This is a genomic window from Halomonas sp. M20, from assembly GCF_020622265.1.
Taxonomy (GTDB): Bacteria; Pseudomonadota; Gammaproteobacteria; order Pseudomonadales; family Halomonadaceae; genus Modicisalibacter.
Genome location: NZ_JACNMQ010000002.1, coordinates 115,344 through 173,014, shown reverse-complemented (window position 1 = coordinate 173,014; position 57,671 = coordinate 115,344). Strand labels below are relative to the sequence as shown.

Sequence of the window (57,671 nt, the reverse complement as noted above, 5' to 3'; positions counted from 1 at the left end):
TAGATGGCAACGTGCCCGAGGCCTTCGCCGGTATCAATCCGCTGGCCGAAGCCGAGAGGGCTCTGGGTTCCGATGCGTCTCAGGAAGATTTGATTGGATACGGTCTGTCTCGGACCTATACGTTCACCGCTCAGGACGAGGTCATCAATCTGGCATTCAGTCATGGTGCTCAGAATCCCAAGATCAACGCCATCGAGATCAAGCAGCTAGGCCTCGATTCAGCAACGGATACAACGCCGCCTCACGTCGACGACGTAGCTCCTCAGGTCGATTCTATTCAGGTTGAAGAGGCGACTGACAGCGACAGTGGCTTGCAGGTGACGGTAACCCTCAGTGATGACGAGGGGATCGATATCGGTGCCATTCAGGGTGATGAACTGGTCTTCACTGGCATTGTGCCGGCCTCTTCCAGTCTTGTGGAGGGTAACGACGCCATTGTGCTTGGCAATGATGGCAAGAGCGCCGTCGTCACCTATGTCATCACCCCGCCCGAAGGAACGAACGCTTGGCCGGAGGGCAACTTCAGCGTCGGCGTCAAGGAGGGAAGTTATCAGGATAACGCCGGTAACGGGGTTACTTCCTATGAAACCAGCTTCGACATCACTCTGGGCGAGCCTGATGCCGGAAATGGCGCCGATACGGAAGACGATATCGAGTACGTCACGGCATTTGAGCTGGACTTCGAGACCGCGGGAAGCCCGCTGGAACAAGGCGGCTTCGATGGTCTGCTAGGGGGAATCGGCGACGAGACGGTAGTGACCAGCGTCGAGAATGGCCAGCTGGTGATCAATACCTCCGATGGCGATATATACAAGGGCAATAGTGCCAACGACTTTATCAAGAACGTTGACTTGAGCGATCCCGCTCAGACGCTGGTAGAGGTCGCCACTCGCTTCTCCAATGCCTTCCCCGCGGCCCTGGAAGCTCAAGGGCTGGCCAGCGATCATATTCCCAACTATGCACAGCAAGGGGTTCTTTTCGGCACTGGGAGTCAGGGTAAAAACGAGTTGATCAAACTCACCCTAGGGGGCAACAACGGCAATATCGTACAGCTCTGGTCCAATGGTAATGGCAAGCAAGATCCTGAGGCTGTCGATGAACAGTATGAACTTCAGGATCTGCTGACCGATAAAAGCCTGGGGCTGAAGGACGTTGCCAATGTGGGCATGACGCTGCAGATCGACAAGAGTGCCGGCACGGTCACACCTCTCGTGACGCTTTACGGTGCTGACGATGAAGTTCTCGGTGGCCTGCGCGCCAACGATACGGAGGGTTTTGTTACCGCTGAAGCACAAGCATTGCCGAGTGCTGTACTCGCCAACCTGCTCGATGCCGACACCCCGACAGCCGTGGGCGTGACGTCCAATGACTACCAGACGCTAGATTCCTATGAAGCGCGCTGGGAGTATCTGAACGTCACCGTTTCAGAAGGCAATAATGCTGCCGATAATGAAGCTGTGCCGAACAGTGCGGAACAGGTGTTTGCCGATGCCAATCTGGATACGTCGGAGCAATATGCTGAGGGTGAAGTTGGTTCTGCTGTGATCACGATCACTCCGAATGGAGAGGATGTTCAGGATTCGAACTACGTTAGCGGTTCCTTCAATATAACCAACACCGGTGACAAGAAGATCGCAGCCGTTTATTTCGATGTGAGCTCGGCTCTCTACGATGACAGCGTGTTTGATCCGGATGGCAAGGGTGGCGATACCGCAGCCAAGGATCTCACTATCGATAGCGCCGGTGGAACGGGTGTGATACAGCCTTCCGAGTACGAGCACTACTTCCAGCAAGGGGACGATCCTGACCCTGCGAATAGCGCGGTCAACGGCGGCTATAAAGGCGCAATGGTGAAGTTCTCTGCAACGGAAGATGGAGGCTTCAGTCAGGGTGAGACCGTCACTTTCAGTGGCGACATGGATCCCAATTCGATTGCAGGCATGTCCAAGAGTGGCGAAGCGGGCGTCGATACCGACTCGCTGCCTGCTTGGGATGTAGGAGGGGTGTCCGGCGCCGAGCTGATCGGCTCCAAGGTCTATATCGCCTTTACCGACGGCAGTGTCGCCAATGCGCAGCTGATGGGGGATGGCAGTCAGACCGGTGCGCAGGCGCTGGTAACCGAGGCATCCAAGAACCTTGAGGTGAAACTCAGCGTCGGGAATGTAGAGCGCGCAGAAGATGGCAGCTTCGTGGAAATGCCTAGCGTGGAAGTGTCAGGACCCGCGAATGAGTGGGTGCGAGTAGTCATGACGAAAGGCCACCAACCGGTTACCAATGACACTAACGATATCGCAAGCATCGTTGAGTCGCGACTGGAAGACAATGCATTCCCGGCCAACAATGCAGCGGAATTTCAGTTTGCCGATATTCAGCTGGATGAAAATGGCTACGCTGACGCTTCTGCTGAATTCGTCTACGACACCTTCCTGAACGGAACAGATAGCTTCGATGGCAGTGACGCATTGCCTCTTGGCTTCGTGGCATCAGTCATCGAGGATCCCAATACCACCGAGGCCTTTGCCCAAGGAGGAGTAAGCGAGCCGATCTACCTGTTCCAGTGAGGTAGTCAAGTAAGCTAGCTGGCTGGCTGGCATAAAGGGGAGGCGTGGCGACATACCGATGCCGCGCCTTCCCTTTTTATTATGCAGTTTGCTGCGAAAAATTAGGTAAAATGGATATCTAGCGTTACATTAGTTTACTAATACTCACGGAACTAGGAATTTCAGTTATGCATACGCGCTCCAAATTAGTAATATTGTGTGTTCAAAGGTTGTACTTTTGTAACATAAAGATTGACAGTGAGGCACCACCAAGCGCCGGTTCCTTTAGGTAGTGGTCTGAGAGAAATGCCAATGAGTATCTCTCGGGCGGTAGCGTGGGAAAAAGGAATTCACGCTACTTCACCTCTCGGTTCAAGCTTTTTACGGGCCTAAACCTAATCCTCGAACCAAAAACTTCGAATTCGAAAATTTGTTAGACAGGATCACAAAATGAAAAAGACAACACGTATTGGCTTGCTTGCAGCATTAACGCTCAGCATCTCCGCCTGCGCCTATTCGCCGGGTGGCCATATCGATTACGAAGCGGCAGAGAAAGCACCGCCGCTGGACAACCTGGTGGACCTCAAGGCGATCACGCCTACCATGATCGCCGAGTACCGCCAGCAAGTAGAGGCCAAGGGCGCGAAGAGCATGTCGCGGGACCTGAGTGAGGCCATCGCATCCTATGAATACGAAATAGGGCCAGGCGATGTGCTCAATATCGTCGTCTATGACCATCCCGAGCTGACCATTCCCGCCGGTGCCGAACGCAGCGCGACGGAATCGGGTACCGTGGTCCAGCCCAATGGCTACATCTACTATCCTTACATCGGGCGGGTCAAGATTGAAGGTAAGTCGGTCGATGAGGTACGGCGCATCATTACCAGCCGCCTCTCGAACTTCATCACCGAGCCCCAGGTCGAGGTCGGCATCGCGGCCTTCAAGTCCAAGAAGGCCTATGTCACCGGCGCCGTCGGCACCCCCGGCATGGTGCCCATCACCAATACGCCCATGACGGTACTCGACGTCATCAGTCAGGCAGGCGGGCCGACGGCGGATGCCGACTGGCACGATGTGACCCTGAATCGCGGCGGCGAAGAGCAGTCCCTGTCGCTGTTCGCCATGCTCAAGGAGGGTGATTTGACGCAGAACCGCTTGCTGCGCGAGGGAGACGTAGTGCATGTGCCCAGCGCGGAAAACCAGAACGTCGCCGTTCTGGGACGAGTGCGCAACGCCGGCAACCTCCCGGTTGGCAACGAGCGCATCTCGTTGACGGATGCCTTGGCACGCGCCGGTGGCCTGGATAACCAGCGCGCGGAACCTACCGGCATCTTCGTCATCCGCAGCAAGCCAGCCGGTGATGAAAAGATGGCGACCGTCTATCAGCTCGATATCACCAACGCCGTGGCTCTGAACATGGGTTCCTATTTCCCGCTGCAGCCGAAAGACGTGGTGTATGTGACGGCGGCGCCGTTGGCTCGTTGGAACAACGTCATCAGCCTGCTGCTACCCACGGCCACGCTGCCGGGTGACATCACCGGTACCAGCATAGGCGAGCTCTAATAGCCATGTTTCACTCCATCCTGGTGGTCTGCACCGCCAACATTTGTCGCAGTCCGGTGGGCGAGGCGTTATTCAAAGCCCGCCTACCGGAATTGCGAATCGAGTCGGCGGGGCTAGCGCCAGGAGCCCATGAAGGTAGTGGCGCGGCGCCTTTTGCCAAGGAGTTTGCAGCGGAATCCGGGCTGGATTTGGAGGCCCACCGTTCGCGGCGCATCACGCGTGACATGATCGACGCCGCTGACCTGATACTGGTCATGAGTGAAGGCCAGCGGCGTCATATAAGTGAACTCGCTCCCGCGGCTACCGGTAAGACCATGCTGTATGGTCGTTGGCTACCGGATGGTGGCAGTCAGGGTTGCAAGATTCCCGATCCATATCGCAAAAGCCGCGAGGCATTTGCCCATGTTCACAAATTGCTGACCCAAGCCGCCGATGCCTGGCAAACCAAGCTAGGGAGCTGAAGTATATGACCAGTCTCGTTTCAGGAAATACCATGTCTCAGGAACAACAGGTTCAGGCGACACGAAATACCGGCCAGAACGACGATACCGTCGATCTAGGTCGCCTTTTCGGATTGCTAGTGGACAATAAGTGGAAAATACTCATCGTCACCGGCTTGTTCGCCCTTGCCGGGTTGATTTACTCACTTCTCGTCACACCGGTCTTTCAAGGCGATGCGCTTGTCCAGGTAGAGCAAACCGGAGCCAGCGACAAGTCAGAGCTGGCTGCGTTACTGGGTGAAGAGGCGCCAACGGCCGCTGCACAGATGGAGATTCTCAGTTCGCGGCTCATTCTTGGCCAAGCTGCTGATCAAGAGGATCTAGACATCGTTGCAGCCCCCAGCATGTTTCCCATCCTGGGTGATGTTCTGATACGCAATGACATTGCGCGTCCCGGTTTTGCTGAAGGCCGACCCGAAATCTGGGGCAGTGAAGCCATCAGCGTCAAGTCCTTGAGTGTCGAACCCGAATTGGTCGGTAGGCCTTTGACGCTTGAGGCATTGTCCGAAAACCGTTATCGGCTACTTGGCTCCGAGGGCCGCGTCATCGGTACCGGTCAGGTTGGCAAAATGCTGGAAACCACCAATCCTTGGATCGAACTGCGGGTGGGTGACATGCAGGCACCTGCCGGCGCGAAGTTCAAGCTACTCAAGCTTAGCCCCCAGGCGACGATCGCTTCACTCAAGTCTCGTTTCAATGTAATGCAAAAAGGTACCGAAACCGGGGTGTTGGAATTGACCCTGACGGGAACCGAACCGCGGGAAATTGAAGACACGCTGAATGCTATCGCCGAAGTCTATCTCGCCCAGAATATAGCGCGTCAGGCTGCTGAAGCGGAAAATAGCCTGGCCTTTCTGGAAAAGCAGATGCCCAATGTGCGCCAGCAACTGCAGGATGCCGAAAGCCGACTCAACGAGTATCGTTCCGAGCGCGATAGTGTCAACCTGACCATGGAAACGCAAAACGTGCTTTCCGGTATGGTCGATATCGAAGGTCGCCTGAATGAACTGCGTTTGAAAGAGTCCGAACTTTCCAGGCGCTATACACCGAATCACCCGCTTTACGCGGCATTATTGGAAAAGAAGGCCCAGCTCGAGCGCGAGAAGGCCAACATGGAAGAGCGCACGGGTAACTTGCCCGAGACCCAGCAGCAGATCCTGCGCATGACCCGGGACGTTGAGGTTACTCAGCAGATCTATGTGCAACTGCTCAATCGCATGCAAGAACTCAATATTGCCAAGGCCGGCACCGTGGGCAATGTGCGAATCATCGATTCTGCCGTAGTCGGCTCATCACCGATCGCTCCTAAAACACCGCTTATCGTCATATTGGCAACGATCATCGGCGCAATGCTGGCAATCAGTGTCGTCTTGATTCGCGGTATCTTCAATCGCGGTGTAGAAAGCCCGGAGCAACTCGAAGATTTAGGATTGCCCGTTTATGCCACCGTGCCACTGTCGGAAGATCAGCAAAAACTGGTCAAACGTATCCGCCAGCGCGGCGAGACGCAAGGCAAGAACGTTATTGGCGGAATGCTTGCCAAGGTGAATCCGACCGATACCGCCGTAGAAGCATTGCGCGGCCTGCGTACCAGCTTGCATTTCGCCATGCTTGACGCTCAAAACAACTGCATTATGGTAACCGGGCCGAGCCCTGGCATCGGCAAGAGTTTCACCAGCATCAATCTAGCAGCCGTATGCGCCCAGGCAGGCCAGAGAGTACTGATGATCGATGCCGACATGCGAAAGGGCAGCGTGCATATGGCATTCAATGATCGCTCGGAAGCAGGGCTTTCGGAAGTGCTATCCGGAAAACTCGACCTTCAACACGCCATCAGGAACGGTGGTATGCCGGGCTTGTACTACATTTCACGTGGTATCGCGCCTCCCAACCCGTCCGAGTTGTTGATGCAGAAAAGCTTCACTGACCTCCTTGAACAGGTAAGTAGTGAATTCGATCTGGTTATCATTGATACTCCGCCCATCCTGGCGGTCACGGATGCCGCCATTATTGGCAAATTCGCCGGCACCTCACTGATGATGGTGCGCTTCGGTCTCAACCCGCCGCGCGAAGTGAAAGTAGCGTTGCGCCGGCTAGAGACTTCAGGAGTGCAGGTCAAGGGATGCATACTCAACGCCATGGAACGCAAGGCCGCCACTAACTATGGTTACGGTTATTACAATTATTCATATAAATGATGGCGACCATAATTTTTTATTAACAGTGGTGTAACGTATGCTCCAGAACCTTCGAGAACTTTATAACCTGCTTACTCTTGAGCAGCGTAAGAAACTGTTCAAGCTGCAAATACTGATCGTAGGTATGTCATTTGCTGAAATAGCCAGCGTCATTGCCATCGGGCCCTTCATGGGCCTGGTGGGTGACATGAGCCAGTTACAGGGCGAGGGGTTTGTGGCAGGCATCTATCAAGCCAGCTCTGCCGCATCGCCCCAAAGCTTTCTATTCTGGCTAGGTATCGGTGTATTTGTCATGCTGGTAGCAGCCGGACTTTTTTCCATGTACACCGTCTGGCGCTTGGCACTTTACGGCTCTCAGGTAGGGGCCGAGCTATCCAGTCGACTCTTCAAGCATTACATGCACCAGCCGTGGCTGTTTCATGCTGAAGGTAGCAGCGGACAACTGATCAACCAGATTTCTCAAGAATCCCAAAGGGTAACCAATTTCATCATCAGCCCATTGATGCAAATGAATGCCAAGCTGGTCATGGTTATTCTCATGGCCGTTGCCATCTTGATTTACAATCCCATGGTGGCAATCATCGGCGTCTCGCTTTTTGCTTTATCCTATCTGCTCATATATCGGCTGGTGAAAAAGAGACTGACTAATAATGGCGCAAGAATTTCACAGCAACAGACGCTACGTTTTCGCCTGATGTCTGATGGTTTTGGAGGTGTCAAGGATACACTGCTACTTGGGCGTCAGCAGGTTCTAGTCGATCGCTTTGAGGATGCCAGCAGGACCTTCGCACGTAGTCATGGTGTCAACCAAGCCTTGAACCAGATGCCTCGCTATGCAATAGAAATCATCGCCTTTGGTGCCATCATCGCGTTAGTGCTTTATCTACTTTACTCTAGACAAGGGAATCTAGGAGACATACTTCCCGCGCTTTCTGTCTATGCATTAGCAGGCTTCAAGCTCTTGCCCGCTTTCCAGCGAATTTATGTCGGTATCGCCAATATAAAAGGCAACATGGCTGCGTTTGAATCCATCCGTGATGGTTTGATAGCCGGCAGTACTCATTATCAGAAAGAAGGATTCGATGGGCGTGGCAGTGCGCAACCGGTCGCTTTACGGCAAAGTATCGAGTTTCGTGGGGTACGCTTTACATATCCGGGCAAGCAAGAACCAGCGCTCAAGAATATATCGCTTTCTATTCCCGCCAATCAGGTAATAGGTTTGGTGGGATCTTCAGGATCAGGAAAATCCACGGCTATTGATATTCTACTTGGTCTAATCAAACCGGAGTCAGGGTGTATTGCCATCGATGGTGTTCCCTTGACCGATGAAAACAGGCGAGCTTGGCAAAACAAGTTAGGGTTCGTGTCACAAAGTATTTTCTTGTCGGATTCAAGTATTCGCGAAAACATCGCCTTTGGCCTGCCTCTCGAAGCCATCGACGAACAGAGAGTGCGCAGGGCGGCAAGCCTGGCCCACCTCGACGAAATGATCGCTGAATTACCGGCCGGCTTGGATACCTTTGTGGGCGAGCGCGGGGTGCAGCTCTCTGGAGGGCAACGTCAGCGAATTGGTATTGCTCGTGCGCTATATGAAGATACCGAAGTCCTAGTCCTTGATGAAGCGACGAGTGCGCTGGACGGCATTACAGAAAAATTGATCATGAATGCCATACACGACTTCTCTGGAGAAAAAACAATCATAATGATTGCGCATCGTTTGGCAACAGTTAAACAATGCGACCAGATATTACTTCTGAGTCATGGAGAAGTAGTCGATCAGGGTAAATACGCGGATCTTGTTGGGCGCAATGACATGTTCAAGCGAATGGCACAGCATGCTTGATCGATTCATGGCAATGGCTCAACTAAATTTTGATCTAGGTTAACGTATCATTCAAGATAAATGGTGCACTGTGCTAATTTAGATTATTTTGATTACGGCGCTCTAAGTTTTGAATGTATATAAACGAAAAATATTCAAACTAATTGATCTATTCCGTATCGGTGGAAGACCCGGGCGGCATGAAGAGGTTTTGTCACGACTTCTTAAAAAGAATAAAGTAGTTAAGGACTACACGTACTTAACCGATCCATTGCAAGCATTTGAAAAGGCAAAAGGTGAGCCATTTTTAACAAGCGTACCGCTTGCTCGCTGTCGAAGCTTTGGACTGTTAGCTTTTCCTATAACCAAAGATTCTTCACATCCGTTTATTCAGACACTCAATGAATATAAAAAAACGGGATTGCGCCGTTATGAAGGTTCACCTCTTGAAAAATATTACTCGAGTTTTCGGCCAGCCAATGGCATTGATCTCTGGGGAATAAAACCATCAAAAATTGACCGTTTGGCCAAATACAGTATTTTAGATTTTATCGAGCCTTGGTTTGGCATTCCTTCAAAACACGAAAAACGTAGTAAAATAAACATTAATAAAATGGAAGCTCATGAGCATAATCGGTATTTGAAAAGCGCTTTGGATTGGCAACATTTTGGTCCCGTTTCTTATGAGAAAGGAAAGTTTGAATACGAACGTTTAATAAATATTTATGACTCCATAAAAAAACATGGTTATTTGAGGGATGAAGGCCATAGTGAAATAAATGGGGTGCTATTGGTTGCAGGTAAAAAATATTCGGTAATAATAAACAGTGGTCAGCACCGAATAGCAGCTTTACTAGCTAACGATTATGAAATAGTGCCTATTTACTTTAATACAAAAAAATGGCAACCAGTAATTCGGAGTAAGGCACATCACTGGCCTGCCGTAAAATATAACTTTTTATCTGAGCAGGAAGCGAAAATAATTTTTGACCGCATCCTAAGTGGCCTACAACCCTTTACAAATAAATTAGCGAAGAAGTGGACATGTAATGGCCAACCCTAAAGCCCCTATATCACTGATAATAACCACATACAACGATGCAGAGTATTTAAACAAAGCTCTTGAATCTGCATTAAATCAAAATAAACAAATTGCAGAAATTGTAGTAATCGATGATGGTTCTGAAAATGATGATGCCGAAAAGGTGGTAAAAAAATATAAAAACGGCGTACCTGATATTGTATTCTTCAAAAAAGAAAACGGTGGGCCTTCGAGCGCAAGGAACTTAGGAATACAAAAGGCGAATCAAGAATATATAACTTTCCTTGATGCTGACGACTATATGCTTCCCTGTAACATCGAAAATCTTTATTCATCAATTAAGGATTTGTCTGACGATTATTTCGGTGTTTATGGAAACTATATAAACAGTCGGACGAAAAAACAAGTAATACATTGTGATTTTGATGGAATACCATCTACTAGCCTGGTAGGAAGGAATGAGGGCATTCCAGGGTGTGTTTATTCTTATTTGATAAAAAGAAATAAACTTCTAGAAGTCGATGGGTTTGATGAAGAACTAACCCATAATGAAGATTTTGATTTATTGATCAAGCTGCTCAAAAAAGGTTATTGCGTAAAAGGAAGCGTCGGCGCTGGAATCTATAGAAACTATAGGCCGGGCTCGCTTACTAGAAGCGATAAAGCATATGCAAACTACCAAGCCGTTTCTATTTTTTTGGATAAGGCAGAAGCGAATAATTACTTTTCTGAAAAAGAGTTAAATAAAAGAAGAAAAGCAAATGAATTAAGCTTGGCAAAAAAAATGTATAAAAATAAACAGCCTAAATATGAAATAAATAAAATATTAAGAAGAGCATTTTTGTATGCAAGACCAGAAAATTATCGAGAATATATAGCTTATGCTTTTAGCAAGATACTTTAAACAATTTTGGAATTGCAGATGAAGATATTACATTTTATTTCTAGCCCCGCTTCGGGGGGGGCCGAAATATACGTGCGTGACCTTTGTATTCATATGGCTCGTCAAGGGCATAGCGTATTAATAATTTTTTTAACTGACGCAAAAAGCATTGGTCGCGACATTGAGTTTGAAAAAAAATTTCTAAATGAATTAAAAGAAAACGGTATTGACTATAAAATTTTGGGTTCTCGTTCAAAAAAAGATTTATTGTTGAATTTTTTAAAAGTAGGAAAGTTGCTTAATACCTTAAAGCCTGATGTTGTGCATGCGCATTTGCACTACGCCATGGTTTATTTAAGTGCTTTTAGGAGCAAGGTTGTATACACACATCATAGTATAATTCCAGGTGCGCCTGTTTTTATTTTCAAGCTATATAATCTTAGGGTGGGTAGATATATAGGTATATCTAAAAAATGTAAAGAAATATTAGAAGGGTATACCAATCATGAGGTTGCACGTATTGATAATGCGGTAGATAGTGAGAGATTAAATGGTAATATAAAGCCAAGGGTTGAAAGTGACAGCAATACAGTAACGATTGTGGCGACAGGGCGGTTAATGCATGCTAAAAATTACGAAATGCTTATAGAAGTTGCTGTAAAACTTAAAGAAAAAAATGAAAATTTTAAAATACTAGTTGCCGGAGAAGGGAAGAAAGAATACAGAAAAATTTTAGAGGAAAAAGTGGTAGAGCGTAAAGTCGAGGATCGTTTTAAGTTTTTAGGGCAGTGCAATGATATCCCTAGATTACTAAAATCTGCCGATATCTTTGTTACTACATCGCATTACGAAGGATTGCCAATTTCTTTAATTGAAGCGAGCCTTTTAGGCGTACCCGCAGTCGTTACCGACGTTGGTAGCTGCGGTGAGGTTGTTGAGAAATGTAAGTCAGGTTTTGTAGTAAATGCAGATGATGTGCAGAATTTTTCTGAAAAATGTAGTTTGTTAATAAATGATAAAGAGCTAAGATTGAGACTTTCAAAGTCGGCACTTGTTTTATCCAGTCACTATGAAATAGAGCGCAGCGTAAACGAGCACTTAACTCTCTATAAAAATTTATAGGAGAGTTTTAGAGTTGAGAGTTGTTATTAAAATTAAAGATTTAATAACAACTCGCTAACGCTAACCTTGTTGGGTGAATTATGGCTACTTATTTGCTTCTTGTTTTGCTGTGTGCTTTATGCTTATTCATAGTGTTATATGCAAAAATACGCTATAAATTTTTAGCTGAAATTGTGCTTATTGCTTTGATATTTAGACTAGCATTAGTATATGCGGACTATTACGGGTTTTTTGCGATACCTGGTGGTTCTGATGCTGGTACTTTTACAGACCAAGCGCGCTTATGGTCAGCGTTAAGTTGGAGCGATTTGCTAGCTAATTTCGAGCCAGGAAGCTCAAAAAATTACAGCGCTTTTGGTGGGGTTTTTTACAAGATATTTGGTTATCATGAGTTGATGTTGCCTTTCTTGAATGTTCTTTCAGGAACACTGATAGTATTTATTACTGGTGTTGTAATTTATAAAATGTGGGGTCGAGTTGCCGCGCAATGGGGAAGTTCGATTCTTGCACTTTATCCGTTTGCCGCTTTTAATTCAGCTATAGCTCTTCGCGAAGAAATTTCGATTTTGGCATTTGCAGTTGGCCTTTATTTTTTAACAAAATGGTTACGTGAAGAGTCACAAGTCAGTATATTTTTCTCTTTAGGTTTTTTTGGGGTCGCGACGAGTATTCACCCCGGGTGGGTTGGCGCGCTAGTTGGTCTTGGTTGTTACTCGCTTTATCAGTTTCTACGCGCAATACCGCTTTTTTTTAATGGAGCTAGGGTGAATTTTAGCTATTTAGGAAAATTATCCACTTCCTTAGTGATTATTATTTTAGCATTCTCTTTTTCAGCGGGAGGCGTTTCACTCGGAAAAGGGATAGAAGTAGGGAGCGATGATCAAGCAGGAGGGGTTGGTGAATTGATCGAGTCTCGTTTTTCGCGCCAAGCTACAGGTGGCTCTGCATATCCTTCTGCAATAGCAACTGGAGACCCTTTTTCTCAGCCGTGGCTAATACCAGCACGAATAGTTTATTTCGTTTTCTCTCCTTTTCCATGGGATATACGTAGCCCCCACCATTTAATAGGTTTTATATCGACCATCATGTATTTTTTCTTGGTCTGGAGGATTTTCAAAGGCTGGTCGAGAATAAAAAGAAAGCAGGAGTGTCTTGCTTTGTTATTAATGCTAGGCGCTTTAACCTTCGTTTTTGCAATTGGGGTTACTAACATAGGCACCGCAATTCGGCATAAAACAAAATTCTTGTTATTATTTGTAGTCTTGGCAGCCTCTTCTTTCGACACGTTAAAAATCAAGCTAAGGAAATAAATTGGATATTCTTTTCATTGCGGGCAATGCTCGCTCTTTGATAGCCAATCGCGGTGATTTGATACGTGAGATGCAATCCAAGGGGCTAGTTGTTGCCGCCGCAGTTCCCGAACGAGATTACTTGCCCGAAGTAGAGGAGCTAGGCATTACGATTTTTCGCTTCGAAATGGGCAGAACAGGTATTAACCCGTTGAGCGACATTAAAACCTTTTTCTCTCTTTTCAGGTTGATGCGTAAAAAAAATCCTAAAGCGGTCTTTTGTTATACGATAAAACCCGTCGTTTATGGGTCACTTGCGGCCAAACTGGCAGGCGTTCCCAAGATATTTTCCATGATCACGGGGCTTGGGCATGTCTTTACCACTCAAAACGTCAAAACCGGACTCGTTCGAAAGATAGTAGCTTGGCTTTACAAATTAAGCCTTTTTCAAAATGACGTTATATTTTTTCAGAATCCAGATGACGAACGAGAGTTCCGCCAACTAAAAATTATAAATGATACGGCTAAGGTTGTGCGTACCAATGGCTCAGGGGTTGATACGGAGAAGTTTGCGCTATCTGATCTACCTTCCGGAAATCCGGTTTTCATGTTCATTGGCCGGTTGCTTACCGAGAAAGGCATCATCGAATATGTCGAGGCGGCCAAAGCGTTGAGGGCACGATACCAAGATGTAACGTTCATCGCCGTAGGCCCTCATGATCCGTCGTTACCGCATTCGATTGATCAAGCATTACTAGACGACTGGAAAAATAACTCGTGTGTCGAGTTCATTGGCTCCGTTTCCGATGTCCGCCCTTGCTTGGCGAAATGCTCGGTGTTCGTGCTGCCTTCGTATCGAGAAGGGACGCCACGTTCCGTATTAGAAGCCATGAGCATGGGAAGAGCTATTGTCACCAGTGATGCGCCAGGTTGTCGTGAGACGGTAATCGACGGAAACAATGGATTCCTCGTTGCACCGCGGAGTGCTGATTCACTTGCGGATGCTATGGAAAAATTCATTATCGAGCCTACGCTAATAGGACGTATGGCGCAGGAATCTCGGCGTCTTGCAGAAGAGAAGTATGACGTGAAGAAAGTCAACAAAGTGATCTTGAATGCAATGGGTTATATATGAAGGATTTTTTAAAGCGATTAGTCGATTTATGCTTAAGCGGGCTTGCGATAATACTTGTATCACCTTTGCTTCTATTGATTATGCTATGGATAAAGCTCGATAGCCCCGGCCCTGTGTTCTTCAAGCAGCGCCGTATTGGACGTAATCAAGAAGTGTTCAGAATATATAAATTTCGCTCAATGCATGATCGAGCCCCTGACGCCATCGATCAGCATAATGAGAAGGTCGTCGCCAGTAATCAGGATCCACGTATTACCCGTGCAGGCCGATTCCTTAGAAACACTAGCCTTGATGAGTTACCGCAACTCTGGAACATAGCTCGTGGTGATATGAGTATCGTTGGGCCACGACCGATCATTCCCGAGCAACTGGAGGTCGTCGGCGAAGCTTATAAGGAACGCTTCGATGTGCCCCCTGGTTTGACAGGACTGGCACAGATTCGAGGTCGCCGCAGTCTTGGCTGGCTACAGCAGTTGGAGGCGGATACGGAATATGCCAGAAATTACAGCATCATGTACGATTTCAAAATAATGTTGAAAACGGTCGTTGTCGTATTCAAGCGTAGCGATATTTATGGCGGCGATGCGCAAAACTGGCGTGCCTATCGCGATAGTCTCAGACAAACGGATGACAGCGGCGAGGATAAGGAGCTGTAACGATGGCAGACGAACTGCAGTGGATGCTAATTACGGCGTCGCCCGGTATTGCGAAATATGCCGAGTCCTGTGGAGTGCACCGTATTTTCGTGGATATGGAAGTACTGGGCAAGGAAGAGCGCCAAAAGCATCTGTCGGCCCACAAGGCGGCGCATACCTTTGAAGATATTACAGCCGTTGCCGGAGTATTGACGAAAGCCGAACTCATGGTGAGGGTCAATCCCCTATATGCCGAAACGGCGCAGGAAGTGAATGAAAGTATAGCCTGCGGGGCATCTCGGCTCATGTTGCCAATGTTCCGTAGTCCCGAGGAGGTCGAAGAGTTTATCCGTCTTGTGGATGGGCGCGTACCAATAACGTTTCTGGCGGAAACACCTCAGGCGCTTACTCGTATAAGCAGCTATGCGGATATCCTGGGTAAGCGCGATGAAGTGCATTTCGGCTTAAACGATCTCTCCTTGGCCATGGGTCTCGATTTCTTGTTCGAACCTCTGGCGGGCAGATTGCTGGAGCCTGCTATCGATGAGCTCGAGAAGCGAGGTATTGCCTACGGCTTTGGAGGGGTGGCACGCCTCGATTCGGGAGAGCTTCCTGCGGAGTGGGTCTTGAGTGAGCATCTCAGATTACGCTCCCGCTGGGTGATACTCTCGCGCGCCTTTCATGGTGGTGCAAATGAACTCGAGGAACTGCACAGTCGTATCGACCTGCAGGATGAATTGCACAAGTTGCGCAGCAAGGAGCGTGATCTGCGCAACCTCGATTCCCAAGAGCTGCTCATCAATCAAGAAAAACTCAGGAAACGAGTATTCGAGCTTGCGCGCAAGGGGCGCTCCTCATGACGGGCTGGCCCCTACAGCGAGTTCTCTTTTTGCAAAAGGAGGAGGTTCTCGAGTGCCAGAAAGAAGAAGTCGTCACTTTCTTCAAGGCGAACCTACCTGGGTCCGTCGTTGAATTCGCTGGTAATTCGGCACAGGTTCTCGAAGGTGCGCATTACGACGCCATCATCACGCCGACATTGCCCTGGTTGCCCGAAGCCTTGTCAAAACTGAAGAGTTACAAATGGCTGCACTTTCTGTCGTCGGGGATCGAGAAAATCTGGTCCATGCCCTTCGACAAGACCGAACTCCTGATGAGCAAGAGCTCGGGTGTCAATAGTGCCGCCATGGGTGAATATGCCATTGGGGCTATGTTGCATTTCGCTAAGCAGTTTGGGCGCTTCCAGCATCAGTCGATGCATAGATGTTGGCAGCGAATATGGCTCGATGAGCTGACAGAGCGAACGGTCACGATTCTCGGGGTGGGTAATGTAGGTCGTGAGGTAGCTCGTCGCGCGCAAGCATTTGATATGAATGTAATAGGTGTTTCACGTACCGTTCGCACTGTAGAGCATTTCGATCATATCGTTACCTGGGAAGATATGACTCCCCATCTTGGTCGCACGGATTACCTCATCGTTTGTCTGCCACTATCTAGCCAGACTCAAGGTGTTGTCAACGAGGGCATTTTCGAGGCGCTGAAAATCGGCGCGGTGGTAATTGATATATCACGTGGGGGAGTGACAAGCCAGAATGCAATTATTGACGCGTTGAACAAGAAAAAACTGTTCGGCGCTGCCTTGGATGTCTTTGAGGTTCAACCACTTCCGTGCAAATCCGAACTCTGGCAGCGTGATGATGTGCTGATTACCCCCCATGTTTCAGGTACTACGCCTTTCTATCTTGCTCGTGCGTTAGAAATTTTTCTGAAAAACGTAAGGTCACTGGAACAGAATAAAAAATTATACTCTCCTGTCAACGTTGGGCTTGGATACTAAATTTGTGGTTCTCTAATCCACGCGATATTAGAAAATCAACTTTTTTACCAGCGTAAGAAGATCGTTTTAGGCCGTTGCTGTTCTACTATTTCATATCTGGATAGTGATTTTAAGCTGCCCATGAATTAATCTTGTATTTTTGCTAAAGAACAGCGCAGATAAACTTTTTTTATACTTCAGGTTGATACCAATTATGCCTAAATTCTCCGTTGTTATACCAACTTATAATCGCGCAGACTCGTTGCTGCGTACTCTTCAATCGGTACTTGCACAGTCGTTTATCGATTTCGAAGCCATTGTCGTTGACGATGGGTCGACTGATAATACGCAACAAGTTGTCAATACATTAAAAGATCCACGCATACGTTATCATAAAATGATAAATTCGGGTGGGCCAGCGACACCTCGGAACAAAGGCATTTCGGAAGCTAAAGGTGAATGGATCTGTCTGTTGGACTCAGACGATCTCTGGTATCCCCAAAAGCTTATGGTGCTACATGATTACCTCCAAAAAAATGTAAATATCGATGTTGCCTACCATAGTCTCAATATAAATATGGATTACCTGCGCGTTACACGTGCCATATATACACGCGGTTTAATGACTAATTCATATGAAGATTTGTTAAGGAATGGCAATGATTGTCCCACCTCGTCGGTAGCAGTCAGAAAAAGCTTTATAAATAGGAATAATATAGAATTTGATGAATCCAAGGAGTTCAGGATAGTCGAAGATTATGATTTTTGGCTAAAACTGGCTGATTGTGGTGCAAGGTTTGTGCGTATTGACCAGGTGTTGGGTGAATACGTTGTCGGTTTTGAAAACATATCCGGGGACGTAAAAAAACATCGGAAAAATTTATTGCACATATTGCATTACCATGTTTTTGAAGTGCAAAGGTTTGAGCCGGATAAAAAGAAACTATGGCGAGAAATAAAGGCAAAAAATCATGCGCAGTTTGCTGTACTCGACATGAAAAATAAACACTATGCTTTTGCGATAAAAAATTCTTCAATAGCAGCGTTTTGTTCGCCAAAGTATTTTATGAGACGCTTTATGAAAGCGAGTCATAAAATACTTTCTTCGAATTCTCAAAAAATTTAAAAATAATTTATTGGCTTTTTAAAATAAACGCGTCGTTCCATAGCATTTGCGCAGTATCGGGTTTAATTACTACTTGTAAGTTAGAATTTTTTAGCAGGCTTCTTGTAAGGAATCTAAATGAAAAAACGAGTTTTGATAACGGGTGGTGCGGGCTTCTTGGGCTCGCATCTCTGTGAACGCTTATTGCACGAAGGCGCAGACGTGCTTTGTGTCGATAATTTTTTTACGGGGCGTAAAGAAAACATAGCGCATCTACTTGAAAGCCCGTACTTTGAAATAATGCGGCATGATGTGACTTTCCCTTTATATGTCGAAGTCGATGAGATATATAACCTTGCCTGTCCGGCAAGCCCTGTACATTATCAGCATGACCCCGTGCAAACTACCAAGACAAGTGTCCACGGCGCGATTAATATGCTCGGCTTGGCCAAGCGCACAGGCGCAAAAATTTTTCAGGCATCTACAAGTGAAGTTTATGGCGATCCTGAAGAGCATCCACAGCGCGAGTCCTACTGGGGAAAAGTCAATCCAATCGGCACACGAAGTTGCTATGATGAGGGAAAGCGATGCGCTGAAACATTGTTTTTCGATTACCACCGTCAGCATGGAATGAATGTCAAAGTAGCACGTATTTTTAACACCTATGGGCCGCGCATGAACCCCGATGATGGCCGGGTGGTAAGCAATTTTATAGTGCAGGCCTTAAAAGGTGAGGATATCACTATCTACGGCGATGGTAGCCAGACTCGAAGCTTTTGCTATGTAGAAGACCTCATCGAGGGATTTATACGTTTCATGAATTCAGAAAATGGTTTTAGCGGTCCGGTGAATCTCGGTAATAGCGGTGAGTTCAGTATGAGAGAACTTGCAGAAAAAGTGATAAAACTCACAGGAAGTAAAAGCAAACTGACATTCAAGCCGTTACCACAAGACGATCCATTGCAACGTAAACCCGATATTACGTTAGCAAAGGAAAGTCTCGATTGGGAGCCTGTAGTTGATTTGGATGAAGGGCTGCATAAAACAATACAGTATTTTAAAAAAATAGATCTATAATTACTGTATAGCTAATCTCTTGTTTTTATAAAAAATAATGTCCTTACGCAGGGGGCGAAATTGTTGTGCATGAACTATTTTATAGATTGGTCAAATATCAGAGTTTGTTTGAAAAGTCACTAGAAGAAAGAGAGGGTGTTGCTAAAAAAATTCTTCGTTACTTATATATTAAAATTTCTTCACCTTTTGGGTTTCTTTTCTATAAAAATATGGAGCCAGTCTCTTGCAGCTCGCTTTTTGAAAATAAAATTGTAGCCATTGTAGGGCCTGCTGCTGACCTATCTGGCCAGGGGTTAGGAGATAAGATAGATCAAGCCGATGTGGTAGTGAAGTTTAACCGCATGATTGACTTTGATCAGAGCCAAGAAGTGGATTATGGGGAAAAAATCGATATTTTGTTTCATGGACTGTTGCCTGGGGGTAAGGTCGGTAATTGCGGCAAGATAGAACCGTTACGTTGGAAAAAAAAGGGACTTGGGGCTGTTATATACCCTTTTTATTTGGAAAGCACGGGTTATTGTGTTGCAAACTATTTTATTAAAGGTGGGGCGACTTTGAGGACTTACAAACTATTACCAGAAAAATATTATCATATCTCGGATATGCTGAAGTCTAGACCCACAAGCGGGATGTTGGCGATTATATTAGCCCTCAAAGGGGATGCAAAGAGAGTGGATGTGTATGGTTTCTCTTTTTTTAAGACGCAGCATAATAGTGATTATTTTAAGGGAAAAAATAGTCTGTTAGTCGATGAGAAGAAATTCAATCATTCTTCTGATAAGGAATTTGAGTTGGTTGAGCGGTTGATCAAAGAGAGCGGTAAGCTTAACTTTGTTTTCCCCAACCCGTTTAGTTAATTTAAACTATCGTTTTAACTTCGTCTAAGGCTCATGCTAGAGATTGTTTTTGTACAAGGAATTTACAATATTAAGCTAAGGGGCTTGGTATGCATAAAGTCTTTGCAGTAATTTTATCCTATAACCGCAAAGAATTGCTGAAACGCGGTTTGGCCGCTGTTTGCTCGCAAACGCGTCCCTGCGATGCAGTCATTGTCGTCGATAACGCCAGTTCGGACGGTACCGCAGAAATGCTGCGTGAGATGGGTTATCCTGATCTCAAGGTTTATTCCTTGTCACGCAATATAGGTGCCTCAGGGGGGTTCAATGTAGGATTCCGCTTGGCTTACCAAGCTGGAGCCGATTTCATCTGGATGATGGATGATGATGTCGTTCCGGAACCAGATGCGTTGCAAAAGTTGCTGGAGGCAGATGAACAATTGAATATTATGGGGTTGGATAAGTCGTATCTGATTTCCCAAGCCACGACTGAAAACGGTCAGATCAACGATCCTCCTAATCTGGACCTGCGGTACAACGAGATCGGCTATCCCAGTTGGCCTGAGACCCTTGTGCATGGCATGGTACCGGTTCGGCTCGCCAACTTCGTTTCGATTCTCATTCCACGTAAAACGTTGTCCAATTATGGCGTACCCATCTCTTCCATGTTTATTTGGGGTGAGGATACCGAGTATACGATGAGAATCACACGGGACAAGCCTGGATACTTGGTGGCGACTAGCAAGGTACTGCATTTACGAGAAAAAAGCGGTCCTATCAGTATAGTTACTGAAGAAAACAGGAGCCGTATACAGTATCATCGCCATTTCATACGTAACCGCGTGTTTATTACTCGTAAGTTTTCAAATAAATATCGGTTGCTTGTCTGTATATATAAGGATATCAGGCTGGTGCTTTTACTCTTGCGTAAAAAGCAGTTTAATAAGGTGGGAGTTGTTTTGAAAGGACTGTGTGAAAGTCCATTTTTTTACCCTGAAGCTGAATTTGCAGATGAGCCAATCGAAACTACAAAAGTTTCTATCAGCCAGCTTTATGATAGTTCTTGTGATGGGGAAAAAGTGGTTGCACGAGAGAATGTTTGTATCAGGGAGGTCGTTGCTTGAGCTGACTGAGCATTAAAGTGGATTGATAAAGCTGTTATCTGGAGCAATTTCCCGGCAATCTTTTGGTTGCCGGTTTTTTCGTTTTAATGGCAAGCTTTTGGACAATATATACAGTGCAGAATTGCTGTAGTTTCGCTGATGCAGGATCCCGGATGATGAAATCAAATGGTGACGCTATCGTCTATTGTTCGTGATCGCCGCTCTCGACCTTGAACCGATTGCACAAGCGCCATTGCGTATCGGCGCTTGTGCTGGAAGCCTGTTAACGATAACTCGGGATATGGCATTTAATACAGTGGTTTGGTTGCTTCGTCGATCAGTGGCCAATGTGCATCCTTCTCCGAAAGCACCGTGACGGGTACGGGCCAGTCGATTTGTAGGCGCTCGTCATCATAGCGGAGCCCGCGCTCTGCTTGCGGACAGTAGGCGGCGGATACTAGATAGCTGACTTCCACGTCATTACTCAGTGTTTGGAAGCCATGAGCATAGCCGGGGGGCACATAAAGCTGTGAGCGATTGCTATCCGTAAGTTCGAACTGTTGATGTTGTAGGAAGGTAGGTGAGTCGGCTCGAACATCGACGATAATATCGACGATTGCACCACGCAGGCAGCGCACCAGCTTGGCTTCGCCGTGAGGTTGCATTTGGTAGTGCAGCCCTCTCAAGGTTCCTTTTTGGGCTGAGAAAGAAGTGTTTTGTTGTACGAAGTCGTTCAACAACCCGTGCTGGGCAAACTCTTCCTTGCACATTGTGCGAGCAAAGAAACCGCGTTGATCGCCCCGGGGCTCGAGTTCGATCAGCCAGGCGTCCTTCAATGTCGTTTCATGAAAAATCATGGCTTACTCTCAAAACGGTTTCGGGTTGGTGGTAGGCGTGGCGAACAACTGTTCCTGTTCGGCATACAAACGATCGACCAGGCGTCCCGGAGGAATCGTCACGTCATCAAAAGTCAACGGCGCATCCTTTTCCAAAGGGCGGCGCAGAGTGCAACCAAGAGCAAGGCCGATGGGTAACAAATTTTCCCGACGCACGATGTCCATGTTCTCGGCAACGCCATAGACCTCGAAGCCGCCAAAGTCATTGATGGTCTCGCCTTCCGATAATGCTTTCTTGGCCATGGCTACCACGCCCACGCGTGGACCGCTTTGAGGGGCAAGCACGGCGTCGTTGAACAGCACGGCACGCGCCACTGAGTTGGGAACTTCGAAGTGGCATAGATGGTAAGGTGTGTAGAAGCAGTAATAGGGGCCCTTGCCCATCTTATAGAGCTCGAGATAATGACGCTGACGCGGATGCTCGAGGTGGCCGAGAACGAACACCCCGGGGCCGGGCCGGGCACCGACGACATAATCCACCAGACCAGGCTTCGTCGGATCCAGATGTTCCTCGAATGCCGCTACCGTCTGCTCGATGGGTACTAGCGGCGCACCTGGATCGCCGCCGGAAAAGTCCGGGCCGAGCATGCCGCGTCGCGCGACTTGCATGCCGCTACCGTTGGCGACGATGGCTTGCTCGAAGGAGATCTTGGTCCCATCGGCGAAGGAGGCGACCATAGCGGGCTTTTGCCCCCAGCGTTTGGCGAAGCTCTCCTGGGTGGCCGGATTGCGATAGGGATCGTGCAATCCCTTGATATTGCCGCTGAGTACCGGCGTCACGCCCAGACCGGCTACGAACCGCTGCAGGTTCATCTGTACGCCGGGCTGGTCGCCATCGGAGAAGGTATAGATGACACCGGCTGCATCCGCTTTCGCTTTTAGGATAGGGCCAACGGTACCATCGAGTTCGGCATTCATCTGCACGACGTGCTTGCCACTTTCCAGGGCGCTGAGTACGGCCCGGGCGGCGAATTCGATGGAGCCGGTAACCTCGATGATTGCGTCAAGCCCTTGAGCACGGGCGAGGGCTTCGGCGTCCTCGGTGACGGCGGGTTTGCCGCCCGCGATCGCGGTCTCGAGCGCGCTTTGTGTCTCGCAGTGAACGGGCTCGAGACCGACTTGGCGGTAGATGTCGATTGCCGCAGCGGGGTGGCGGTTGGCGATGGCGCAAAGCTCCATGCCTGGCGTGGCAGTCATGATCTGCAGGCCTATGCCGCTGGCTTGAAAGCCGGCGCCGATCATGCCGACGCGGATTGGTCTGCCCTCGGCCTGGCGCTTGGCAAGCGCAGTATCGACGAGAATCATGTCATTACCTCTTTAAGGGGAAAGTGCATGGTTTAGTCTTTCCACAGCTTCCAGGGGGGATCGCTCTCCCAGGCTGCTTCCAGGACCATCTTGTCTCGCAATGAGTCCATGCTTTGCCAGTAGCCTTTATGGTGGTAGTAGCCCAGCTTGCCGAGTTCTACCATGCGTGTCAGCGGCCCGTTTTCCCAAACACTCTGATCTCCGTCGATGAGCTCGAACACATCCGGCTCGCAGACGAAGAAACCGCCATTGATCAGGCCGCCGTCTTTCACGCCTTTTTCACGAAAACCCTTCACCTGGGTGGAGGAACGATCTAGATGCAACGCTCCGTAGCGGCCGGGCTGGGAGACGGCGGTGAGCGTGCACCAGGCCTTCGAAGCACGGTGGGTGTCGATCAGCGCTTTGATATCGATATCGCTTACGCCGTCGCCATAGGTCAGACAGAAGGGGGCATCACTTAAATAGGGCATGGCTTTCTTGAGGCGACCACCGGTCATGGCGTCGCCGCCAGTGTCCAGCACGGTGACTTTCCAATCTTCGTTGGTACTCTGTAACCATTCGATGCTGCCGGTCTTCAGGTCGACGGTGTAATCGGTTTGGTGGCCTCGATAGTTGAGGAAATAGTCGCGGATGTAGTCGACGCGGTATCCACCCAGAATGACGAACTCTCTGAAGCCATAGTGCGCGTAGATCTTCATGATATGCCAGAGAATCGGTCGGCCGCCGATTTCCACCATCGGCTTGGGACGAATCGTGGTTTCTTCGCTGAGCCGGGTACCGAAGCCACCGGCAAAGATCGCTACCTTCATGACTGACTCCTTTCCAGCGTTTTCTGTGGTCTCTGCCATCGCAGTTCTTCCGTCACACGGCCTTCATCGATATGCCCTTGCAGGACATGCAAGCGCACGAGCGACGATGACCGGAACTCGGTATCGGCAAACTCCATGCGCTCAAGACCTTCGATCAAGCCGCTAATGGAGTGGGAAAGTGCCTTCTGCGGTTGATGATCCGGGGCGAGGCGTTCGAACAGGCTGAAGTCCACGCGGTAGGAGCGACTATCTACGGGCGCCTCGGTGTTGATGTCCACCGTCGTGCCTGGAAGTGCCTCGGCCACCGCCATGGCCAGATCGCGTACCTGATAGTTGCAACTGTTGGCACCCGCATTGACGCTCAAGACGCGGCCGCCGTTATCCGCCGGGCGCTGCACGGCCCAGTCGATGGCACGAGCCATGTCGGTGACATCGATCAAGGGCCGCCAGGGCGACCCATCGCTTAGCACGGTGATCTGCCCTTGACTGATGGCGCTTGCCACGAAGTCGTTGAGTACCAGGTCCAGGCGTAGACGGTCGGACATACCGCAAGCCGTGGCAAAGCGCAGGCTGGTAATGACCATGTCCGTTTCGATCTTCGTCAGATCTTCCTCGGTGTGAACCTTGGACTTGGCATAATCCGTGATGGGCGCGACGGCATCGGTTTCGCAACGGGGCGGGCCACTGGCAACACCATAAATGCTGCAGCTGGAAGCGAAGACGAAGTTGCGCACGCCGGCCTGTGCCGCCGCCTTGGCGATACTGACGCTGGCACGATGATTGATGTCCCCCGTGGCCGTGGCGAAGCGACTACCCATTGGATCGTTGGAAACTGCGGCCAGTTGCACTACGGCGTCATAGCCTTCGAGCATCCCAGATGTGATGGCGCGTATATCGCCATAGAATTGTCGCTCTAGATGCCGCTCGGGAAGATAGTGAGTTCCGGTCAAGCAGTGTGCGAAATAGGCCGTGTCATAGCCATGGAGCACTGCCGAAGGATAGCGTGCGCTCAGCTCACGAAGAACGGCGGGCCCTACGTAGCCCATGTTGCCAATAATTAGTATTTTCATGATCTTGTTCACTTCTTCACAAACGTAAATCGGCGGCGCCCTTGGGAAGTGCATACTTCAAGTCGTAAAGGACATGGGCGGGTTTGCCCCAGGAGCGGATTTTTTGGACATCAAGTTCGACGAATTCCCGATGAGCGACAGCCAGGATGATGGCGTCGTAAGTGCCTGCGACGGGGGTCTCCACGATACGTACGCCCAACTCGTCTTGCGCTTCTTGTGGGTCGACTTGCGGATCATGAACGTCCACGGCAATGTCGTAGTCCGCCAATTCCTTGAGAATGTCGGTAACTCGGGTATTACGCAGATCGGGGCAGTTTTCCTTGAAGGTAAGGCCAAGGATGAGTACGCGGGAGTCCTGCACCTGAATGCAATGCTTGATCATCTGCTTGACGAGCTGACCGGCGACATAAGCACCCATGCCGTCGTTGATACGTCGTCCCGAGAGAATGACCTCTGGGTGATAGCCTACTTGCTGCGCCTTATGGGTCAGGTAGTAGGGGTCCACGCCGATGCAGTGCCCACCCACCAAACCGGGTCGGAAGGGTAGGAAGTTCCATTTGGTACCGGCCGCCTGAAGTACTTCTTCGGTGTCTATTTCCAGGCGATTGAAGATGACGGCGAGTTCGTTGATCAGGGCGATGTTGACGTCGCGCTGGGTATTTTCGATGACTTTCGCGGCCTCGGCCACGCGAATGGAGCTGGCTTGAAAGGTACCGGCATTGATGATCGAGGCGTAAAGCGTATCGATGAACGTCGCAACTTCCGGTGTCGAGCCCGAGGTCACTTTCTTGATGGAGGTGACGCGGTGTTCCTTATCGCCGGGATTTATGCGCTCGGGGCTATAGCCGGCAAAGAAGTCGACATTGTACTCTAGCCCGGAGACGCGCTCGATCACGGGTAGGCAATCTTCTTCGGTAGCGCCGGGATAGACGGTCGATTCGTAAACGACGATATCGTCTTTCGCCACAACTTGGCCCAGGGTCTCACTTGCCTTGAGCAGCGGCGTCAAAACCGGGCAACGCTGCTTGTCGATGGGCGTCGGCACCGTGACGATATAGACGTTACAGTCGCGCAGGCGCTCGATATCGTTGGTGAAGCTCAAACGTTCGGCCTGGGCGAGCAATTCTGGTTCGACTTCCAGCGTGGTGTCGATGCCGTCGTTCAATTGGGCGATGCGCTTGACATTGATATCGAAGCCGACGGTGGTGTATTGCTTGCCGAACTCGACGGCCAATGGCAAACCCACGTAACCCAGACCAATGATACCGATGCGTACCTTTTCAAGTTTATGATTCATATATATCCCTACTTCGTTTTTTAAGATTGATCGGTTTTCAATTGAATGCTCAATACTTCCTTTGGCAGCGCAGATTCTTGGCTGGGCTGTGACATTGCATTCATTCTCAAGGCTGATACAGGGTTGAAAGCGGCGTTTTCTTCGCCAGCAGACTCACCGGCCAAGGTATTTTCCACCCAGACCAGATCGGTTATGGGGCCTTGAGGTTGATAGGCGGCCGGTGCTTCGAGTAGCAGTTCACGGATAAGCTCGAGCTGGGCCAGGCGAGAGGCGCTTTGGAGTCGTTCCAGAAAGTGCTCGAGCTTCGGCCATGCCCAGTAACTTTCTTTGGCGGTCATGATCTTGGGGTGGCTGGTCGTCTCGACCTCATCACCGATCAGCAACTCCTCATAGAGCTTCTCTCCCGGGCGTAGTCCTGTATAGGCGATTTCGATATCGCCTTCTGAAGACTGCGAGTCACGGAACTCGAGCCCTGAAAGGTGAATCATCTGCTTGGCAAGATCCCTGATCTTTACGGGGTTGCCCATGTCAAGCACGAACACATCGCCGCCATGCCCCATGGCACCGGCCTGTATAACTAGCTGGGCGGCTTCGGGGATGGTCATGAAGTAGCGAGTGATCTCTGGATGGGTAACCGTCAGAGGCCCGCCTTCCCGTATCTGGCGTCGGAAAAGGGGTACAACGGAGCCGGATGAGCCGAGGACATTGCCAAAGCGAACCATGCAAAAACGTGTCGTATCCTGCTGATCGGCTAGCGCTTGGCATATCAGTTCCGCCAGGCGCTTGGTGGTACCCATGACATTGGTAGGGCGTACGGCCTTGTCGGTCGAGATCAGGACGAAGGTCTCTACACCGCAGGCAATGGCAGCCTGCGCGACTTGCAGCGTGCCAAAGACGTTGTTGTTGATGCCTTCTACGACGTTGTATTCGACGAGAGGGACATGCTTGTACGCTGCAGCATGATAGATAGTCTGAACTGCAAAAGCGTTGATCACTGCCTCGATGCGACTGCGGTGCTGTACCGTTCCTAGCATTGTCTTGATGGGAACGCTGAGTCCTGCGGCCTGGGAGAACTGCAGTAGTTCTTTCTCGATCTGATAAAGCGAATATTCGCAGACTTCGTACAATACGATTTGCCGGGGATGTTGTTGCAGCACCTGGCGGCACAACTCGGAGCCAATCGAGCCCCCGGCGCCGGTGACCAGCACGACCTTGTCGCGAATATCGGCGTCCAGCAGCGTTTGATTGGGCGGCACTGGGTCGCGACCCAGCAAGTCCTCGATGGTGACATCGCGAATTTCATTGACGTGTGCGCGACCCGCGATGACATCGGCGACGCCTGGAACGGTTTGCACGGGTACTGACAAGGGTTCGAGCTTTTTCAGGATTTCGCGACGCCGTGCAAGCGATGCGCTGGGAACGGCCAAAAGAACCTGTTTGACGCCAAAATCCTTGATTAGTCGTGGTAGTTCGTTAGGGGAGTAGACCTTGAGACCTTCTACGGATGTCCCGCGCATGCCCCGCCAATCGTCGATGAAGCAGACCGGAACGTACTCCTGGCCATGGCGCAGGGAGGCCACCAATTGAGAACCTGCCGCGCCGGCACCATAAATGGCCACGCGTGTCTTGTGACGCATCAGGCTACGCTGGTAGAGCGTACGCAGTATGACGCGAATGCCACCGATGGTCAGAAGTGCCAGCATGGCGTAAATGATCGGTACGGAACGCGGAATGGGTAGATCCAGCAGGTAACTGATGATCGCCATCGCAGCAGCAGAACTCGTGACGCCGACAAGAATCGATTGCATCGCTTTCTGGCTCATGTAGCGAACCACCGCCCGATAGAAGCCCATGCGCATGAAAATGAATATGCTGACAGGCACCAGCGCCAGCAGCATCAGCCATGAACGCTGGTCGAAAAGAGGCTCAAGGCTATCCAGACGTAACAGCATTGCAAACAAGAAGCTGGCTGCGAGCAGGGCCGAATCAACCGTTACCTGTATTAGGCGCTTTTGTTTACGCGGCAACCTGAATATTCGTCTGAACGATGAAAACATGTTGTTTTTCCTCAATCTCTTGGGGGCGGGCATGAATATCCAAGGGTGTTTCGCCCTAATTTACGAGGTATTTTCATAAAAAAACTTACGTCCCCGACGTTTTCACAATGTATTCTTGAATAGCGTGTCTGCAGGTTGTTGCAGACACGCATTGGCTATTATTAATGGCCTAACAATATTCGTGAAAATATATTATTAAAAATGCCTTCACGCTTTGGCGACCATTTATTCAATATAGCCTTATCGATATTTATGCGCTTATGACCAGGGGTTGCGGCCAAGTGCATTACATATTCTACACCTATTTTTCTTGTGTTTCAAAAGGTGTACTTTTGTTAACGTGGTGGTATGATAAGCGCTCGCGGCAATGAGATGTAGTATTAATTTTTTAATTAATTAATCGTACTAAGATTGGTAAAAAATAATTATTTGTTACGTCGAATTTTATCGATTTAATAGGATTTGCGTAATTTTAGTCGCTTAAATATTAATGCAATAAGATTATATTTATAGTTCTAACGTCGAGGTGTAGGTCTAATGAGTGATTTTGAAAAGGTAAAAATGGAACTGCAGGCTCAGCCTCGTGTTTGGTTGATCAGCGGCGTAGCGGGCTTTATCGGCTCCAACCTTCTGGAGCAACTGCTCAAGCTGGATCAAACCGTGGTAGGGCTGGACAACTTTGCCACGGGCTACCAGCGTAATCTTGACGAAGTACAAGGCTTGGTAAGCGCCGAGCAATGGTCACGCTTCTCTTTTCATGAAGGAGATATATGTGAGCTTGGTGATTGTCAGCGCGCCATGGAGGGAGTGGATTACGTATTGCATCAGGCAGCACTTGGCTCGGTACCGCGATCCGTCAAGGATCCTATCGCCACCAATACCGCCAACATCGATGGTTTCCTGAACATGCTGGTGACAGCGCGGGATGCCGATGTGAAGCGCTTCGTTTACGCGGCTTCGAGCTCCACTTATGGCGATCATCCAGGCCTGCCCAAGGTTGAAGATGTGATTGGCAAGCCTCTTTCACCCTATGCGGTAACCAAGTACGTTAACGAGCTCTATGCAGATGTGTTCTCGCGTACCTACGGCTGCAAGACGGTAGGGCTGCGCTATTTCAATGTGTTTGGCCCTCGGCAGGATCCCGATGGCGCCTATGCGGCGGTCATTCCCAAGTGGACGGCATCGATGCTCACCGATGAACCGGTCTACATCAACGGCGATGGCGATACGAGCCGCGATTTCTGTTTCGTGGACAATGCCGTGCAGGCCAATGTGCTGGCAGCAGTGGCGGATGATGACATTCACTCCGAAGTCTTCAACGTTGCGGTCAATGGTCGGACCACGCTCAACCAATTATTCGATGCCCTGCGCGATGCCCTGAATGAACAGGGTATTACCTATGCCCAGGCGCCGATCTATCGCGACTTCCGCCCCGGCGACGTGCGCCATTCCCAGGCCGACATCGGCAAGGCAGCTCGGTTGCTTGGCTACGCGCCAAGCCATGCGCTGAATGACGGTATCCACCAGGCCATGCCGTGGTATATCCGCTTTCTGAAAGACGGCGCGACCTCCAAACAGGCCGCGGCGCTGGAGAGTGAGGGGGGCGAGCCATGACGGTTCTGGTCACCGGCGGAGCAGGCTATATCGGCTCGCATGCGGTACTGGCACTGCTCGAGGCAGGCTATTCCGTGCTGGCATTGGATAATCTGGCGACATCGTCGAGGGAGTCGCTCAGGCGAGTGGAGCGTCTTGCCGGGCGGCAGCTGACCTTCATCGAAGGCGATATTCGCGACCGGCAGTTGCTGGATAAGCTGTTTGCCGAACACACCATCGAGGCTGTCCTACATTTTGCCGGGCTCAAGGCGGTGGGTGAAAGCGTCGCCGAGCCGTTGGCGTATTACGCTAATAACGTGGGCGGCAGCGTAACGCTGTTCCAGGCCATGGCCGATGCGGGTGTTCATCGGCTGGTATTCAGCTCTTCGGCGACAGTGTATGGCGAGCCCGAAAGCATGCCGCTCAGTGAGAGCGCTCCCACGGCCAGGGCATCCAACCCTTATGGGCAATCCAAGCTCGTGGTGGAAGAGGTGCTCAAGGATCTGGCACGTGCGGATGCTCGCTGGTCCATTGCGTTGTTGCGCTATTTCAACCCGGTAGGTGCGCATCCCAGCGGCGAGATCGGAGAAGACCCCCAAGGCCCGCCGAACAACCTGATGCCCTATATCGCCCAGGTAGCGGTAGGCAAGCGTGAGCAGCTCACTGTGTTCGGCGCCGATTACGCCACCCGCGACGGCACTGGCGTGCGTGACTATATTCATGTCGTCGATCTGGTCGAGGGGCATTTGAGGGCCCTAGAAGTGCTTGAGAATTGCACCGGCGCCCACGTCTGGAATCTGGGAACGGGACGCGGTTATTCCGTACTGGAAATGGTCGCGGCGTTTGAGGCGATCAGCGGGAAAAGGGTGCCTTATACTCTGCAAGCACGCAGGAAGGGTGACGTGGCGGAGTGCTGGGCCGACCCTACCAAGGCCCGGAAGGAGCTCGACTGGCAAGCACGGTGTGGTCTCGAAGAGATGATGGCCGATACCTGGCGTTGGCAGTCAAAAAATCCAAACGGTTACTAAAATTGCAACGCCCGGGCACCAGTTCAAATAAGTTAAACAAGGTGCCGGGCATTAGTGGTTTGGAAGTTAAGATCATGAGTTTATCGTGGTTTTGATCACTTCGAGACGGCGGCGATTGCCTCGGTGACGTAGAGAACATGCCGCGCTGCTCGGCCACATAGGCGATGGCGGTACCGTGACGATGTCTATGACCGGTCACACACGTGTCACAACCTGTTAGCTACGCTGACTTCCGAGCAGGAGGCGGGGCTAATCACGGCTCGTGAGTTCCTCCGCTTCGGCTTGGATGATCTCCTCATCACAGCGTGTGAATTCCTGAACCCTCACCTGTTACGCTCGGGCCTCCATCGCATGCTCAAGCGACGTGAGGTCCCGACATTGGCAGAACTGGCTAGGCAGGACGCCGGCGATGACGAGAAGCTCCGCGACGAAGCCTTCACGGACTACGAGCCGGGCTACGTGCACATCACATCAAGCACCTGCCCCAGATGCCTGACGAACAGTAGAAACGCTATCTGTACGTCGCCGTCGACCGAGCCACGTGTTGGGTCTATCTGGAGGTCAGCCACAGCCAGTCCGCGAAGGACGCGCGGGCGTTCATGAAACGGATGGAAGAGAAGGCCCCCTTCAAGGTCCAGACGGTGCTGACTGACAATGGCAAGTCGTTCACCGACCGCTTCACATGGGTGGGTGAGCGTAAGCCCAGCGGTCGCCACCTCTTCGATCAGGAATGCCAAGTCCTTGATATCGAACACCGCCTGATCAAGCGGGACGACCGCAAACGAATGGTATGGTGGAGCGCTTCACCATCGATCGCCGATTGCTGCGATGAAAGAATGGCAGAGCAAGCGGCCTGAGTTATTTATCAAACGAGCGGTTAATTACGCGAGATCCGACACCGAGAGGTAGTCGGATTTCTAGTTTTAGTAGGCATGATAATTCAAGTTTTTTTAAATAATTATGAAGGTTAATTTCTAACGTTGGATCAATGGGAAAAAGCAGGTTACACAGTTTTCCCTAAGTTAGTACGCTCGTGTATACGAAGTTTGGCTTTTTGTAACAGTTCGGTTGGGGGCGAAAGGAGATCGCTCGGCAAAAAGAGACGTCCTGAGAGAAAAGACGTAGGAATCTCTCGGGCGGTAGTGTGGGCAAGGTACTGACGTTGCAGGAACTTCGTAATGAATAGCCTGTCGACCGAGCACATCCTCTGATTTCTGACATGACATCATTTATGTTATTGGATTTCGCTCAAACCTATCGTCGTTCGCTTGCCGTCAAATGGGGCAAGGACGGCATGAGTCAGCAGGAAGTCGCCCGACGCCTGGAGGTCACTCAAGGAGCCATCAGCCAATGGGCCTTCCGGGACCGAGAAGGCGGTGAAGAAACGCTCAAGACACAGCCGCGACCCGGTCGGCCACCGCGTCTGACCTTTGCGCCCGTAGAGCAAACGCCGATCGCCAAGGGCAAGCGAGGACAGTCACCGCGCCACATGGTCATCGGCGCCGTCTCGAGCGAAGGACGTAGCCATTTTCACTGGATCTAGGACACGGTCACCGACCCAAGCATCGCGGCTTTTCTGAAGACGCTACTGTGCTATTGGCCGGACAAACTTCGTATCATCTGGGACAACGCCCCGGCCCATCGCTGTCAGGCCGTGTGTGATCTGCTGTGCCATCCGGAGGTACAAGGCCGGGAATCTGGTTGCTCTGATCCGTGCCACGGCTTCGTGGCCGACGTTTGCCGTTGTCCTGCCGCAGACAGGCGATGAGCTCCTTCTTGAGGTTATCCCGAGGCACCCCATAGAGCGCGTTGTAGATGGCCTTATGCGAGAACTTTCGACGTGAATCGTTGGGAGACATGCGCTTCAGTGTGCGGGCTATCTGTTCAGGTGATCAGTATTTGCGCAACAAATGAGCCACCACCTCAAACAGCTCCCCGCCCGTTTGCAGCTTAGGGCGCTGACATGTCCGGTGGCGCGTCAAGTGGGCCCGGTAGCCAACGAGGCTGGCATCGTAGCCCTGGATGGAGTTGACCGTATGGCGATCGATTTCCTGCGACACGGTACTCGGTGCACGGTACAGATGATTGGCGAAAGCTCGAATCGAGTGAGTCACTCACATCATGATGGCAGCTCTGTCTTAAGCAGTGAGATGGTGGTAGCAATGAGTCATGGCAATACCGTATCTATCTAATAGGTCAGGTGCTGCACTTGATCATTGAGACCGCAGAACCTGAGGCCGTTCCGCATATATTTCTTTATAGTAAAGTTGAGTCCGAAGCGATGCTCCTATCTATCGTAATTCCTGTTTATAAAGATTTTGAAAGGTTAGAAATATGTATCAAAGCAATAGACAAGCAGGCTGTAGATAGGCATCTAGTCGAAATTGTTATTGTTAACAATGATTCTAATGAAGAACTGCCCGGAGCGTTAATAGCCAAAACGCCAATTAAGATATTGAATTGTAAAAGAGAAGGTTCTTATGCGGCACGTAATAAAGGCGCAAGAATTGCGGCGGGTTCTTATCTCGTGTTTACAGATTCGGATTGTATTCCTGATGATGAATGGTTAGTAAATATTGAACGAATTATCAGTGACAATCCTAGCCTAGATTTGATTTCAGGACATGTCGAGCTTTACCCTGAGTATAGCAAGCTACCTAATCCATTTGAAGTATATGATATGATACTTGGGATAAATCAAAGAGCTTATGCTAAAGAAAAAAAGTCAGTTACAGCTAATCTCATAATAAAAAAAGAAAGCTTCATAAAGTTAGGTGGATTTGATGAGTCGAGCTTTTCGGGAGGCGATCATGAACTTTGCGTACGCGCCAATAGGCAAGGTTTTAAATTTAAATACTTTCCCAGGTTGGTGGTATACCATCCTGCTAGAAACTGCATGTCACAAGTTGTTAATAAAGCTAAGAGGCGGATAGGTGGACGAGTTGGAGCCACAGGTAATAAAAAAATGAAAGCTATTGTTATTACATTGCTTCCGCCATTTGTCCGCCTTTGTAAAATAATTAAGGCTGATGATTTTTCATGGAGGGATAAAATCAAAGCAGCCAAAGTGCTCTTTATTGTCAAATTTATACAAATCGCTGAAGTTTTTAAAGTAGTGTTTTTTAACAAGAAAAAATTACGTTAGCTAAGGAGTCGATGATTAATTCGTCTCTGAGCGGCTACAGCGCTCAGGATAGACATTCACCTTTCAGCGGTCATTCAGCGGTCATTTCTGACCGCTGAGAGGTGGATTTAGAGCCTATTTCGATAGGCATGCCCGCTACGTGATGATGCTCAACGCCAAGTGAAGCATTACCAGGTAGGTATCGACACTTTTCTCCCAGCGCACCAGGAACCTTCAGAAGCGATCGAGCCCGCCGAGCGTGCTCGGGCATCTTTGGCGGGATTTATGCAGTATTTCATTTACGTTGCTGGGGTGCTCGCTGATTTGTCTGAGTAAGCTTCAGAGCAGGCTTTGAAAGGCATTCTTATAGGAGGCATTGGCTTTGAATATAATATATTGTTGTCCTTTTGACACCAGCATACCAACAGGTAAAAATCGGGCGACTCGTCATAAAATAGAAGCTTTAAAAAAAATAAGTAAACGTATTGATATAATTGTACCAAATGAAAAAGAAAAACGATTACCAAGAGCGCTGAGAGGGTTCTTTTGTGAGTTTCGTTGCATAATAACCGTAATAAAAAATAGGAATTTAGCAAACCTCTATATTAGCCGTGGAGATGTGGGAATTATTTCGGTCCCTTTAGCAAGATACTTCAAAATTTCAACTATGCGAGAAGTGCATGCAGGTCCATTTGAAGAATTGAACTTAATAAAAAAATCCAAGATAACTAAATGTTTCTTAAATATAATGTGGCGCATAAATTTTATAACAACCAAAATGGCTGATATTAGAATTTACAACAACCCTTTGCTTAAAAAGAATTTCGTTAATGAGGGCTGGGGGAAAGAGAGCGATATTGTTTCATATAATGGAGCTAGCTTAGATGCAATATCTTCCATTGATAAAAACACAGCACTAAAAAAATATTCCTTAAGGAAAGATGTGAAATATTTAGTTTTTGTGGGGTCTACTAGTAAATGGAGAGGAGTGGAGTTATTGGTTGATTTGCAAGAAGAGTTTGACAAATGCTCTGATAATATTAAGATTCTATGCGGGGGAGGAGAGGTTGCAGATGATGTTGATCCAAGTGGAAAAATTTTTAATTTCTCGCCTTTAGATGATGTTGGTTGCTCCGAGTTAATAAAATGTGCCGACGCATGCTTACTTCCTGTAGCCCATAACAGGGTCAGCCCTGGAAGCCCTTTAAAGTTATATGATTATATGATTAATGGAAAGCCAGTAATTGCTCAAGAGAAAGCGTTTGGTTATTCAGATGAAGTAGAACGTTTCAATGTAGGAATATCCGTGGATTTTTACAGCCCCCAAGAGGCGAGAAATAAAATAGTAGCGCTTCTCACCAATGAAACATTACTCGATCGATATTCACAAAATGCCAAGGCAAGCCTTGCTAATTATAGTTGGGAAAGTAGGTTAAAAAATTGGCTTCATGATGAAAGCGTTACTGGTACCTATGAGCATACAACATAGATATATAACTATCTGAGCCTTCTCTTCATGCAGCTCTGGAAAGATGGCGGCTACATGGACCTCGATAGCTGAATGGCCGATTCCACTTCGATACGTTCGACGCGTTCTGCCGCAGGGTGGCTCTCAGGAACCCGTAGATCATGCTCTTGGGCGTTTTACGAGTCTATTTTCAGATAAAGCGTAATCTCCGAATATCCAAGTCGCTTGCAATCCAAGGACACGGATCAGAGTTCGGATGCCGTACGTGCTGCACCGCTTACTAAAGTGGAAGCAATGCCGTGATCTATTTCAGGGGAGGCATACCCACCATCGAAAAGCCAATAATAATACCTGTTGTCAAGCTGGGGAATATGCTATGAAGAAGGTCTTTGCTGTAATTATTACATATAATCGTCAAGATTTGCTGAAACGTTGTCTGGGAGCGGTATATGCACAGACTCGACCGTGCGATGGTGTGATTGTCATCGACAACGCCAGTCAAGACAACACTCGACGGCTGTTGCTCGAATCTGGATATCCCAACCTGACAATACATACGCTGTCACGGAACATTGGGGCGTCGGGGGGCTTCAACGTGGGTTTCCGTCTTGCCTACCAGAGTGAAGCCGATTTCATCTGGGTGATGGACGATGATGTAATACCAAAATCTGACGCTCTGCAATGCTTATTAAAAAAAGATGAGGAGTTAAATAATAGGAACATCGATCATTCGTACCTCCTATCCACCGCGTTCACCGAAAACGGTCACGTAACCAACACGCCTAGTCTTAGTCTTAAAACTAATAAAATCGGTTATCTGGAATGGCCGGAGATGATCGCGTACGGTATAGCCCCGGTCCGGCGTGCCACCTTCGTTTCTATTTTGCTACCACGCTCGACCTTGACCGAGCATGGCCTGCCCATTGCCTCGATGTTTATCTGGGGTGAGGATACGGAGTACACTTTGAGAATCACCCAAGAAAAACCTGGTTTTCTTGTCGGCGCAAGTGAGGTAATACACTTGCGACAGGAAAATGGGCCTATTAGTATCCTATCGGAGAGTAACCCAAGTCGCTTGCGTTATCACGAATACTATATACGCAATAAAATTTTTATTTCAAGAATATACAGCGTTAATAATTCTCGGTTAATGTCAGTGATTTATGGAGTCGGGCGTCTTTTTTTTAAGCTGTTAAAAAAAAGGGAGTTCTGCAAAGCTAAAATCGTTTTGCAAGGCGTATTGAAAAGTGTTTTTTTCTTTCCTCATGCTGAAGCTGCCGATGCGCCCATCGCGAATTTAAACACTTCTATAAAAACAATTAAGCCAGAGCCATCTGTTGCAAATGAGGTCGTATTATGCGAGGAGTTGAGGTGGGAACAGTAATGTTGCATGGAGGCAGCAGATTATGAACATGAGTTATCGCCCAGAAGTAGATGGTTTACGAGCCCTTGCGGTCATACCGGTAATTTTATTCCATGCTGGATTTGAGTTCGCAAGTGGTGGCTATATTGGAGTCGATATTTTTTTTGTTATTAGTGGTTATCTCATCACCAATATAATCTATAATGAAATTTATCAGAAGAAATTCTCCCTAGTGACGTTTTACGAGAGACGTGCGCGAAGAATACTTCCTGCACTTTTTCTTGTGAGCCTTGTGTCGCTAATGTTTGCCTGGTTGTGGATGCTGCCGAAGGAATTCGAAGCGATAAGCGCAAGCTTAATCGCCGTCAATTTGTTTGTCTCGAATATTTACTTTTTTCTGAACACAGGATATTTCGCGGGTGCGGCTGAAATGAATCCTTTCCTGCATACCTGGAGTTTGGCCGTCGAAGAGCAATTCTATTTGTTTTTTCCTTTGGTCATGATGCTTCTTGGTGCACTCAAGAAGTATTATCTTTTATTTCTGGTCATCCTGGCATTTGCTATAAGCCTCAGCATAGCGGAATGGGCTTCGGTGCGTTATCACTCTGCCAACTTTTACCTTCTTCCATCGCGTGTATGGGAGCTGATGGCAGGTGCTATCATAGCCATTGTGAGCTACAGGCGAGAGTTAAAATTTTCGATGCCGTTGCACAACCTTGGTGCCTTCACCGGGCTGGGGTTGATCCTTTTATCGATTGTGTCCTTCGATGAGGAGACTCCTTTTCCGGGACTATGGACTACCATTCCTATCTTGGGTGCCTCGTTGGTGATCGTGTTCGCAAGGAGGGACAATATGGCGGGCAGGTTACTCGGTTTAAGGCCTATCGTCGGCATCGGCTTGATCAGTTACAGCGCCTATTTATGGCATCAGCCAATCTTCGTTTTTGCAAGGGAAAGAAGTTTTAACGAACTTTCCAGTGTGGACTACTGGTTACTGAGCTTGCTAGCTCTTGTGCTTGCATATTTTTCGTGGCGATGGGTGGAGCAGCCTTTCCGCCATAAAAAAAATTTTACGCGCGCTCAGATCTTTACTGGTGCATTGGCGGTATCCATTTTTATGCTCAGCTTTGGTGCCTATGGCGTTTATACCAAAGGTATTCCAGGACGTCTTGATGACACCGTTGCTCAAATTGCAGATGTTCGAAATGATCGGCATCTGCATGCAGAAGGTTGTCAATCCACACCGAGTCACGTAATTCCTATTGAGGAAAGTTGTGAATACAATACAGAGTATGCAGAAAAGATTGTCATCTGGGGGGATAGCCAAGCTACCCCGCTAGTTGGGCCTGTCATCAAGAAGGCCAGCGCTCTCGGCATGGGCGTCAAGCAGTTCGTCTACACGAACTGTTTACCAATAGCGGGTTATACCCGTAGTGATCGGCCAGCCTGTGGTAATTTTAATCAAAAGGTTTTGAATTCGATTATCGAAAACGGCAATGTTAAGACGGTATTTATGATTGGTCGTTATCCCTTACAGTTGGAAGGCAAGTCCTTTAATAACCAGGAAGGTGGTATCGAAGAAGAGGAGGAACCTAGAATCTACGCTGTTCCCGTTAAAAATGGGCAAACAGTGAAAACCAGCTCTATGCCAAATAGAAAAGAATCAATAGGTAAACTGATCCAGGAAACGGTCAGAACACTCGTTGGTAACGGTGTAAGGGTCGTGCTGATCTATCCTGTTCCCGAAGTAGGTTGGGATCTTCCCTCACGGCTAGCCAAAGAGAAAATATATGGTATCGAGAGAAACTCATTTCTATCGACTAGTTATACGGTTTTTCAGGAACGTACGCAGTCATCCTATAGGCTGCTTAATCAGGTTGAAGAACATCGGAGGGTTCTGAAAATAAAACCTGCATCTTTACTCTGTGATACTTTGCTTCCAGGTCGCTGTATTACGCAATTAAAAAAAGAGCTTATATATTACGATAGCAACCATTTAAGTCGGTTTGGAGCGACGCTGCTGGTCGATCATATCTTTAATGAGATGAAAGATTTGGGGTGGTTGAAAAATGATAAAGTAGTGAAGAAATAAGAATAGTTATTGTGATTCGGATGATCATATGAACTATAGGTGGAGGGTCCCTGATGATCAGATGACTTATAGAAGTTTTTCTCTGCTGGTCGCCAGAGAACTTCTACAGCAATACATCCAGGAGCAGGTTCATGATCATTGCGCTGCATGGCGGTCTCAAATCCCAAGTGCGGCACCTGGCCCATCAGGTACGGTATTGCCATGACCTATCGCCATCTCACCGCTGAAGACCGAGCCGCCATTATGTTGATGCGAGCCACCCACTCAATCCGGGCTTTCGCCATTTACCTGGGGCATGCGACGGTGTCGCACCGAACCTGAAGTATCTCACTGTGAGAGGTGTAGGCGAGTGGTGACCAACCCAAGAACGACCGGTCTGAACCAACCGGGCGTCCTTGGGGCAGATAGCAGGTGGCTGTAAGGCGAGCGTCACTTCGAGACGGCGGCGATCGCCTCGGTGACGTAGGGCAGGTTCTCGCTTGCCAGGCCGGCCACATTGGCACGACCCGAACGCACCATGTAGATGCCGTACTCATCGCGCAGCCGGTCCACTTGATCCGGCTTGAGGCCGGTATAGGAGAACATGCCGCGCTGTTCGGCCACATGGGCGAAGGTGCCATCCAGTCCATAGGGCTTGAGCGCTTCGACGAAGTCACGACGCAGGCCATTGATACGGTCACGCATTTCGGTCAGTTCGTCACGCCATACCGCTGCCAGCTCCGCGGAGGTCAGAATCTCGCAGACGATGGCGCTGCCGTGAGCCGGTGGGTTGGAGTAGTTCTCCCGGGCGACGATGGCCATTTGCGAGCGGACGTTCTCCATCTGCTCGGTATTCTTGGCGACGGCAATAAAACAGCCGGTGCGCTCCCGATAGATACCGAAATTCTTCGAGTAGGAGCTGGTGATCAGCACTTCGTCGAGGTTCTCCGCCATTAACCGGGCGCCAAAAGCATCTTCTTCCAGCCCATCGCCGAAGCCCTGGTAGGCGAAGTCGATCAGGGGCAGCAGGCTACGTTCACGAACCACCTCGAGCACTCGCTTCCACTGATCGTTGGTTAGATCGAACCCGGTCGGGTTATGGCAGCAGGCGTGCAGTAGCACCACATCCCCTTGAGGGATCTGCTTGAGCGCGCTCAGCATGCCATCGAAATCGAGACGATTCTCCGCATCGACATAAGGATACTTGTGCAGCTTGAGGCCGGCGGCAGGAAAGATGCCCAGGTGGTTGGGCCAGGTCGGGTCGGAAACCCAGACATCCTTGCCGGGGAGCTGGGATTTGATGAAGTCCGCCGCCAGGCGCAATGCGCCGGTACCGCCCGGCGACTGGGTGGCACTGGCACGATGCTCGGCGATGACCGGCGAATCGGCGCCCAATACCAGGGGCAGGGTCACCTTGCCATAGAGTGGATCGCCGTGGGAGCCGATATAGCTCTTGGTGGTTTCGTTCTTCAGCAGCAGCGCCTCGGCTTCCTTGACCGCCCGCATGATGGGTGTATTACCCTCGGCGTCGCGGTATACGCCGACACCGAGGTCGACCTTCTGGGGATTGGTATCCTTCTTGAAGGCCTCGATCAATCCAAGGATGGCATCCCCGGGTACGCGCTCAATCTGCTCGAACATTGGACTCTGCTACCTCGTCGGTTCTAGCGGCCAGAATGAAATCGTTCTTGTGCAAGCCCTTAATGGCATGAGACCACCAAGTCACGGTGACCTTGCCCCATTCGGTGAGCAGCGCCGGATGATGGCCGGCTTCCTCGGCGATGTCACCCACCCGATTGGTGAAGGCGAGGGCCTGCTTGAAGTTGCGAAACGTGAACACACGCTCCAGTTGCATGATGCCATTCCGCTCAAGCAACTGCCACTCGGGGATGTCATGCCGGAAGGCCTCGATTTGCTCCTGAGTGGCCTTGGGGGCATCGCGGCGACAGGCTTCGCAGGATTGCTTGGAAAGTTGGCTCATGGAATGCCCCCGCTTGGTTAGTGGCATCGGGGATGTCGTTATCTACCCGTTCATACAGTGTAGGCAGCATTTCGCTCTCGTAGTAGAGCGCCGATTGCCGATACGCAATGACATCGTATTGTCACAAGTTGCCGACTATCCTTCTTGCTAGGGAGCCGGTGGCTGCCCGAGAAGGTCGTTCTCGGGGTTGCCATCATTGATAGCCAACAAACGCAAACGCTATGACGTTGGTAATGAAGTAAGCGTCGGCAACGAGTAACGGGAGAATACCGTCATGCAGCGCACGAATGCGATAGCAAGCCTTTCCTGCGGGCTGATTCCCGCGCTGATACTGAGCGTTACGTCCGTGTTTGCCGACGATCACAAGCGTGAGGAGACTTGTCTCGCCGCTGCCGATCGGCCCATCGTCATCGGGCATCGCGGGGCCAGTGGGTTTCGTCCGGAGCATACCCTCGAGGCCTACGAGCTCGCTGTCAAGCAGGGGGCGGATTTCATCGAGCCGGATCTGGTGGCAACCAAGGATGGGGTACTCATCCTGCGCCACGAGAACGAGTTGAGCGGCACCACGGACGTGACGGAGCGTGTCGAGTTCGCCGACCGCAAGACGACCAAGGTGATCGACGGCATTCCCACGACCGGCTGGTTCAGCGAGGATTTCACCCTCGAAGAGATCAAAACGTTACGCGCCGTAGAGCGCATCCCCGAAACACGCCCGGACAATACGAAGTTTGACGGTAAGTTCGAGGTCCCGACCCTCGAGGAGGTCATCGCCCTGGTGCGCGACCTGGAAAAACGCACGGGGCGCCGGGTTGGCATCTACCCCGAAACCAAGCACCCGACCTATTTTGCCAAGGAGGGAGAGTTTCTCGATGGCGACCCCATCGATATGTCCCTCGGTAAGATGCTTATCGAAACCTTGATCGACCAGAATTTCACCGACCCCGAGCGGGTGTTCATTCAGTCCTTCGAGGTCGAGAACCTGATTGAGCTGCATAACGAGATCATGCCGAGCTTCGATGTCGACCTGCCGCTGGTGCAGCTCTTGGGTGATATCACCAACGCCTATCAGCCACCCGAAAGCAACTTTTCGGCGCCCTACGACATGATCTACAACGCGGAAAACGGCGATGTGAAGGCCATTTATGGCGAGCTTGCCAGCCTCGTCGATGACGGTTCGGGTATTACCGCCGAGACCGATTATGGCGATCTGATCTCGAAAGCCGTGCTGGACTACATCGCCAAGCACTACGCCGAGGGCATCGGCCCCTGGAAGAACAGCTTCCTGCTGCGCGAGACGCTCGACGAGCCCGTCGATACCGATGGCGATGGCAAGGCTGAGATCGCTACACGCTTGACCGGCGAGGTGCATGACTTCCTGGCCCAGGCCATCGAGGCGGGCTTGCTCGTTCATCCCTATACGCTGCGCGCCGAGGAAGAATTCCTGACCCTGCACCCGAACGGCATACCGCAGACCCTCACTGGCGAGGTGATCCAGCTGCTTGGTCTCGGCGTGAATGGCTTCTTCACTGACCAGCCCCGCATCGGTGCCGAGGGGCGTGAACTGTTCCTCAAGGCCAATGGCTGTGGCAAGGTGCAAGAGAAGCAGCCCGAGGTGTGACAGCTCTATGTGTGAAAGCCCCGGGGCGGGCACAGCTGATTAGCGCGGCGCGTCGTAACGCCCGGGCCATCGCTTGGAGAAGACCGTCTGCCACAGCTGGATGTCCCGGGCGCGGAACGAGCCGGCGCACATGCTCAGATAGTAGCGGAACATGCGACGCGTCTGTTCATTGTAATTGTCGGCGATCTCGTGCCAATGGGCATCGAAATTGGCCAGCCAGGCCATCAGCGTGCGATCGTAATCGGCGCCGAAGTTCTGCCAGTCCTCCATCAGCAGGCGCTCTTCGCTGGCCTGGGCGATATGCACCGCGGAAGGCAGGATACCGTTGGGGAAGATGTACTTGTTGATCCAGGGGTCGATGCTGATCTCGGAGCTGTTGGAGCCGATGGTGTGCAGCACGAACAACCCATCTTGTTCGAGCAGCCGCGCCACGGTGTCGAAGTAGGTGACGTAGTTGCGATGGCCCACGTGCTCGAACATGCCGATCGAGACGATGCGGTCGAAACGGCCGACCAGGTCGCGGTAGTCCTCCAGCAGGATCTCCACTGGCAGCCCCGCGCAGCGCTCCCGGCCCAGGGCGGCCTGCTCTTTGGAAATGGTGATACCAGTGACCTCGGCACCGTAATGGCGCGCGGCGTGTTCGGCGAAACTACCCCAGCCGCAGCCAATGTCCAGCACCTTCATGCCGGGTTCGATCTTGAGCTTGCGAGCAGCTAGATCGAGCTTGGCGACCTGAGCGTCGTGCAGGTTGTCGGCCTCTTTCCAGTAGCCGCAGGAGTAGCACATGGTCGAGTCGAGCATACGCTGGAACAGATCGTTGCCGAGATCGTAGTGGGTTTCACCGACGATATAGGCGCGCGCCTTGCTCTGCATATTGATGAAGCCGCTATGCAACCGGTACATCAGCTTCTCGGTCGGCTTGTGGTTGCGTTTGCCTAGACCGTGACGCAACAACCGATAGGCCATCTCGTCGATACGCTCGCATTCCCACCAGCCATCCATATAGGCTTCGCCAAAGCCCAGACTGCCCTGGCGTAGTACGCGAGAAAAGAAATCCGGGTGGTGTACCTGGATGTCCCAAGGGTTGTCGCCGTTGAGTGCAATGCCGGATCCTTCGAGCAGGTTCTCGACGATACGGCGTGTTCGCGTGTCGGGCAGGGCGACGGGAGCAATTCGATTATCACTGGTCATGCCGAACTCCGGATCAAAGTGCGTATTTAGTCAGATACGGGACTCGGGACAAGGCTTCCTTGCCTCTCCACAACATCATTGCGCTTGATATTAATTCATCAATCCAATGGTTTGATGATGTTGCATCAGGGTCAGGTTAGCTCAGAATTTGAAGGTGTGCCCTCTAGGCTGTGTCTGAAAAGTCGACGAGCGATGGCCAGACAAGGCAAAAATCGACGAAAAGACGGAGTTTACCCGGTGTAAATGAGTACTTTGAGTCGATTTTCAACGCTGTATGAGCGAGCGCAGGCACTTTTCAGACATAGCCTAAGTGGATTCCGTGATGGGGGGTAGCCACCGCGAGCAGGTGTTCACAAGTTGATCGGTGATAGCCGCTAGTGTTCTGCCACCTTGACGCCAGTAATGCCAGTAGAGCGGTACGTCTATAAAACATTCGGTATCGAGATCGATCAGCAAGCCCTCATCGAGCTCTCGGGTTACCTGCTGTTCGGGAATCAGACCATAGCCCATGCCGGCGCAGGCGAGATGCAGGAACCCTTCCGAGGAGGGACACAGATGATGCGGAAACGGTTCTCGATAGCCGTGCAAGGCTAGATAACGGTGCTGCAATTGGTCGTCCGGGCCAAAGACGATGGCCGGTGCCCGCCTCAAGGCTTCAAGACTCACTCCCTCGGGAAAATGGCGTGCTATATAATCGGGGCTAGCCAACGCCCGGTAGCGCATGTTGCCCAATGGTTGAGAGCGTGCCCCCTGGACCGGTTGCGGTGTGGCACAGATGCAACCTGCCACTTCGCCGTCGCGCATGCGTTTGAGCGCCACGTCCTGATCCTCGACGATCAGATCCAGCAATAACCCTTGCTGCCGACAGAACTCACCGGTCACCGGTGCCCACCAGGTCGCCAGACTATCCGCATTGATTGCCAGACGAAGACGCTGCTCCCGCTCGCCTAGAGCAGGAATTTGTTCGAGCAGATCATGCTCGAGTAGCGACACCTGCTGAACATGGTTGAGAAGGCGTTGGCCAAGTGGGGTGGGGGCCAGCTTAGGGGCTCGCACCAGTACCGGCTGGCCGAGACGCGCCTCGAGCAGCTTGATGCGTTGAGAGACTGCCGACTGAGTGAGCCCCAAGTGTCGCGCGCCGCGCTCGAATCCCGACTGACCCACCACTGCTGCCAAGGCTTGGAGAAGTTTGTAATCGAGCATCAGTTTAGCTAATCACCCGGCGTTTAAATTAATTTAATTTATTCAAGGCCCGACTTTATCCTGTTCGCATATCATAATCACCCCTGACCTGCGAGAGACGTATGCTGATTTCCGCGCTGCATGGACTAGTAACTGGCGCCGGCTTGATCATTGCCATCGGTGCTCAGAATGCCTTTGTGCTGGGCCAGGGGCTGCGGCGGGAGCATCCCTGGGTCGTGGCGATAATTTGCGCGCTGTGCGACTGGTTGCTGATCGGGTTGGGCGTGCTGGGATTGGGGCGGCTGATCGCCAGTCAGGAAGGGTTGATGCTGGTGGCGCGTCTGGGAGGAGCCGCTTTCTTGTTGTGGCAGGCCTGGTTGGCGCTGCGGCGGGTCTATTGCTCTGATGGCTTGATAGCAGGAGTTGCGCTGCGAAGCTCCCGCCGTCGGGTGATCCTGGCAACCCTGGCGGTAACACTGCTCAACCCCCAGGTCTATCTGGATACTCTGATCATGCTCGGGGCGATTGGCGCGGCCCAGGCCAGCCCCTTGGGATTTTATTTCGGGGCGGCTGTCGCGTCCTTCGGCTGGTTCTTCGGCTTGGTGGCTGCTGCCAGCTGGCTTGCGCCGAGGCTAGAGAGTCCCATTGTGTGGCGGGTCATCGATGGATTCATCGCGGTGATATTGACCGCTGTAGCAATCGGTTTACTGGCAGGCATCGAGTAGCGGAGCGAAGTGCTCTGGTCGCCTAGCCGATATGTACCTGTCCTTCGGCATACTTCACTCCCTGGGGGCGTCTTATGGCAAGAAAATAGCCAAGCGAAATTGGCCCCGCTCGCCCAAGTAGCATGGCCACGATCACCGTAAGCTGACCGGGAAGCGAGAGCTCATCGGTAATGCCTCGTGAAAGCCCGACAGCGCCGGAGGCGGAAACTGCCTCGAATGTCAGGTCGAGAAAATCCTTGCCGGGTTCGCTTATGGTCAGGATGAAAAGACAGGTGAAGATAAGCAGCAACACCCCCAACGCCACGGCGATTGCCTTGAACACGGTGCTGTCGGGGATTGCACGGCCAAAGGCCGTCGGCTGCGGGCTGCCCCGTACGAAGGAGCGAGCGACTAGGATGAGTACGACGAAGGTGGTGATCTTGATGCCGCTTGCTGCGGATCCGGGCCCTGCACCAATGAACATCAGCAGTATGGTCAGCAAGGTGGTCGGCTCACGCAGGGCGGCGGTATCGAGGGTGTTAAGGCCCGCAGAGCGCGGAGTAACGGCCTGAAAAAGTGCGGCCTGCAGGCGCACGCCGAATCCGTCGAGTCCGCCGAGGGTCGCCTGGTTGCTCCACTCCAGCAGTAGAATGGCGACCGTGGATACCAGGATCAGCCAGAAAGTGGCATGCAGCATGATGCGCGAGTGCAACGACAGTTTGTGTCCTCTAAAACTGTCTCGTACTTCGGCCACCACCACGAACCCCAGTCCACCAGCGACAATCAGCATGATGACGGCGGCATTGACCATCGGGTCCGCCACTTGGGTGATGAGGCCGTCGGTCCACAAGGTGAAGCCTGCGCCGTTGAAACCCGAAATTGCATGGAAAAGGCTCAGCCACAACCCCCACCAAAGCCCATGCTCGGGTATCCAGGCGCTGGCCAAAAGCACCATGCCAACGCCTTGGGCCAGCAGTGTGAAGGTGACGACGGTACGCACAAGCTGAGTCAGATCGCGAAACGAGGTGTGATTGAAGTTCTCGCGGACCAGGTTTTGATGATGAAGAGGAATGCGCATGCCCATGATCATCAGGGTCATGGCAGTGAACGTCATGAAACCGAGGCCGCCCAGCTGAAACATGCACAGCAACATGACTTGCCCGAACAAAGTCAGTTCCGAGGTGCTGATAACGGTAAGGCCGGTTACCGTGACAGCGGACGTGGCGGTAAACAGCGCTTCGTTCCAACTCAACGGGGAGTGGGCCGAGATCGGTAACATCAGTATCAGGGTGCCAAGAAGGCTGAGAAACACGAAGCCCAGTAGCAGCAGCTCAGGAGGCGAGAGCTGAATGACCCGGCCGTGAGGCATTGAGCGCAAGGGTTTGAAGAAGCGCCGGCGAAACCTCATCCTGATTAGCGTCCTTGCGAAGTAGACATGATCAAAGTTTGTTGCCCAGCTTACGCAAGTCGTCGAGATCGCCCATCAATATCAGGCTGTCTTTTTCCTGTAGAGGCGTGTCCGGGTCCGGTGCTTTCAACACCTCGCGACCGCGTTTGATGGCAATGAGGGATAGCTTGTCCTCGTCGAGTTCGAGCTTGGCTACCGTGGCACAGGTGTTGCACAAGTTCTCCGTAGTCTGAAGTTCGACCACGAATTGATGATCGCCCAGGTCAATGAAATCGACCAGCGCATGATAGTGCAGGCTTTGTGCCACCCGCACCCCGGTATCATATTCCGGATAAACGACGTGACGCGCCCCAAGGTGCCGAAGTAGCCGATAATGGGTATCCGAGTGCGCCTTGACCCAGATTTCGCGTACGCCGAGTTCTCGCAGTAGCAAGGTGCAGGTCATGCTATCTTCGATGTTGTCATCGACATCGATGATGACCGCATCGTAATCCGTCAACGACAGCTCGGAAAGCGTCTGCTCATCGGATACGTCGGCGACCAGCGCATGGGTCAGCAGATTGGAAAGCGCATTGACCCGGTCCTGGTCGCGATCGATACCCAGCACGTCATCATTCTGGCGTATTAGTTCCTGGGCGACGGTAACGCCGAAATATCCCAATCCTAAAATAGCGAACTGACGTGACATGATCTTTCTCCCTGGTGGCCAAAAACGCCACGACATACCAAATGGCTCGTTGCCGGGGCTACCCTAGCACAAGGCACACCGTTGGCGGAGTGTTGTGACCGTTGAGGGGGCATGCATGGGAGCCATGCCGGGGCGGTCGCGATCCACGGCGAATTAAGGCTACAATCCTCCAGCCGTAACGCGGGTTACGGTATATGGCTAGCAAAGCGCAACGATCTCTCCATTCAGGTGCTTCATGACAGCAAGAGAAAAACCCAAGACGTTGTGGGTTGGTCGCTGGGGATTCATTCTCGCGGCGACGGGGTCCGCCGTCGGACTGGGCAATATCTGGAAATTCCCCTACATGACCGGGGAGTATGGTGGTGGGGCCTTCGTATTGGTTTACCTGGCCTGCATTCTGGCCATCGGTATTCCCATCATGATGGCGGAAATCAGTTTCGGACGCCGTGGACGCGGTAGCCCCATCGATGCGATTCGGCGCCTGGCCCAGGAATCGGGACGTAGCCGTGTCTGGTCGCTGTTCGGCTGGATGGCGATGCTGTGCGGCTTCATGATTCTGTCCTTTTATGTGGTGGTGGCGGGCTGGTCGGTTTCCTACCTGTGGAAGGCCGTCAGTGGCGGGCTTTCCGGCTCCAGCGTCGAGGAAATGGCGGCGATCTTCGGCGCCAATAACGCTAATCCCTGGAATCTGGGTTTCTGGAGCACCCTGGTAACCTTGGCCACGATGCTCATCGTCGGCAAGGGCGTGCAGGAGGGGATCGAGAAAAGCGTGCGCTGGATGATGCCGGGCATGGTCCTCATCCTGGGGATCATGATCGCCTATGGTGCGTTCTCCGGCGGTTTCGGTGATGCGGTGCACTTCCTGTTCGCGTTCGAACTCGGCAAACTCTCCAGCGAAGGGCTGCTGGCGGCCATGGGGCAGGCTTTCTTTACCCTATCACTGGCCTCCGGAGCGATCCTCACCTATGGGTCCTACCTGCCTGATGACAAGTCGATTGCCCGCACCACCTTCAGTGTCGCGCTTTTCGATACTCTGGTGGCGCTGATGGCAGGTCTGGCGATATTTCCGATCATCTTTGCCAGCGGCATGGATCCGGACAGCGGCCCCGGACTGATCTTCATGAGCCTACCTTTGGCTTTTCAGCAGATGCCCCTTGGCACAGTGCTCGAGATTGCCTTCTTCGTCATGCTGACCCTGGCGGCGCTGACCTCGGCGATCTCGATGATCGAAGCGACGGTGGCCTGGTTGAACCAGAGCAAGGGTATTTCCCGGATCAAGGCTTCCTGGGGCACGGGCATCCTGTTATGGATCGTGAGCACCCTGGCCATGCTTTCATTCAATGTGGGCGCCGACTGGACCCTGGCAGGCAAGCACTTCTTCGATTGGCTGGATTATCTGACCTCGCGCTGGATGATGCCCCTGGGCGGCCTGGGGATGGCACTGATGGCGGGCTTCGTGCTGCGCAATGACATCTTCCGCTCCGAGCTTGGCTTGTCCGATGTTCAGCATGCGCTATGGCTATTCATGATTCGCTATGTCAGCCCTTTGGGCATTCTGCTGATCTTCATTGACGCTCTTGGGGTGATGGCGCTCGATCTGGGTAGCCAATGGCCCTGGCTGCTGGGCGTGTTGGTAGCGGTTACGTTGCTGGGTGAGGTAGTCAGTCCGCGTATCAGGCGTCAGCTTGCGTCCTGATGCCTAGTTTTGCGATGGTCGTGCAATTAATGTCTGGAGTATGGCAAGCATTCTTCGCCATTGAAAAGTACCAATGGCGAAGAATGTCACGCAGTGATCATGCCTTGATCAGTCGGTACTTACATCGCGAAAGCGTGCATTGATGAAGCAGTAAATACCATAGCCGACGAGCCCTAGCGCAACGACACCCAGTAACCAGGGGCCGAAAGGTTGACTCGCCAGAGTGTTGAGTGCACCACCCAATCCCTGCGCCTTGCTGGGATCGGTTTGCCAGGCAGCGATACATAGAAAGCTGCCGATGATCATGAAGACCACGCCTCGGGCCGATAAACCCCAGCGCGTGGCGCCTTCAGCCAACTTGCGCTGGGTTTCGTTCATCTTGACCATATGCCAATTCTTGAGATAGGAGCGCTTAACGGCGCGCACGATCTGGCGTATGCCGACACCAAAAAAGATGATCCCTACGGCAAATACCAAATAGATGCCGCCCGGGGTGCCCATCAGTTTGGCAGTACGATCTTGGGTCGAGCCCCCGCCACCGGATGACGAGAAGGCAGTAAGCAGCAGGTCGAGGCAGTAAATACCCAGACCGGCATAAATGAGGCCGCTGATGATGAATCCCAGGCGCGTCGCGATACCCTTGAATCCGCTGCCCGCATCTTCGGTATCGTAAAATGCCTGCACGATCCGCCATAAGGTATAGGCGAACAATCCAAAGGCCATTAGACCCAGCATGGTACTACCAAAAGGTTGGCCGGCAATGTGAGTGATCGCTTCCTTAGTGCCGATGTTCTTGCCACCCAGACCAAAAGCGGCCATGGAGGCAAGTACGCCAACTATCAGGTAAACGACACCCTTGGCGGCGTAACCGCATCGAGCCAGGATGGCGATCATATTTTCAGTGGTGGAATTAACGTTTTTCACAAAGACTCCATGGTGCCCAGGCAGCGAGGCGATGGCTTGCTCAGCCAACAGCATTCAAGACGTTACCTTTGACTTGTTTTATCGATAGCGGCGTACGAGTGATAAATAGCCACGACATTGCGTGATACGAAGTTTTACAAATAGCTGTTCAATCATACAAGATGTTGAATCTTTGACAAATATGCGTCAGTTTTCAGCCACAATGGCGATAACGTCCGTTACTTGCCATTCAAGTAAATTAGAGCTCCTTGTTTAGCGCTCCTTGTAAAGGAAGAAAAACGTCAAGCTCGAATATCCTATGTTATCGTTTGGCCCGAGAAAACAAGGCTACTGTTCAAGCCATAGGATATGCCAAGCATTTTCATGAGAAATTGCGTTGCGATAGTTTGCGCAAAAGCTATTCTTGTGAAATAGCCTTAAAACACAGCTTTGCAATAAATCAGCGAAAGGATACGTATGAGCGCTCGAAAGGAAACCGAACGTGGACGTGAAGCGAAGAAACCGTCAGAGATTCCAAGCTCAGGATGGTTCGACGTTCTCAAGCGCGTCATGGGCGAAATAAGCCGGGATCATGTCAGCATCGTTGCTGCTGGAATAGCCTTTTACGGCTTACTGGCCATTTTTCCTGCTATTGTTGCGCTGATTTCCTTGTGGAGCCTGGCGTTTGATCCGCAACAAATTTCTCAGCAGATTTCCTCAATTAGCCAACTCTTGCCTTCACAAGCAGCCGACATAATCAAGCAGCAAGTACAGAAAGCCAGTTCCAATGCCGGCACAGGCATCGGGCTTGCGGCCATAGGCGGGTTGCTGTTGACGATCTATAGTGCCTCCAAGGGTACCCAGGCACTGATGGAAGGGTTGAATATCATCTATGACGAAGAAGAGACCCGCGGGTTCTTTAAAAAGAATGCGGTAAAATTGATACTCACTTTCGGTGCCATGTTGATAGCTATCGTTGCACTGGGAACTATAATCGTCATTCCGATAGTGGTTAAAGCGCTAGGCCTTCCAGAGTTGATCAGTACGGCAGCCAATATCATTCGTTGGCCCTTGCTGTTTGTCGTATTAATTATTGCTCTAGCAATACTCTATCGTTACGCAGCAGATCGCTCCAGGCCTCGCTGGCAATGGACCAGCGTTGGGTCAGTCGTGGCTGTCTTGCTCTGGATTGCAGGATCGATCGCTTTTTCCATCTACGTACGTAATTTTTCAAGCTACAACGAGACTTATGGATCCCTGGGTGCGGTTGTCATTCTTCTCATGTGGTTCTGGCTTTCGGCATTCATTGCTCTTTTGGGAGCAGAGCTGAATAGCGAAATGGAGCGTCAGACCCGTCACGACACAACTGCTGGAAAGCCGCAATCGAAAGGGGAGCGAGGCGCTTACGCCGCGGATACCGTCGGCGACAAGCAGTAAAAGGCTCAAACTTATTCGTTTGTTCATTATTGGAAAACGAATTAATCCCCAGGCCAGTTATTGGTATGGCGGTATTAGCCTCTCAAAACAATAGATCTAAATCATTAGTTAAGAAACGTAAACGGCGCATGAAATGCGTCGTTACCCTATTTTACCATTGCGTATGCTTGGGTAACCTGATGCCAGAGTGGATTTTAGATACCGCTCATAAAACGCAAGGGAATAGGGATAAAACAATGAAACTTTTGATGTATTTGGGGGGAGTTGTCGTTTTTCTTGGCGTCGTTCTGGCTTTCGTCGATTCTGGAGCCGAAGCCGTCATACCATTGACCCCGGAGCAGGAAAGATACTGTGAGGCCGTGAACGAATGGCGTAAGCAGGAGTTATTTGATGCGCCCAAGGGAGCGCGGACAGGTCATCCGGATCATCGGAATCTATACGATCAGTGGTGCGAGTAAGCGCTACTTACGTGTTTAGCTCGCCAGAAGCCGTCGTGAGCAATAAGATCGCGACGGTATGGTGCGGATGGGGAGACTCGAACTCCCACACCTTTCGGCACTAGAACCTAAATCTAGCGTGTCTACCAATTCCACCACATCCGCTACGGGTAAGAACCGTAGGTATTTTACGGGCGCTCTATGGCAAGTCAATCGACTTTTGCATTTTGTCACGATAATCGCAGTGCACTGACAGTTGCGTTAATAGCTAGCTTGATAGTGCTGGCAGATGAACCTGGACAGATCGTTGCTCGGTACAGGTAGGAAGTGGGGTTTCAGAGTGCTGCGGCACGCTGACCTTGGGCTAAAACATCTGCTACCCGGACACTGTGCCTTTTGCCTCGCATTGCCCATGTCTGGTCAGCCTTGGTGCGATGAGTGCTTCAGGGCCTTGCCCTGGAATCATCATGCCTGTCACCAGTGTGCAGAGCCGTTTTCAGGTGACGCTTACTCCCTATGTGGCCACTGCTTGAAACAGCCGCCGGCGTATGACAGTGCGCGAGTTGGATTGCGCTACGAGGGAGAAGTGGCGCTACTGATACAGCGCTTCAAGTTCAACGCGGATCCGCGTGCTGGCGCCTTGCTCGTCGATCTAATGCATGCAGGCTTGCAACGGCTGCTTCCCCATGAGCTTCCTCAAGCGCTGATTGCGGTGCCACGCCATCCTTTGCGCGCCAGAGAGTTCGGTTTCGATCAAGCATTGTGGATAACACAGCACTTGGCACGGCGCCTGGAAATACATTGCCTGGTAGCAAGGCGTGCTCGCCGCACCCCTACCCAGCGGGGTCTCGATCGCTCAGCGAGGTTGCGCAACGTGCAGGATGCGTTCGCGATCGATGTCGCGCTCCCGGCTCATGTTGCTGTAGTGGACGACATCATGACCACCGGCGCTTCATTGGATGGGCTTGCCAAGGCCTGCAGTATTGCTGGCGCGAGTCGCGTCGAAGCCTGGGCTGCAGCACGAACGCCATTGACGTCTTCTTGATCTGGTAGCATGAGGTCCATTTCCTCTTTAGGAGCGAGCATGGCCATTGCAAACCAGCACCCCTTCGATAGTTTGACGCCCGGGCGCATCGTCGATGCTATCGAAGGACTCGGGCTATGGATAGCCAGTGAGCCCTTTGCACTGAACAGCTACGAGAATCGCGTATTTCTGCTCAGTGACGACGACCGGCAACGTTGGGTCGCGAAGTTCTATCGCCCCGAGCGCTGGAGCGAAGCACAGCTACGCGAGGAGCACTGCTTTCTCGATGAACTCGAAAACGCTGGCGTGGCCGTTGCAGCGCCCTGGCGGGATGGGCAAGGCAATAGCCTGCACCGGGCTCATGGTTTCTATTTTGCTTTATTTCCTCATGTGCCAGGTCAAGCCCCGGAGCTGGATAACCCGGGTCATTTGTTCGCGGTAGGCGAGCTGATAGGCCGCCTTCATGCGGTATCGAGTCAACACGTGTTCACTGTTCGACCCAGGATGGAGCCACTGAGCCTGGCCAAGAGTAGTCGCGAACGTGTGTTGGAAGGCACGTGGCTCACCCGTTCCCAGCGCCGAGCCTATGCCCGGGTGAGCGAGTCGCTGCAACAGCTGCTGACGCGCAGCGTGTGGCCCATCCAGGCAGCGATTCGTGTACATGGCGACTGTCATCTGGGCAATATTCTGGGTCGTGATGACGATTTCACCCTAGTCGATTTCGATGATTGTGCTATGGCCCCCGCGGTTCAGGATCTATGGATGATGCTGACAGCGCAGAATGAACATGAGATGCGCCTGCAACTCAGTGAGTTGCTCGAAGGGTATGAAGAAAACATGCCGTTTGATCGTCGCCAACTAGAATGGATCGAACCGCTGCGAACGCTACGCTTGATGCGTTACAGCGCTTGGCTGGTGGCGCGCTGGCAGGACCCGGCGTTTCCGCGCGCTTTTCCCTGGGTTGCTGATGAGGCGTACTGGGACCAACACATACGCACTCTCGAACAACAGCGCCTGCTGCTGGAAAAACCGCGTTGGCTAGCCTGAATCGGAAGGCTTGCATGCAGGAGGCTGAATCGTCCTTCTGCAAGGCAAAGAGGTATGGGTGCCTTTACTGGGCGCTGTTATCCGGTTCGGGACGATCGGAAGGTATCGGGTTGGCAACGCCTTCACCGTCTGCCTGACGGCGCTGGCGGTTGAGGTCTGCCGAGGGGTTTTCCTGAGCAGTGATATGGGTATCCTTGCCCACATTTAGCTGAAAATAGTGCTCAGGCTCGATCACGGCCTTTGTGCAACGACCATCCTGCTCGTTGGTGCAGGTATCCAGGCCAAAATTTCCATCGTTTTCGAAAGCCGCCGCAGACAGTTCACCACTGTAGATCGCCGGCGAGTCATCTTCGGCATCGATGCAGGTGACCGATTCGGTAGTGAGTCTGACGCGACGATCGTTCAAGCGCGCACTGGCGGTGATCAAGCAGTAGTGAGGGAGGGGCTCGGTTGAAGCATCCTCGTTTCGCGTTACTGGTCGTAGCAGGACATCCGTCATTGCTTCCTGGCTGTCATCGAGAATGATGCGATCGATTACCTGGACATCAATGCGTGTATCCGCTGGTAGATCAAGTGTTGCTTCTGCAGCGAAAACAGGTGATGCCAATGCAGCCAGCCAAAGGCAGAGGATCTTTTTCAACATGTCAATCGTTCTCGTCGTAGGGTTTGAACCCCGTCCGGGACGGTAAATGAGTGGTTTTCACTTTAGCATAGGCGCTATTGATCTGGTATCCACTCGCTGTGACAGATCGCCGCCATAGTAGGCGTCCGCGCCGGACGCGCACTGCCACTGCATGAGAAACGCGACTGGGTTAGAATCCGTTCATGACTGCTATCCGATGCGCGCTGCCGTATCTTGTGAAGCTCTTATTAGACGACATCTCAACAGGCACAATCGATGACTGAAGAACTTGCCAATCATTACCGCGACATCATTGCCGGCATTGGCGAAGACACTACCCGCGAAGGGCTCCGCGATACACCGATGCGTGCCGCCAAAGCAATACAGTTTCTTACCCAGGGGTATGGCCAATCCCTGGAAGAGCTGGTCAATGGCGCAGTTTTCGTCTCGGATACGGATGAAATGGTGCTGGTCAAGGATATCGAGCTCTACTCGCTTTGCGAGCACCATATGCTGCCGTTCATCGGTAAATGTCATATTGCCTACATGCCCGGAGGCAAGGTGCTGGGGCTGTCGAAGTTTGCGCGTATCGTCGATATGTATGCCCGTCGGCTACAGATTCAGGAAGACCTTACGCGCCAGATTGCCGACGCGGTGCAGCAGGTGACGGAGGCTCGCGGCGTTGCCGTGGTGATCGAGGCGCGCCACATGTGCATGATGATGCGTGGCGTCGAAAAGCAGAATTCCAGCATGACCAGTTCGGTGATGCTGGGAAGTTTTCGGGGCAATCAAAGCACACGCCAGGAATTCTTGATGCTGGTCAACGGCCGCTAACGCTCGTGATTTATAGGGATGGATCAAGGCGGGCCCAGGGGATGCGACGGTGAATGGCACAATCGTGGCTTTCGATGATCGAATGCAAGAAGGTATCGTTGCAGACGAGCAGGGCCAACGTTATGCCTTTTCTCTGGTGCAATGGCGTGGCCGGGGCTTACCCGGGCCAGAGACCCACGTATCTTTCGAAGTGCGCGATGGCAAAGCGATGCAAGTATTCAACCTGCCCGAGCGACAGCGTCGCGCCAGACGAAAGGTTGCCGCTCATGAGACGGTTCAGGGCATAACCAACGAATCCCGTCGCTATGCCAGCTGCGCCATTGCGGCGATCGTCATTGCGATGCTAGGGCTTTTCTTCGATACCTTGGCACCCTTCCTAGAAGCCCTGGCCATACTTCTTGCCCTACTAGGACTGTACCAGATACGCAAGACGCCGGAGCGTTACAAGGGCAAGGGGCTTTGCCTGGCTGCTATCCTGTTGGCACTTTGTGTGGCTACGCTATCCTTACTGGTAGAACCCGCGTCCAGGCCCCATCTCGATTCATCACAAGCCACCGCCGACCCGGTCGAAGAATCAAAGTAACAGTCACTCTTGAGCGGCTGCCAGTGCAGCCGACACCGCTACACGTATAGGAGCATGCCATGGAAGCCCTTCAGAATTGCCCACTGTTTCGTCCGTTTGCGTATATCGATGGTAATTGGGTCGCTGCCGACAGCGGTGAGCAGATCGAGGTCGATAACCCGGCGACTGGCAAGACGATCGGCACCGTGCCACGTCTCGGGCGAGTCGAAACCGAGCGTGCCATCAACGCCGCCGAGGCTGCCTTTCCTGCATGGCGTGGGCTGACCGCCCAGGAGCGAGCCGATATTTTGATGAAGTGGTATGACCTGATGCTTGAGCATCAGGACGAGTTGGCCATGATCATGACCCTGGAGCAGGGCAAGCCGCTCAAAGAGGCAACCGGAGAAATCGTCTATGCGGCGAGCTTTCTGCGCTGGTTCGCTGAAGAGGCCCGGCGCGCCTATGGCGAAACCGTTCCCGCTGCGAAGAGCAATCAGCGCATCGTGGTGACCAAGCAGCCAGTGGGTGTCGTCGGCGCCATTACGCCCTGGAATTTTCCCGCGGCAATGATTACCCGCAAGGTAGGGGCGGCCCTGGCTGCCGGCTGTCCAATTGTCGTCAAGCCGGCAAGCCAGACACCCTTCTCCGCCACGGCCTTGGCGCTTTTGGCCGAACGCGCCGGCGTACCCCGCGGCGTGTTCAATGTGGTGCCGGGAGCGGCAAGTGAAATCGCAGCGGCGCTGACGGAGTCGCCGGTAGTGCGCAAGATCACCTTTACCGGCTCTACCGAGGTAGGACGCTCCTTGATGGCCCAAGCATCACAGCATATCCAGAAGATCTCTCTGGAGCTTGGAGGCAATGCACCCTTCATTGTGTTCGAGGATGCGGACCTGGACGCGGCGGTGGAAGGTGCGATGGCTTCCAAGTTCCGTAATGCGGGGCAGACCTGCGTCTGTGTCAATCGCTTTCTGGTTCAGTCAAGCGTGGTCAATGCCTTCTGCGAGAAGCTGGCGGCGGCGATGAACAGTGAACTGAAAGTCGGTGACGGTACCCAGGAGGGTGTCAATATCGGCCCGCTGATCGATAGCAATGGCGTCGAGAAGGTCAGCCGGCACATCGATGACGCCGTGGAGAAGGGCGCCGAGTTGTTGCTGGGGGGGCATCGACATCCATTGGGCGGCAATTTTTTCACCCCCACCCTGGTGAGCAATGCCAATCAGGACATGCTGGTAGCCAAGGAAGAGACCTTCGGCCCACTTTCCGCCGTGTTTCCCTTCGACGATGAAGAAGATGCGGTGGCGATGGCCAACGACACTCCCTTCGGGCTTGCCGCTTATTTCTATTCGAAGGATTTAAGCCGCGTATGGCATATCTCGGATGCCTTGGAATACGGCATCATCGGTATCAATACAGGGTTGATCTCGAACGCGGCCGCGCCCTTCGGCGGCGTCAAGGAGTCCGGCCTGGGCCGGGAAGGCGGTCATCAGGGGTTGGAGGAGTTTATGGAAACCAAGTATTTGTGCATGGATCTGGGATAGTATCTATCGGATGAAAACAAACAGGGCAGCCTTGGCTGCCCTGTTTGTTTTACGC

At 51.3% G+C, this 57,671-nt stretch carries 49 protein-coding genes, 1 tRNA gene and 1 pseudogene (1 of these 51 only partly in view); 35 read left to right on the top strand and 16 right to left on the bottom strand.

Going from position 1 to position 57,671, the window contains the following annotated elements; genetic code table 11:
* From H7850_RS06430 to H7850_RS06350, 17 genes are all read left to right on the top strand, one after another.
* On the top strand, positions 1-2,561 hold the final stretch of the coding sequence (locus H7850_RS06430) for a malectin domain-containing carbohydrate-binding protein (protein WP_227368700.1). Its footprint begins 3,829 nt before the window's first position; 2,561 of the gene's 6,390 nt are visible here — the last part of the coding sequence; the start codon falls outside the window, past its left edge; its stop codon occupies positions 2,559-2,561.
* A 429-nt stretch (positions 2,562-2,990) separates the two neighbouring features.
* Positions 2,991-4,103, top strand: a complete 1,113-nt coding sequence (locus H7850_RS06425) for a polysaccharide export protein (RefSeq protein ID WP_227368699.1) — start codon at positions 2,991-2,993, stop codon at positions 4,101-4,103.
* Positions 4,104-4,108: 5 nt separating this feature from the next.
* Positions 4,109-4,564, top strand: a complete 456-nt coding sequence (locus H7850_RS06420) for a low molecular weight protein-tyrosine-phosphatase (protein WP_227368698.1) — start codon at positions 4,109-4,111, stop codon at positions 4,562-4,564.
* A 32-nt stretch (positions 4,565-4,596) separates the two neighbouring features.
* On the top strand, positions 4,597-6,801 hold the full coding sequence (locus tag H7850_RS06415) for a polysaccharide biosynthesis tyrosine autokinase (protein ID WP_227368697.1): 2,205 nt from the start codon (positions 4,597-4,599) through the stop codon (positions 6,799-6,801).
* Between the two features lie 37 nt (positions 6,802-6,838).
* Entirely contained in the window at positions 6,839-8,644 is a 1,806-nt protein-coding gene (locus tag H7850_RS06410) for an ABC transporter ATP-binding protein (RefSeq protein ID WP_227368696.1), read from the top strand.
* 109 nt (positions 8,645-8,753) lie between these two features.
* Positions 8,754-9,686 carry a hypothetical protein gene (locus tag H7850_RS06405; protein ID WP_227368695.1) on the top strand — a complete coding sequence of 311 codons (933 nt, stop codon included), beginning with the start codon at positions 8,754-8,756 and terminating at the stop codon, positions 9,684-9,686.
* Positions 9,673-10,569, top strand: coding sequence for a glycosyltransferase family 2 protein (locus H7850_RS06400; RefSeq protein ID WP_227368694.1), 897 nt, complete (start codon positions 9,673-9,675; stop codon positions 10,567-10,569). Before H7850_RS06405 ends, H7850_RS06400 begins: the two co-directional genes overlap by 14 nt.
* A gap of 18 nt (positions 10,570-10,587) precedes the next feature.
* Entirely contained in the window at positions 10,588-11,670 is a 1,083-nt protein-coding gene (locus tag H7850_RS06395; protein WP_227368693.1) for a glycosyltransferase, read from the top strand.
* Positions 11,671-11,750: 80 nt separating this feature from the next.
* On the top strand, positions 11,751-12,980 hold the full coding sequence (locus H7850_RS06390) for a hypothetical protein (protein WP_227368692.1): 1,230 nt from the start codon (positions 11,751-11,753) through the stop codon (positions 12,978-12,980).
* Between the two features lies 1 nt (position 12,981).
* Positions 12,982-14,094 carry a glycosyltransferase family 4 protein gene (locus H7850_RS06385; protein ID WP_227368691.1) on the top strand — a complete coding sequence of 371 codons (1,113 nt, stop codon included), beginning with the start codon at positions 12,982-12,984 and terminating at the stop codon, positions 14,092-14,094.
* Complete coding sequence (locus H7850_RS06380; protein ID WP_227368690.1) at positions 14,091-14,750, top strand: sugar transferase; 660 nt, start codon at positions 14,091-14,093, stop codon at positions 14,748-14,750. Before H7850_RS06385 ends, H7850_RS06380 begins: the two co-directional genes overlap by 4 nt.
* 2 nt (positions 14,751-14,752) lie before the next feature.
* Positions 14,753-15,589 (top strand): aldolase/citrate lyase family protein, encoded by an 837-nt coding sequence (locus H7850_RS06375; protein WP_227368689.1) that lies wholly within the window; start codon positions 14,753-14,755, stop codon positions 15,587-15,589.
* Positions 15,586-16,563 carry a D-2-hydroxyacid dehydrogenase gene (locus tag H7850_RS06370; RefSeq protein ID WP_227368688.1) on the top strand — a complete coding sequence of 326 codons (978 nt, stop codon included), beginning with the start codon at positions 15,586-15,588 and terminating at the stop codon, positions 16,561-16,563. Before H7850_RS06375 ends, H7850_RS06370 begins: the two co-directional genes overlap by 4 nt.
* A gap of 193 nt (positions 16,564-16,756) precedes the next feature.
* A complete protein-coding gene (locus tag H7850_RS06365; RefSeq protein WP_227368687.1) occupies positions 16,757-17,668 on the top strand; it encodes a glycosyltransferase family 2 protein in 912 nt (303 codons plus the stop codon).
* Positions 17,669-17,785: 117 nt separating this feature from the next.
* On the top strand, positions 17,786-18,724 hold the full coding sequence (locus H7850_RS06360; protein ID WP_227368686.1) for a UDP-glucuronic acid decarboxylase family protein: 939 nt from the start codon (positions 17,786-17,788) through the stop codon (positions 18,722-18,724).
* 65 nt (positions 18,725-18,789) lie between these two features.
* Positions 18,790-19,581: a glycosyltransferase family 29 protein gene (locus tag H7850_RS18240; RefSeq protein WP_227368685.1), complete on the top strand. Its 792-nt coding sequence runs from the start codon at positions 18,790-18,792 to the stop codon at positions 19,579-19,581.
* Between the two features lie 89 nt (positions 19,582-19,670).
* A complete protein-coding gene (locus H7850_RS06350) occupies positions 19,671-20,684 on the top strand; it encodes a glycosyltransferase family 2 protein (protein ID WP_227368684.1) in 1,014 nt (337 codons plus the stop codon).
* Between the two features lie 287 nt (positions 20,685-20,971).
* Here the strand turns inward: H7850_RS06350 and rfbC are convergent, their stop codons facing one another.
* Genes rfbC through H7850_RS06320 form a run of 6 tightly spaced genes read right to left on the bottom strand, consistent with a single transcriptional unit; the run spans position 20,972 to position 28,097 of the window.
* Positions 20,972-21,520 (bottom strand): dTDP-4-dehydrorhamnose 3,5-epimerase, encoded by a 549-nt coding sequence (gene rfbC, locus H7850_RS06345; protein ID WP_227368683.1) that lies wholly within the window; start codon positions 21,518-21,520, stop codon positions 20,972-20,974.
* A 9-nt stretch (positions 21,521-21,529) separates the two neighbouring features.
* On the bottom strand, positions 21,530-22,864 hold the full coding sequence (locus tag H7850_RS06340) for an NAD(P)H-dependent oxidoreductase (RefSeq protein WP_227368682.1): 1,335 nt from the start codon (positions 22,862-22,864) through the stop codon (positions 21,530-21,532).
* Positions 22,865-22,896: 32 nt separating this feature from the next.
* Positions 22,897-23,673: a glucose-1-phosphate cytidylyltransferase gene (gene rfbF / locus H7850_RS06335; RefSeq protein ID WP_227368681.1), complete on the bottom strand. Its 777-nt coding sequence runs from the start codon at positions 23,671-23,673 to the stop codon at positions 22,897-22,899.
* The gene (locus H7850_RS06330) at positions 23,670-24,743 is read right to left on the bottom strand and encodes an NAD-dependent epimerase/dehydratase family protein (RefSeq protein WP_227368680.1); all 1,074 of its coding nucleotides are present in this window, start codon (positions 24,741-24,743) and stop codon (positions 23,670-23,672) included. Before H7850_RS06330 ends, rfbF begins: the two co-directional genes overlap by 4 nt.
* 16 nt (positions 24,744-24,759) lie before the next feature.
* On the bottom strand, positions 24,760-26,040 hold the full coding sequence (gene tviB, locus H7850_RS06325; protein ID WP_227368679.1) for a Vi polysaccharide biosynthesis UDP-N-acetylglucosamine C-6 dehydrogenase TviB: 1,281 nt from the start codon (positions 26,038-26,040) through the stop codon (positions 24,760-24,762).
* A gap of 20 nt (positions 26,041-26,060) precedes the next feature.
* Positions 26,061-28,097: a polysaccharide biosynthesis protein gene (locus tag H7850_RS06320; RefSeq protein ID WP_227368678.1), complete on the bottom strand. Its 2,037-nt coding sequence runs from the start codon at positions 28,095-28,097 to the stop codon at positions 26,061-26,063.
* 537 nt (positions 28,098-28,634) lie between these two features.
* On the opposite strand from H7850_RS06320, the gene H7850_RS06315 reads away from it, so the two are divergent.
* The 4 genes and pseudogenes from H7850_RS06315 (at position 28,635) to H7850_RS06300 (ending at position 32,261) form a co-directional block, all read left to right on the top strand.
* Complete coding sequence (locus H7850_RS06315; protein WP_227368677.1) at positions 28,635-29,711, top strand: NAD-dependent epimerase/dehydratase family protein; 1,077 nt, start codon at positions 28,635-28,637, stop codon at positions 29,709-29,711.
* A complete protein-coding gene (galE, locus tag H7850_RS06310) occupies positions 29,708-30,718 on the top strand; it encodes a UDP-glucose 4-epimerase GalE (protein ID WP_227368676.1) in 1,011 nt (336 codons plus the stop codon). The genes H7850_RS06315 and galE overlap by 4 nt, the downstream gene beginning before the upstream one ends.
* Positions 30,719-30,877: 159 nt before the next feature.
* Positions 30,878-31,627, top strand: a pseudogene (locus H7850_RS06305) (DDE-type integrase/transposase/recombinase); the annotation flags it as partial.
* Between the two features lie 322 nt (positions 31,628-31,949).
* Positions 31,950-32,261 carry a helix-turn-helix domain-containing protein gene (locus H7850_RS06300; RefSeq protein WP_227368675.1) on the top strand — a complete coding sequence of 104 codons (312 nt, stop codon included), beginning with the start codon at positions 31,950-31,952 and terminating at the stop codon, positions 32,259-32,261.
* A gap of 73 nt (positions 32,262-32,334) precedes the next feature.
* Here H7850_RS06300 and H7850_RS06295 read toward each other — a convergent pair whose 3' ends face one another.
* On the bottom strand, positions 32,335-32,577 hold the full coding sequence (locus H7850_RS06295; protein WP_227368674.1) for a hypothetical protein: 243 nt from the start codon (positions 32,575-32,577) through the stop codon (positions 32,335-32,337).
* 350 nt (positions 32,578-32,927) lie between these two features.
* Here H7850_RS06295 and H7850_RS06290 point away from each other — a divergent pair, with 350 nt between their 5' ends.
* From H7850_RS06290 to H7850_RS06270, 4 genes are all read left to right on the top strand, one after another.
* Positions 32,928-33,863 carry a glycosyltransferase family 2 protein gene (locus H7850_RS06290; protein WP_227368673.1) on the top strand — a complete coding sequence of 312 codons (936 nt, stop codon included), beginning with the start codon at positions 32,928-32,930 and terminating at the stop codon, positions 33,861-33,863.
* Between the two features lie 361 nt (positions 33,864-34,224).
* Positions 34,225-35,331, top strand: a complete 1,107-nt coding sequence (locus H7850_RS06280; RefSeq protein WP_227368672.1) for a glycosyltransferase — start codon at positions 34,225-34,227, stop codon at positions 35,329-35,331.
* Between the two features lie 355 nt (positions 35,332-35,686).
* Entirely contained in the window at positions 35,687-36,694 is a 1,008-nt protein-coding gene (locus tag H7850_RS06275; RefSeq protein ID WP_227368671.1) for a glycosyltransferase family 2 protein, read from the top strand.
* Between the two features lie 28 nt (positions 36,695-36,722).
* The gene (locus H7850_RS06270) at positions 36,723-38,765 is read left to right on the top strand and encodes an acyltransferase family protein (RefSeq protein WP_227368670.1); all 2,043 of its coding nucleotides are present in this window, start codon (positions 36,723-36,725) and stop codon (positions 38,763-38,765) included.
* A gap of 429 nt (positions 38,766-39,194) precedes the next feature.
* Here H7850_RS06270 and H7850_RS06265 read toward each other — a convergent pair whose 3' ends face one another.
* Entirely contained in the window at positions 39,195-40,385 is a 1,191-nt protein-coding gene (locus H7850_RS06265; RefSeq protein WP_227368669.1) for an amino acid aminotransferase, read from the bottom strand.
* Complete coding sequence (locus H7850_RS06260) at positions 40,369-40,725, bottom strand: 4a-hydroxytetrahydrobiopterin dehydratase (RefSeq protein ID WP_227368668.1); 357 nt, start codon at positions 40,723-40,725, stop codon at positions 40,369-40,371. Before H7850_RS06260 ends, H7850_RS06265 begins: the two co-directional genes overlap by 17 nt.
* Before the next feature lie 274 nt (positions 40,726-40,999).
* Here H7850_RS06260 and H7850_RS06255 point away from each other — a divergent pair, with 274 nt between their 5' ends.
* Positions 41,000-42,343, top strand: coding sequence for a glycerophosphodiester phosphodiesterase family protein (locus H7850_RS06255; protein WP_227368667.1), 1,344 nt, complete (start codon positions 41,000-41,002; stop codon positions 42,341-42,343).
* A 39-nt stretch (positions 42,344-42,382) separates the two neighbouring features.
* Here the strand turns inward: H7850_RS06255 and cfa are convergent, their stop codons facing one another.
* Entirely contained in the window at positions 42,383-43,534 is a 1,152-nt protein-coding gene (cfa, locus tag H7850_RS06250; protein ID WP_227368666.1) for a cyclopropane fatty acyl phospholipid synthase, read from the bottom strand.
* Positions 43,535-43,840: 306 nt separating this feature from the next.
* Complete coding sequence (locus tag H7850_RS06245; RefSeq protein ID WP_227368665.1) at positions 43,841-44,737, bottom strand: LysR family transcriptional regulator ArgP; 897 nt, start codon at positions 44,735-44,737, stop codon at positions 43,841-43,843.
* A 101-nt stretch (positions 44,738-44,838) separates the two neighbouring features.
* Between H7850_RS06245 and H7850_RS06240 the strand changes: the two genes are divergently transcribed.
* The gene (locus H7850_RS06240; RefSeq protein WP_227368664.1) at positions 44,839-45,441 is read left to right on the top strand and encodes a LysE/ArgO family amino acid transporter; all 603 of its coding nucleotides are present in this window, start codon (positions 44,839-44,841) and stop codon (positions 45,439-45,441) included.
* A 22-nt stretch (positions 45,442-45,463) separates the two neighbouring features.
* On the opposite strand, the gene H7850_RS06235 is transcribed toward H7850_RS06240, so the two are convergent.
* Positions 45,464-46,828 carry a TrkH family potassium uptake protein gene (locus tag H7850_RS06235; RefSeq protein ID WP_227368663.1) on the bottom strand — a complete coding sequence of 455 codons (1,365 nt, stop codon included), beginning with the start codon at positions 46,826-46,828 and terminating at the stop codon, positions 45,464-45,466.
* Positions 46,829-46,859: 31 nt separating this feature from the next.
* Complete coding sequence (locus tag H7850_RS06230) at positions 46,860-47,516, bottom strand: potassium channel family protein (protein ID WP_227368662.1); 657 nt, start codon at positions 47,514-47,516, stop codon at positions 46,860-46,862.
* A 235-nt stretch (positions 47,517-47,751) separates the two neighbouring features.
* On the opposite strand from H7850_RS06230, the gene H7850_RS06225 reads away from it, so the two are divergent.
* The gene (locus H7850_RS06225; RefSeq protein ID WP_227368661.1) at positions 47,752-49,212 is read left to right on the top strand and encodes a sodium-dependent transporter; all 1,461 of its coding nucleotides are present in this window, start codon (positions 47,752-47,754) and stop codon (positions 49,210-49,212) included.
* A gap of 108 nt (positions 49,213-49,320) precedes the next feature.
* On the opposite strand, the gene H7850_RS06220 is transcribed toward H7850_RS06225, so the two are convergent.
* Complete coding sequence (locus H7850_RS06220) at positions 49,321-50,136, bottom strand: DUF1206 domain-containing protein (protein WP_227368660.1); 816 nt, start codon at positions 50,134-50,136, stop codon at positions 49,321-49,323.
* A gap of 456 nt (positions 50,137-50,592) precedes the next feature.
* On the opposite strand from H7850_RS06220, the gene H7850_RS06215 reads away from it, so the two are divergent.
* Both H7850_RS06215 and H7850_RS06210 read left to right on the top strand, forming a co-directional pair.
* Positions 50,593-51,552, top strand: coding sequence for a YihY/virulence factor BrkB family protein (locus H7850_RS06215; protein ID WP_227368659.1), 960 nt, complete (start codon positions 50,593-50,595; stop codon positions 51,550-51,552).
* A gap of 236 nt (positions 51,553-51,788) precedes the next feature.
* Entirely contained in the window at positions 51,789-52,010 is a 222-nt protein-coding gene (locus H7850_RS06210; protein ID WP_227368658.1) for a hypothetical protein, read from the top strand.
* Between the two features lie 59 nt (positions 52,011-52,069).
* Here H7850_RS06210 and H7850_RS06205 read toward each other — a convergent pair.
* Positions 52,070-52,154, bottom strand: a tRNA-Leu gene (locus H7850_RS06205).
* Positions 52,155-52,278: 124 nt separating this feature from the next.
* Between H7850_RS06205 and H7850_RS06200 the strand changes: the two genes are divergently transcribed.
* Positions 52,279-53,034, top strand: a complete 756-nt coding sequence (locus H7850_RS06200; protein WP_413614144.1) for a double zinc ribbon domain-containing protein — start codon at positions 52,279-52,281, stop codon at positions 53,032-53,034.
* Between the two features lie 39 nt (positions 53,035-53,073).
* Entirely contained in the window at positions 53,074-54,060 is a 987-nt protein-coding gene (locus H7850_RS06195) for a serine/threonine protein kinase (RefSeq protein ID WP_227368656.1), read from the top strand.
* A 64-nt stretch (positions 54,061-54,124) separates the two neighbouring features.
* Here the strand turns inward: H7850_RS06195 and H7850_RS06190 are convergent, their stop codons facing one another.
* Positions 54,125-54,703 carry a hypothetical protein gene (locus H7850_RS06190; protein WP_227368655.1) on the bottom strand — a complete coding sequence of 193 codons (579 nt, stop codon included), beginning with the start codon at positions 54,701-54,703 and terminating at the stop codon, positions 54,125-54,127.
* A gap of 255 nt (positions 54,704-54,958) precedes the next feature.
* On the opposite strand from H7850_RS06190, the gene folE reads away from it, so the two are divergent.
* Genes folE through H7850_RS06175 form a run of 3 tightly spaced genes read left to right on the top strand, consistent with a single transcriptional unit; the run spans position 54,959 to position 57,616 of the window.
* Positions 54,959-55,516 carry a GTP cyclohydrolase I FolE gene (gene folE / locus H7850_RS06185; RefSeq protein WP_227368654.1) on the top strand — a complete coding sequence of 186 codons (558 nt, stop codon included), beginning with the start codon at positions 54,959-54,961 and terminating at the stop codon, positions 55,514-55,516.
* A gap of 49 nt (positions 55,517-55,565) precedes the next feature.
* Positions 55,566-56,099: a hypothetical protein gene (locus H7850_RS06180; protein WP_227368653.1), complete on the top strand. Its 534-nt coding sequence runs from the start codon at positions 55,566-55,568 to the stop codon at positions 56,097-56,099.
* 59 nt (positions 56,100-56,158) lie between these two features.
* Positions 56,159-57,616, top strand: a complete 1,458-nt coding sequence (locus H7850_RS06175) for an NAD-dependent succinate-semialdehyde dehydrogenase (protein ID WP_227368652.1) — start codon at positions 56,159-56,161, stop codon at positions 57,614-57,616.
* The last annotated feature ends 55 nt before the right edge of the window (positions 57,617-57,671 follow it).

What these genes read in the sequence shown, in the direction of transcription:
- H7850_RS06425 (WP_227368699.1), top strand. Translation starts at nt 2,991, where the DNA reads ATGAAAAAGACAACACGTATTGGCTTGCTTGCAGCATTAACGCTCAGC.
- H7850_RS06420 (WP_227368698.1), top strand. Translation starts at nt 4,109, where the DNA reads ATGTTTCACTCCATCCTGGTGGTCTGCACCGCCAACATTTGTCGCAGT.
- H7850_RS06415 (WP_227368697.1), top strand. Translation starts at nt 4,597, where the DNA reads ATGTCTCAGGAACAACAGGTTCAGGCGACACGAAATACCGGCCAGAAC.
- H7850_RS06410 (WP_227368696.1), top strand. Translation starts at nt 6,839, where the DNA reads ATGCTCCAGAACCTTCGAGAACTTTATAACCTGCTTACTCTTGAGCAG.
- H7850_RS06400 (WP_227368694.1), top strand. Translation starts at nt 9,673, where the DNA reads ATGGCCAACCCTAAAGCCCCTATATCACTGATAATAACCACATACAAC.
- H7850_RS06395 (WP_227368693.1), top strand. Translation starts at nt 10,588, where the DNA reads ATGAAGATATTACATTTTATTTCTAGCCCCGCTTCGGGGGGGGCCGAA.
- H7850_RS06390 (WP_227368692.1), top strand. Translation starts at nt 11,751, where the DNA reads ATGGCTACTTATTTGCTTCTTGTTTTGCTGTGTGCTTTATGCTTATTC.
- H7850_RS06380 (WP_227368690.1), top strand. Translation starts at nt 14,091, where the DNA reads ATGAAGGATTTTTTAAAGCGATTAGTCGATTTATGCTTAAGCGGGCTT.
- H7850_RS06375 (WP_227368689.1), top strand. Translation starts at nt 14,753, where the DNA reads ATGGCAGACGAACTGCAGTGGATGCTAATTACGGCGTCGCCCGGTATT.
- H7850_RS06370 (WP_227368688.1), top strand. Translation starts at nt 15,586, where the DNA reads ATGACGGGCTGGCCCCTACAGCGAGTTCTCTTTTTGCAAAAGGAGGAG.
- H7850_RS06365 (WP_227368687.1), top strand. Translation starts at nt 16,757, where the DNA reads ATGCCTAAATTCTCCGTTGTTATACCAACTTATAATCGCGCAGACTCG.
- H7850_RS06360 (WP_227368686.1), top strand. Translation starts at nt 17,786, where the DNA reads ATGAAAAAACGAGTTTTGATAACGGGTGGTGCGGGCTTCTTGGGCTCG.
- H7850_RS06350 (WP_227368684.1), top strand. Translation starts at nt 19,671, where the DNA reads ATGCATAAAGTCTTTGCAGTAATTTTATCCTATAACCGCAAAGAATTG.
- rfbC (WP_227368683.1), bottom strand. Translation starts at nt 21,520, where the DNA reads ATGATTTTTCATGAAACGACATTGAAGGACGCCTGGCTGATCGAACTC.
- H7850_RS06340 (WP_227368682.1), bottom strand. Translation starts at nt 22,864, where the DNA reads ATGATTCTCGTCGATACTGCGCTTGCCAAGCGCCAGGCCGAGGGCAGA.
- rfbF (WP_227368681.1), bottom strand. Translation starts at nt 23,673, where the DNA reads ATGAAGGTAGCGATCTTTGCCGGTGGCTTCGGTACCCGGCTCAGCGAA.
- H7850_RS06330 (WP_227368680.1), bottom strand. Translation starts at nt 24,743, where the DNA reads ATGAAAATACTAATTATTGGCAACATGGGCTACGTAGGGCCCGCCGTT.
- tviB (WP_227368679.1), bottom strand. Translation starts at nt 26,040, where the DNA reads ATGAATCATAAACTTGAAAAGGTACGCATCGGTATCATTGGTCTGGGT.
- H7850_RS06320 (WP_227368678.1), bottom strand. Translation starts at nt 28,097, where the DNA reads ATGTTTTCATCGTTCAGACGAATATTCAGGTTGCCGCGTAAACAAAAG.
- H7850_RS06315 (WP_227368677.1), top strand. Translation starts at nt 28,635, where the DNA reads ATGAGTGATTTTGAAAAGGTAAAAATGGAACTGCAGGCTCAGCCTCGT.
- galE (WP_227368676.1), top strand. Translation starts at nt 29,708, where the DNA reads ATGACGGTTCTGGTCACCGGCGGAGCAGGCTATATCGGCTCGCATGCG.
- H7850_RS06300 (WP_227368675.1), top strand. Translation starts at nt 31,950, where the DNA reads ATGTTATTGGATTTCGCTCAAACCTATCGTCGTTCGCTTGCCGTCAAA.
- H7850_RS06295 (WP_227368674.1), bottom strand. Translation starts at nt 32,577, where the DNA reads ATGTCTCCCAACGATTCACGTCGAAAGTTCTCGCATAAGGCCATCTAC.
- H7850_RS06275 (WP_227368671.1), top strand. Translation starts at nt 35,687, where the DNA reads ATGAAGAAGGTCTTTGCTGTAATTATTACATATAATCGTCAAGATTTG.
- H7850_RS06270 (WP_227368670.1), top strand. Translation starts at nt 36,723, where the DNA reads ATGAGTTATCGCCCAGAAGTAGATGGTTTACGAGCCCTTGCGGTCATA.
- H7850_RS06265 (WP_227368669.1), bottom strand. Translation starts at nt 40,385, where the DNA reads ATGTTCGAGCAGATTGAGCGCGTACCCGGGGATGCCATCCTTGGATTG.
- H7850_RS06260 (WP_227368668.1), bottom strand. Translation starts at nt 40,725, where the DNA reads ATGAGCCAACTTTCCAAGCAATCCTGCGAAGCCTGTCGCCGCGATGCC.
- H7850_RS06255 (WP_227368667.1), top strand. Translation starts at nt 41,000, where the DNA reads ATGCAGCGCACGAATGCGATAGCAAGCCTTTCCTGCGGGCTGATTCCC.
- cfa (WP_227368666.1), bottom strand. Translation starts at nt 43,534, where the DNA reads ATGACCAGTGATAATCGAATTGCTCCCGTCGCCCTGCCCGACACGCGA.
- H7850_RS06245 (WP_227368665.1), bottom strand. Translation starts at nt 44,737, where the DNA reads ATGCTCGATTACAAACTTCTCCAAGCCTTGGCAGCAGTGGTGGGTCAG.
- H7850_RS06240 (WP_227368664.1), top strand. Translation starts at nt 44,839, where the DNA reads ATGCTGATTTCCGCGCTGCATGGACTAGTAACTGGCGCCGGCTTGATC.
- H7850_RS06235 (WP_227368663.1), bottom strand. Translation starts at nt 46,828, where the DNA reads ATGAGGTTTCGCCGGCGCTTCTTCAAACCCTTGCGCTCAATGCCTCAC.
- H7850_RS06230 (WP_227368662.1), bottom strand. Translation starts at nt 47,516, where the DNA reads ATGTCACGTCAGTTCGCTATTTTAGGATTGGGATATTTCGGCGTTACC.
- H7850_RS06225 (WP_227368661.1), top strand. Translation starts at nt 47,752, where the DNA reads ATGACAGCAAGAGAAAAACCCAAGACGTTGTGGGTTGGTCGCTGGGGA.
- H7850_RS06215 (WP_227368659.1), top strand. Translation starts at nt 50,593, where the DNA reads ATGAGCGCTCGAAAGGAAACCGAACGTGGACGTGAAGCGAAGAAACCG.
- H7850_RS06210 (WP_227368658.1), top strand. Translation starts at nt 51,789, where the DNA reads ATGAAACTTTTGATGTATTTGGGGGGAGTTGTCGTTTTTCTTGGCGTC.
- H7850_RS06200 (WP_413614144.1), top strand. Translation starts at nt 52,279, where the DNA reads ATGAACCTGGACAGATCGTTGCTCGGTACAGGTAGGAAGTGGGGTTTC.
- H7850_RS06195 (WP_227368656.1), top strand. Translation starts at nt 53,074, where the DNA reads ATGGCCATTGCAAACCAGCACCCCTTCGATAGTTTGACGCCCGGGCGC.
- H7850_RS06190 (WP_227368655.1), bottom strand. Translation starts at nt 54,703, where the DNA reads ATGTTGAAAAAGATCCTCTGCCTTTGGCTGGCTGCATTGGCATCACCT.
- folE (WP_227368654.1), top strand. Translation starts at nt 54,959, where the DNA reads ATGACTGAAGAACTTGCCAATCATTACCGCGACATCATTGCCGGCATT.
- H7850_RS06175 (WP_227368652.1), top strand. Translation starts at nt 56,159, where the DNA reads ATGGAAGCCCTTCAGAATTGCCCACTGTTTCGTCCGTTTGCGTATATC.